This is a genomic window from Sphingomonas vulcanisoli (assembly GCF_011761305.1).
GTDB classification, from domain to species: Bacteria; Pseudomonadota; Alphaproteobacteria; order Sphingomonadales; family Sphingomonadaceae; genus Sphingomonas_I; species Sphingomonas_I vulcanisoli.
Map to the genome: position 1 here is coordinate 453,966 of NZ_JAAOZC010000001.1, position 56,707 is coordinate 510,672.

Annotated in this window: 53 protein-coding genes (2 of these 53 only partly in view); 25 read left to right on the plus strand and 28 right to left on the minus strand. The window is 64.1% G+C overall.

Going from position 1 to position 56,707, the window contains the following annotated elements:
- From FHS31_RS02110 to FHS31_RS02135, 6 genes are all read right to left on the minus strand, one after another.
- A protein-coding gene (locus FHS31_RS02110; protein WP_167071537.1) for a DUF4170 domain-containing protein crosses the window boundary here: on the minus strand, window positions 1-85 show its start. It extends 134 nt beyond the left edge of the window; only the first 85 of its 219 coding nucleotides appear in the window; it begins with the start codon at window positions 83-85; its stop codon lies off the left edge, out of view.
- A 43-nt stretch (window positions 86-128) separates the two neighbouring features.
- On the minus strand, window positions 129-725 hold the full coding sequence (locus FHS31_RS02115) for an MlaC/ttg2D family ABC transporter substrate-binding protein (RefSeq protein WP_167071539.1): 597 nt from the start codon (window positions 723-725) through the stop codon (window positions 129-131).
- Window positions 726-943: 218 nt separating this feature from the next.
- A complete protein-coding gene (locus FHS31_RS02120) occupies window positions 944-1,369 on the minus strand; it encodes a hypothetical protein (protein WP_167071541.1) in 426 nt (141 codons plus the stop codon).
- Window positions 1,369-1,641 carry a DUF3618 domain-containing protein gene (locus FHS31_RS02125; RefSeq protein ID WP_167071542.1) on the minus strand — a complete coding sequence of 91 codons (273 nt, stop codon included), beginning with the start codon at window positions 1,639-1,641 and terminating at the stop codon, window positions 1,369-1,371. Before FHS31_RS02125 ends, FHS31_RS02120 begins: the two co-directional genes overlap by 1 nt.
- The gene (locus FHS31_RS02130; RefSeq protein WP_167071544.1) at window positions 1,638-1,970 is read right to left on the minus strand and encodes a phage holin family protein; all 333 of its coding nucleotides are present in this window, start codon (window positions 1,968-1,970) and stop codon (window positions 1,638-1,640) included. The genes FHS31_RS02125 and FHS31_RS02130 overlap by 4 nt, the downstream gene beginning before the upstream one ends.
- Window positions 1,967-2,476, minus strand: coding sequence for a hypothetical protein (locus FHS31_RS02135; RefSeq protein WP_167071546.1), 510 nt, complete (start codon window positions 2,474-2,476; stop codon window positions 1,967-1,969). The genes FHS31_RS02130 and FHS31_RS02135 overlap by 4 nt, the downstream gene beginning before the upstream one ends.
- 147 nt (window positions 2,477-2,623) lie before the next feature.
- Here FHS31_RS02135 and eno point away from each other — a divergent pair, with 147 nt between their 5' ends.
- Both eno and FHS31_RS02145 read left to right on the plus strand, forming a co-directional pair.
- The gene (gene eno / locus FHS31_RS02140) at window positions 2,624-3,901 is read left to right on the plus strand and encodes a phosphopyruvate hydratase (RefSeq protein ID WP_167071548.1); all 1,278 of its coding nucleotides are present in this window, start codon (window positions 2,624-2,626) and stop codon (window positions 3,899-3,901) included.
- A gap of 363 nt (window positions 3,902-4,264) precedes the next feature.
- Window positions 4,265-4,408: a hypothetical protein gene (locus FHS31_RS02145; protein ID WP_167071550.1), complete on the plus strand. Its 144-nt coding sequence runs from the start codon at window positions 4,265-4,267 to the stop codon at window positions 4,406-4,408.
- A gap of 45 nt (window positions 4,409-4,453) precedes the next feature.
- Here FHS31_RS02145 and FHS31_RS02150 read toward each other — a convergent pair whose 3' ends face one another.
- Window positions 4,454-4,861, minus strand: a complete 408-nt coding sequence (locus tag FHS31_RS02150) for a cupin domain-containing protein (RefSeq protein ID WP_167071552.1) — start codon at window positions 4,859-4,861, stop codon at window positions 4,454-4,456.
- Between the two features lie 431 nt (window positions 4,862-5,292).
- Here FHS31_RS02150 and FHS31_RS02155 point away from each other — a divergent pair, with 431 nt between their 5' ends.
- A complete protein-coding gene (locus FHS31_RS02155; protein WP_243843204.1) occupies window positions 5,293-7,131 on the plus strand; it encodes a ribonucleoside-diphosphate reductase subunit alpha in 1,839 nt (612 codons plus the stop codon).
- Window positions 7,132-7,255: 124 nt separating this feature from the next.
- Here the strand turns inward: FHS31_RS02155 and FHS31_RS02160 are convergent, their stop codons facing one another.
- Window positions 7,256-7,498 carry a DUF2171 domain-containing protein gene (locus tag FHS31_RS02160; RefSeq protein WP_167071555.1) on the minus strand — a complete coding sequence of 81 codons (243 nt, stop codon included), beginning with the start codon at window positions 7,496-7,498 and terminating at the stop codon, window positions 7,256-7,258.
- Window positions 7,499-7,737: 239 nt separating this feature from the next.
- On the opposite strand from FHS31_RS02160, the gene FHS31_RS02165 reads away from it, so the two are divergent.
- The 5 genes from FHS31_RS02165 (at window position 7,738) to secA (ending at window position 13,776) form a co-directional block, all read left to right on the plus strand.
- A complete protein-coding gene (locus tag FHS31_RS02165; protein WP_167071557.1) occupies window positions 7,738-8,805 on the plus strand; it encodes a ribonucleotide-diphosphate reductase subunit beta in 1,068 nt (355 codons plus the stop codon).
- A 5-nt stretch (window positions 8,806-8,810) separates the two neighbouring features.
- Window positions 8,811-9,314: a Pycsar system effector family protein gene (locus FHS31_RS16775; RefSeq protein ID WP_481883018.1), complete on the plus strand. Its 504-nt coding sequence runs from the start codon at window positions 8,811-8,813 to the stop codon at window positions 9,312-9,314.
- A gap of 1 nt (window position 9,315) precedes the next feature.
- Window positions 9,316-10,023 (plus strand): adenylate/guanylate cyclase domain-containing protein, encoded by a 708-nt coding sequence (locus FHS31_RS02170; RefSeq protein WP_167071559.1) that lies wholly within the window; start codon window positions 9,316-9,318, stop codon window positions 10,021-10,023.
- A 186-nt stretch (window positions 10,024-10,209) separates the two neighbouring features.
- Entirely contained in the window at window positions 10,210-10,455 is a 246-nt protein-coding gene (locus FHS31_RS02175) for a DUF6894 family protein (RefSeq protein ID WP_167071561.1), read from the plus strand.
- Window positions 10,456-11,031: 576 nt separating this feature from the next.
- Window positions 11,032-13,776 carry a preprotein translocase subunit SecA gene (gene secA / locus FHS31_RS02180; protein ID WP_167071563.1) on the plus strand — a complete coding sequence of 915 codons (2,745 nt, stop codon included), beginning with the start codon at window positions 11,032-11,034 and terminating at the stop codon, window positions 13,774-13,776.
- A 160-nt stretch (window positions 13,777-13,936) separates the two neighbouring features.
- On the opposite strand, the gene FHS31_RS02185 is transcribed toward secA, so the two are convergent.
- Window positions 13,937-14,191, minus strand: coding sequence for an XrtV sorting system accessory protein (locus FHS31_RS02185; RefSeq protein WP_167071564.1), 255 nt, complete (start codon window positions 14,189-14,191; stop codon window positions 13,937-13,939).
- Between the two features lie 58 nt (window positions 14,192-14,249).
- Entirely contained in the window at window positions 14,250-15,464 is a 1,215-nt protein-coding gene (gene kynU, locus FHS31_RS02190; RefSeq protein WP_167071566.1) for a kynureninase, read from the minus strand.
- Between the two features lie 58 nt (window positions 15,465-15,522).
- On the opposite strand from kynU, the gene FHS31_RS02195 reads away from it, so the two are divergent.
- Window positions 15,523-16,851 carry an APC family permease gene (locus FHS31_RS02195; protein ID WP_167071568.1) on the plus strand — a complete coding sequence of 443 codons (1,329 nt, stop codon included), beginning with the start codon at window positions 15,523-15,525 and terminating at the stop codon, window positions 16,849-16,851.
- Here FHS31_RS02195 and FHS31_RS02200 read toward each other — a convergent pair.
- The 6 genes from FHS31_RS02200 to FHS31_RS02225 form a co-directional block, all read right to left on the minus strand.
- A complete protein-coding gene (locus FHS31_RS02200) occupies window positions 16,848-18,320 on the minus strand; it encodes a TadA family conjugal transfer-associated ATPase (protein WP_167071570.1) in 1,473 nt (490 codons plus the stop codon). The genes FHS31_RS02195 and FHS31_RS02200 overlap by 4 nt on opposite strands.
- 82 nt (window positions 18,321-18,402) lie before the next feature.
- The gene (locus FHS31_RS02205) at window positions 18,403-18,666 is read right to left on the minus strand and encodes an ATP synthase F1 subunit epsilon (protein WP_167071571.1); all 264 of its coding nucleotides are present in this window, start codon (window positions 18,664-18,666) and stop codon (window positions 18,403-18,405) included.
- A gap of 110 nt (window positions 18,667-18,776) precedes the next feature.
- Complete coding sequence (atpD, locus tag FHS31_RS02210) at window positions 18,777-20,258, minus strand: F0F1 ATP synthase subunit beta (RefSeq protein ID WP_167071573.1); 1,482 nt, start codon at window positions 20,256-20,258, stop codon at window positions 18,777-18,779.
- A 27-nt stretch (window positions 20,259-20,285) separates the two neighbouring features.
- On the minus strand, window positions 20,286-21,170 hold the full coding sequence (locus FHS31_RS02215; RefSeq protein ID WP_167071575.1) for a F0F1 ATP synthase subunit gamma: 885 nt from the start codon (window positions 21,168-21,170) through the stop codon (window positions 20,286-20,288).
- An 82-nt stretch (window positions 21,171-21,252) separates the two neighbouring features.
- Window positions 21,253-22,782, minus strand: coding sequence for a F0F1 ATP synthase subunit alpha (gene atpA, locus FHS31_RS02220; RefSeq protein WP_167071577.1), 1,530 nt, complete (start codon window positions 22,780-22,782; stop codon window positions 21,253-21,255).
- A gap of 34 nt (window positions 22,783-22,816) precedes the next feature.
- Entirely contained in the window at window positions 22,817-23,371 is a 555-nt protein-coding gene (locus FHS31_RS02225; protein WP_167071579.1) for a F0F1 ATP synthase subunit delta, read from the minus strand.
- Between the two features lie 205 nt (window positions 23,372-23,576).
- Between FHS31_RS02225 and ada the strand changes: the two genes are divergently transcribed.
- Both ada and FHS31_RS02235 read left to right on the plus strand, forming a co-directional pair.
- Window positions 23,577-24,605: a bifunctional DNA-binding transcriptional regulator/O6-methylguanine-DNA methyltransferase Ada gene (gene ada / locus FHS31_RS02230; RefSeq protein WP_167071581.1), complete on the plus strand. Its 1,029-nt coding sequence runs from the start codon at window positions 23,577-23,579 to the stop codon at window positions 24,603-24,605.
- A gap of 101 nt (window positions 24,606-24,706) precedes the next feature.
- Window positions 24,707-25,666, plus strand: a complete 960-nt coding sequence (locus tag FHS31_RS02235; RefSeq protein WP_167071583.1) for a DUF535 family protein — start codon at window positions 24,707-24,709, stop codon at window positions 25,664-25,666.
- A 136-nt stretch (window positions 25,667-25,802) separates the two neighbouring features.
- On the opposite strand, the gene FHS31_RS02240 is transcribed toward FHS31_RS02235, so the two are convergent.
- Window positions 25,803-27,974, minus strand: a complete 2,172-nt coding sequence (locus FHS31_RS02240) for a primosomal protein N' (protein ID WP_167071585.1) — start codon at window positions 27,972-27,974, stop codon at window positions 25,803-25,805.
- A gap of 369 nt (window positions 27,975-28,343) precedes the next feature.
- Here FHS31_RS02240 and FHS31_RS02245 point away from each other — a divergent pair, with 369 nt between their 5' ends.
- On the plus strand, window positions 28,344-29,417 hold the full coding sequence (locus FHS31_RS02245) for a FecR domain-containing protein (protein ID WP_167071587.1): 1,074 nt from the start codon (window positions 28,344-28,346) through the stop codon (window positions 29,415-29,417).
- A gap of 113 nt (window positions 29,418-29,530) precedes the next feature.
- On the opposite strand, the gene FHS31_RS02250 is transcribed toward FHS31_RS02245, so the two are convergent.
- The gene (locus tag FHS31_RS02250; RefSeq protein WP_167071589.1) at window positions 29,531-30,484 is read right to left on the minus strand and encodes a hypothetical protein; all 954 of its coding nucleotides are present in this window, start codon (window positions 30,482-30,484) and stop codon (window positions 29,531-29,533) included.
- Between the two features lie 435 nt (window positions 30,485-30,919).
- Between FHS31_RS02250 and FHS31_RS02255 the strand changes: the two genes are divergently transcribed.
- Together FHS31_RS02255 and FHS31_RS02260 are read left to right on the plus strand one after the other, a co-directional pair.
- Window positions 30,920-31,705: a response regulator transcription factor gene (locus tag FHS31_RS02255; protein ID WP_341786264.1), complete on the plus strand. Its 786-nt coding sequence runs from the start codon at window positions 30,920-30,922 to the stop codon at window positions 31,703-31,705.
- A gap of 71 nt (window positions 31,706-31,776) precedes the next feature.
- Window positions 31,777-34,065 carry a CHASE2 domain-containing protein gene (locus FHS31_RS02260; RefSeq protein ID WP_167071591.1) on the plus strand — a complete coding sequence of 763 codons (2,289 nt, stop codon included), beginning with the start codon at window positions 31,777-31,779 and terminating at the stop codon, window positions 34,063-34,065.
- 4 nt (window positions 34,066-34,069) lie between these two features.
- On the opposite strand, the gene FHS31_RS02265 is transcribed toward FHS31_RS02260, so the two are convergent.
- Window positions 34,070-35,080 carry a sodium:calcium antiporter gene (locus tag FHS31_RS02265; protein ID WP_167071593.1) on the minus strand — a complete coding sequence of 337 codons (1,011 nt, stop codon included), beginning with the start codon at window positions 35,078-35,080 and terminating at the stop codon, window positions 34,070-34,072.
- 362 nt (window positions 35,081-35,442) lie between these two features.
- Here FHS31_RS02265 and FHS31_RS02270 point away from each other — a divergent pair, with 362 nt between their 5' ends.
- From FHS31_RS02270 to FHS31_RS02290, 5 genes are all read left to right on the plus strand, one after another.
- Entirely contained in the window at window positions 35,443-37,308 is a 1,866-nt protein-coding gene (locus FHS31_RS02270; protein ID WP_167071595.1) for an ABC-F family ATP-binding cassette domain-containing protein, read from the plus strand.
- A gap of 190 nt (window positions 37,309-37,498) precedes the next feature.
- Window positions 37,499-38,299, plus strand: coding sequence for an MlaE family ABC transporter permease (locus FHS31_RS02275; RefSeq protein WP_167071597.1), 801 nt, complete (start codon window positions 37,499-37,501; stop codon window positions 38,297-38,299).
- Window positions 38,299-39,054, plus strand: coding sequence for an ABC transporter ATP-binding protein (locus FHS31_RS02280; RefSeq protein WP_167071599.1), 756 nt, complete (start codon window positions 38,299-38,301; stop codon window positions 39,052-39,054). Before FHS31_RS02275 ends, FHS31_RS02280 begins: the two co-directional genes overlap by 1 nt.
- A 22-nt stretch (window positions 39,055-39,076) precedes the next feature.
- Window positions 39,077-39,613: a peroxiredoxin gene (locus FHS31_RS02285; protein ID WP_167071601.1), complete on the plus strand. Its 537-nt coding sequence runs from the start codon at window positions 39,077-39,079 to the stop codon at window positions 39,611-39,613.
- A 102-nt stretch (window positions 39,614-39,715) separates the two neighbouring features.
- Window positions 39,716-40,192 (plus strand): SH3 domain-containing protein, encoded by a 477-nt coding sequence (locus tag FHS31_RS02290; protein ID WP_341786265.1) that lies wholly within the window; start codon window positions 39,716-39,718, stop codon window positions 40,190-40,192.
- A 21-nt stretch (window positions 40,193-40,213) separates the two neighbouring features.
- On the opposite strand, the gene FHS31_RS02295 is transcribed toward FHS31_RS02290, so the two are convergent.
- The 3 genes from FHS31_RS02295 to FHS31_RS02305 all read right to left on the minus strand — a co-directional run bounded on the left by FHS31_RS02295 (window position 40,214) and on the right by FHS31_RS02305 (window position 44,438).
- A complete protein-coding gene (locus FHS31_RS02295; protein ID WP_167071603.1) occupies window positions 40,214-40,744 on the minus strand; it encodes a hypothetical protein in 531 nt (176 codons plus the stop codon).
- Window positions 40,745-40,835: 91 nt separating this feature from the next.
- Entirely contained in the window at window positions 40,836-44,186 is a 3,351-nt protein-coding gene (locus tag FHS31_RS02300) for a TonB-dependent receptor (RefSeq protein ID WP_167071604.1), read from the minus strand.
- Between the two features lie 45 nt (window positions 44,187-44,231).
- A complete protein-coding gene (locus FHS31_RS02305; protein ID WP_167071606.1) occupies window positions 44,232-44,438 on the minus strand; it encodes a hypothetical protein in 207 nt (68 codons plus the stop codon).
- Between FHS31_RS02305 and FHS31_RS02310 the strand changes: the two genes are divergently transcribed.
- From FHS31_RS02310 to FHS31_RS02320, 3 genes are all read left to right on the plus strand, one after another.
- The gene (locus FHS31_RS02310; protein WP_167071608.1) at window positions 44,437-45,132 is read left to right on the plus strand and encodes an endonuclease/exonuclease/phosphatase family protein; all 696 of its coding nucleotides are present in this window, start codon (window positions 44,437-44,439) and stop codon (window positions 45,130-45,132) included. The two genes, FHS31_RS02305 and FHS31_RS02310, sit on opposite strands and share 2 nt — an antisense overlap.
- Window positions 45,133-45,158: 26 nt before the next feature.
- Window positions 45,159-47,198, plus strand: coding sequence for an NAD(+) synthase (locus tag FHS31_RS02315; RefSeq protein ID WP_167071610.1), 2,040 nt, complete (start codon window positions 45,159-45,161; stop codon window positions 47,196-47,198).
- 76 nt (window positions 47,199-47,274) lie between these two features.
- Window positions 47,275-48,057 (plus strand): hemerythrin domain-containing protein, encoded by a 783-nt coding sequence (locus tag FHS31_RS02320; protein ID WP_167071612.1) that lies wholly within the window; start codon window positions 47,275-47,277, stop codon window positions 48,055-48,057.
- Between the two features lie 140 nt (window positions 48,058-48,197).
- Here the strand turns inward: FHS31_RS02320 and FHS31_RS02325 are convergent, their stop codons facing one another.
- Window positions 48,198-50,462 (minus strand): NADP-dependent malic enzyme, encoded by a 2,265-nt coding sequence (locus FHS31_RS02325; RefSeq protein ID WP_167071614.1) that lies wholly within the window; start codon window positions 50,460-50,462, stop codon window positions 48,198-48,200.
- Between the two features lie 99 nt (window positions 50,463-50,561).
- Here FHS31_RS02325 and FHS31_RS02330 point away from each other — a divergent pair, with 99 nt between their 5' ends.
- From FHS31_RS02330 to mutS, 3 genes are read left to right on the plus strand one after another with little or no spacing between them, the layout of a single operon-like run.
- Window positions 50,562-50,744: an antitoxin gene (locus FHS31_RS02330; protein WP_167071616.1), complete on the plus strand. Its 183-nt coding sequence runs from the start codon at window positions 50,562-50,564 to the stop codon at window positions 50,742-50,744.
- A 41-nt stretch (window positions 50,745-50,785) separates the two neighbouring features.
- Window positions 50,786-51,010, plus strand: coding sequence for a type II toxin-antitoxin system RelE/ParE family toxin (locus FHS31_RS02335; RefSeq protein ID WP_243843205.1), 225 nt, complete (start codon window positions 50,786-50,788; stop codon window positions 51,008-51,010).
- Window positions 51,007-53,598: a DNA mismatch repair protein MutS gene (gene mutS / locus FHS31_RS02340; protein ID WP_243843206.1), complete on the plus strand. Its 2,592-nt coding sequence runs from the start codon at window positions 51,007-51,009 to the stop codon at window positions 53,596-53,598. Before FHS31_RS02335 ends, mutS begins: the two co-directional genes overlap by 4 nt.
- Here the strand turns inward: mutS and FHS31_RS02345 are convergent.
- From FHS31_RS02345 to FHS31_RS02365, 5 genes are all read right to left on the minus strand, one after another.
- Window positions 53,568-54,143 carry a PEPxxWA-CTERM sorting domain-containing protein gene (locus tag FHS31_RS02345; RefSeq protein WP_167071620.1) on the minus strand — a complete coding sequence of 192 codons (576 nt, stop codon included), beginning with the start codon at window positions 54,141-54,143 and terminating at the stop codon, window positions 53,568-53,570. The two genes, mutS and FHS31_RS02345, sit on opposite strands and share 31 nt — an antisense overlap.
- Before the next feature lie 80 nt (window positions 54,144-54,223).
- Complete coding sequence (locus FHS31_RS02350) at window positions 54,224-54,451, minus strand: hypothetical protein (protein ID WP_208408490.1); 228 nt, start codon at window positions 54,449-54,451, stop codon at window positions 54,224-54,226.
- A 73-nt stretch (window positions 54,452-54,524) separates the two neighbouring features.
- Window positions 54,525-55,160: a glutathione S-transferase family protein gene (locus tag FHS31_RS02355; RefSeq protein ID WP_167071622.1), complete on the minus strand. Its 636-nt coding sequence runs from the start codon at window positions 55,158-55,160 to the stop codon at window positions 54,525-54,527.
- Between the two features lie 67 nt (window positions 55,161-55,227).
- Complete coding sequence (locus FHS31_RS02360) at window positions 55,228-55,884, minus strand: COQ9 family protein (RefSeq protein WP_167071624.1); 657 nt, start codon at window positions 55,882-55,884, stop codon at window positions 55,228-55,230.
- Window positions 55,881-56,707: the 3' portion of a DMT family transporter gene (locus FHS31_RS02365; RefSeq protein WP_167071626.1), read on the minus strand. 94 nt of this gene lie beyond the right edge of the window; only the last 827 of its 921 coding nucleotides appear in the window; its start codon lies beyond the right edge, outside the window; its stop codon occupies window positions 55,881-55,883. The genes FHS31_RS02360 and FHS31_RS02365 overlap by 4 nt, the downstream gene beginning before the upstream one ends.

Consider the following 56,707-nt stretch of genomic DNA (forward strand, 5'->3'; position numbering starts at 1 on the left):
CCACGTCCAGCTTGGAGAGATCATCGAACTCCAGCTTGGTGGGATCCTTGACGCGGCCGCCGACGACGAGATGTAGCTTGCTCATGCCCGGATAATCCCCGTTTTCGGCGGCGCTTGCAACCGCAAGCTTAGCCGCGTGACTTCATGATCCGGACAAGCGCATCGAATCCCTGCCGCTGGATAACGCTATCGAAATCGGCAGCCTGCGCCATCGCGACATTGATGCCCGCCACGGTGATGTTGGCTACTTTCCACGCGCCGTTGACCTGCATCAGCGTCCAGGTCGCGCGGACCGGCTGGCGGCCCGGCTTCTGGATCGTGGTCACCACATTGGCGCCGCCGCCGGGCGCGGGCGAGGCGGAAACGACCTTCACTCTCGCATCGGCATAGTTGAGCAGATTATCGCTATAGGTGCCGACCAGATAGGTGGGCAGCGCGCTCTTGTAGGCGGCCAGCTGCGCGGGCGTTATGGTCGATACCCAGCGGCGGATCAGCCGTGTCCCCATCTCGTCTACCGCGACATTCTGCGCGAGCAAGGCGCGGAACTTGGCCTTCGCCGTGCCCTTGTCGGCGTTGGCGGCGGCGAAGGCATCGGTGGTCAGCGTCTGCACGAAGCGCTGCGGATCGGAGGTGTCTACCGCCGCCGCCGCGGGCGCGAAAAGGGCAGGCGTGGCGAAGCTGGTAGTAAGGGCGAGGGCGGCGAAAGCCGTGCGGAACTTGGTCATCTGTCTCTCTCATTGTGGCCGGTTCGACGGCAATAAGGCTGCGGCGGCAATATCGTTCCGCAGGTGAACGAAGCATTGCACCCGGTAAGCCCTCTCCCGCTTTCGCGGGAGAGGAGGGGCCCGCGCGAAGCGTGGGAGGTGAGGGTCTTTTTGCCAGGTCGAAAGAAGAAGACCCTCACCCAACCCTCTCCCGTGAAGACGGGAGAGGGCTATTTGCTTCAGGATTGGACCTTAGTCTTCGCCGCCGCCAGCCCCTCGGCGGCCGCCGTGCCCGCCACCTCGGTCAGCGCGCCGAACAGCTTGGCGGCCTGTTCGCGCAGACCCTCGATCGACAGGCCCTGCTCGTCGAGCGCCTGTACGCCTGCCTCCCGGCCGGCCTCGATCGCCGCCGCGGCGGCATCGCCGATGCGCGTGCCGAGCGGGGCGAGCAGCGCCTTTTCACGGTCGCCGCGGGGCAGCAGCGCGCCCGCCGCAGCCCCCAGCGCGAGGCCGGAAAGCAAAGCGATCAGCGGATTGCCGCCGATCCCCTCGATCGCGCCCTGCGTGGCGGCCGATGCCTTGTCACGCGCGGTTTCATACGCACTGACGACTTTCTGGGTGACCAGGCTCTGGTTCGGTTCGATATCGTTGGCGGCTTTACTCATCACTCTTCCTCCTCGGATTTGCGAAATCGGGTGAACAGGCCGATGCCGAGCAAGGCGGCCACGCCCGCGGCGGCGGCGCCGGTGACGAGGGGGCGGCTTTTCGCGGCTTCCACCGCGCCCTCGGCGATCGCCTCGCCCTTGCGCTTGATTCCTTCGACCGCCTCGCCCGCGATGCGCTTGGGGCGCAGCCGGCCCTGGATTTCCTGCGCGGTGGCCAGTACTTGCTCGCGCGCCCGCGCGGCATCGGCCTTGGCTTTGCCGATGTCGCTCATTCGGGCGCCTTCGAAACTTTCGAGACCGCGATCCCGACGCACACGCCCGCGATCAGCAAAACGATGACCGCCGCCACCGCAAGGCCGCCGGCCACCCCCAGCCAGGCCGCCAGCGCCATGCCGAATGCCGCGATCAATACGATCAGCGCCGCCTGCACCAGCAGGATCGCGGTCACGATCAGCGGCACCGCGATCTTGGCGCGATCGACCCAGGCGAGCGCCGTGCTTTTGACGACGCCGATCTCGGCCTTCACATAGGCCTTGGTCTCATCGATCAGCCGCGCGATCAGCTCGCGGACCGATTCCTCCTTCCCCCCCACAGGCGTCAAGCGTCGCTCGTCGGCTTCGTGGGTTTTGCATCTGCAAGTTTGTTGGCGCTGTCCATGCCGGCTTTGGCGAGCCGGGCGATGATGAAGCCTAGCACCGCCGCCGTACCAACCGCCACTGCCGGCGCCTTGGCGACGAGATCGCGGGCTTCGGTGAACAGTTCGTCCACATCCTTGCCCTTCAGCGCTTCGTTGAACGTCTCGATTCCCGACGACGCCCGGCGCGCATAATCGCCATATTGGCTGCCGATCTTGTCATCGACCTGCGCGGCGGCATCGTTGATCAAAGCCAGCAGCTCGTCGAGCGCGCCGGTCGCCCGCTCCTTGCCCTGCACGGCATAATCGCGGGCCTTGTCGTAACCCTGCGTGCGCCAGCCCTCGATCTTGTCGAAGAAGGCGGCATTGCCGCCGCTGCCGCCGTTGCCGAAATCGCTCTTGATGTCGTCGCCACTTACGCCGGCGCCGTTGATGACGTGATCGGTGCCCTCGGGCAGGTCGGTATCGGCCATGACTCGGTCTCCAAAAATCCCGTGTTTTGCCACTCTAACACAGACGCGCTTGCCTGCGTTCCATATCGCAGGCGGAATTATTGCCTGTTTGCCGCGCGCCCGATAGAGGCTGGCGCAATTCCTCCCAAATTTCCGAAAGGCCCTTGAATGACCGCGATCGTCGACGTCCACGCCCGTACCGTGATCGACAGCCGCGGCAATCCCACGGTGGAGGTGGATGTTACGCTGGAGGACGGCAGCTTTGGCCGCGCCGCGGTGCCCTCGGGCGCATCGACCGGCGCGCGCGAAGCAGTCGAGAAGCGTGATGGCGACAAGAGCCGCTGGGGCGGCAAGGGCGTCGATCAGGCGGTCGATGCGGTCAACGGTGAGATCGCCGAGGCGGTCGAGGGGCTGGAGGCCGAGGATCAGGCCGAGATCGACGCGGCGATGATCGAGCTCGACGGCACCGACACCAAGAGCCGGCTCGGCGCCAACGGCATCCTCGGCGTCTCCCTCGCGGTCGCCAAGGCGGCGGCGGAATCGCGCGGCCTGCCGCTCTATCGCTATGTCGGCGGCGTCGCGGCGCATGTGTTGCCGACGCCGATGATGAACATCATCAACGGCGGCGCGCACGCCGATAATCCGATCGATTTCCAGGAATTCATGATCATGCCGGTCGGCGCCGACAGCATGATCGAGGCGCTGCGCTGCGGCACTGAGGTGTTCCACACGCTCAAGGGCAAGCTGCACGCCAAGGGCCTGGCGACGGCGGTGGGTGACGAGGGCGGCTTCGCGCCCAACCTCTCGAGCCCCAAGGCCGCGTTGGACTTCATCATGGAGAGCATCGAAGCGGCCGGGTACAAGCCCGGCGAGGAAGTGGCGATCGCGCTCGATTGCGCCGCCAGCGAGTTCTTCAAGGGCGGCGTCTATGATCTGGAAGGCGAGGGGCGGAAGCTCTCGTCCGAACAGATGGCCGATTATCTCGCCGAACTTGCCGCCGCTTATCCGATCGTTTCGATCGAAGACGGCATGGCCGAGGATGATTGGGACGGCTGGAAGATCCTCACCGACAAGCTCGGCGCCAAGGTCCAGCTGGTCGGCGACGATCTGTTTGTCACCAATCCCAGGATCCTTGCCGAGGGCATCGGCAAGGGCCTCGCCAATTCGCTGCTGGTCAAGGTCAACCAGATCGGCACGCTCAGCGAGACGCTGGACGCGGTCGCGATGGCGCAGCGCGCGGGCTACACCGCTGTGATGTCACATCGCTCGGGCGAGACCGAGGATTCGACGATCGCCGATCTCGCGGTCGCCACCAACTGCGGCCAGATCAAAACCGGCAGCCTCGCCCGCTCGGACCGGCTCGCCAAGTACAACCAGCTGCTGCGCATCGAAGAGGAACTGGGTGCGATCGGGCAATATGCTGGCCGCGGCGCGCTGAAGCGCTAGGCGGTGGGCCGGTCTCCCGGCCAGGGTCTGACCGCATGCAATAAATAAGTCCGCCGAGCCGTGCATCCTTGGCGGCGGCTCGTCGTTATCGCGTGCATGTATCAGTTGCTTTGCTGTTGTTTTAATTATGTTTTTTTTGCGCACCTCGATTTCTCGTGCCGGTGAGCCCAGAGACGCGCAATTTTGTGCAGGCGTTGGGCGATCAAGGCGCCTTCGGTCCGCAAAGGGCGCCCCGATTCCCGGCCTCACTCTACCCACCGATACTACGCCGACGACGACCCCAGCCGAAGATCTCGGCAATGGCGGCACCAGCAACGTCCCCGAGCCTTCGGTGTGGATGATGATGATCGGAGGGTTCCGGTGATGGCAACGACCGCGATGGTCGCGCCCCCCGTGCGCCACGCGCTCTACGCCGCCACCGCGCCGGCCCACCAGCGCCGCCTCACCGCCGCCTATGACGCGACCGAGCCCTGCGCAGCACCAACGCTCGCTATCGCTGCCGATTGAGCCTTAGCGGCGGTCGCGCAGCGTCGGCGCCGAACTGGACGAGCTTCAGCCCTTTTCCGTCGTCTCGCCCGTCCACTCATCATTCTCATGATCGCGATCGGCCTGTTCCTTGGTCTTGTGGATCACGCCGTCCTTATGTTCGGGCGGGCCGTAGATTGTGTAGAGTCGCAGCGGCGTGGCGCCGGTGTTGATGACATTGTGGCGCGCGCCCGCGGGGACGATCACCGCGAAATCATCCTCCACTGCATTGGCGACGCCGTCGATCCGCACCTCGCCCGATCCTTCCTCGATTCGGAAGAATTGATCGCGGTCCTCATGGACCTCTTCGCCGATCTCCTCACCCGGTTGCAGCGTCATCAGCACGAGCTGGAGATGCGCGCCGGTGTAGAGAACTTGGCGAAAATCCTCGTTCGCCACGGTCAGCTTTTCGATATTGTCGCAATAGCCCTTCATCGCATGCTCCTGAGCGCGGTTTCAGGCAGACAACGGCGCGTTGGGCGGCCCGTTCCCGAAACGATGGCGCCACGGCGATCATGTGGAATTGCAGCAACTTGCGTTAACCATTGAGCCTGCTGCGATTTCCTGCCGCGCAAGCGAATTTTTGCGCGGCGGATCAAAAAAGCTGCTTGCGTGGGGGGTGGCCCAATGACACTATCCCTAGTGCCGAGGCCAGGGGGCCGGCACAATATTGAGATATTCCCGGGCGATACCTATATCGCAACGGGCAGCGCTTTCCCTGTGAAACATGGGGATGGATGGTGGCGCGCGTCTCGATTGAATCCGCCCTCTGAACTACAGTAGGGGAGCGATCCCCGAGTCGAACGAAATAGGAACGGGGACGGGTTATGGACCTTTCAGGCAGCAGCGATCGGGATAGCAACGATATGGCCACTCTTCTCGATTCTCCCCCCGCCCAGGTGGCGAGCGGCCCGAAGCTCTATGCGCTGGATGTCGATCATTCGCGCGATGCCCTGCTCACCGATTTCGGCAGGGAGACGCTCAAGGATCGCTATCTGCTGCCGGGCGAGAGCTTCCAGGATCTCTTCGTCCGCGTCGCCTCCGCCTATGCCGACGATCAGGCGCACGCCCAGCGCATCTACGATTATATCTCGAAGCTGTGGTTCATGCCCGCCACGCCGGTGCTGTCGAACGGCGGCACGGGGCGGGGGCTGCCGATCAGCTGCTTCCTCAACCAGGTCAATGACAGCCTCAACGGCATCGTCGATACCTGGAACGAGAATGTCTGGCTGGCCTCGCGCGGCGGCGGCATCGGCACCTATTGGGGCGCGGTGCGCGGCATCGGTGAGCCGGTGGGGCTCAACGGCAAGACCAGCGGCATCATCCCCTTCGTCCGCGTGATGGATTCGCTGACGCTGGCGATCAGCCAAGGTTCGCTGCGGCGCGGATCGGCGGCGGTGTACCTCGATGTCTCGCACCCCGAGATCGAGGAGTTCCTCGAAATCCGCAAACCCTCGGGCGACTTCAATCGCAAGGCGCTCAACCTGCACCACGGCGTGCTGCTGACCGACGAGTTCATGGAAGCGGTGCGCACCGGCTCGAGCTTCGATCTCAAATCGCCCAAGGACGGCTCCAAGCGTGGCGAAGTCGATGCGCGCGCCTTGTTCCAGAAATTGGTCGAGACCCGGCTGGCGACGGGCGAGCCCTATATCGTTTTCTCGGATACGGTGAACCGCGCGATGCCCAAGCATCACCGCGATGCCGGCCTCAAGGTTTCGACCTCGAACCTCTGCTCGGAAATCACGCTGCCGACCGGCACGGATCAGTACGGCAAGGATCGCACCGCGGTCTGCTGCCTGTCCTCGCTCAACCTCGAGACGTGGGATGAGTGGAACGGCGACAAGAATTTCATCGAGGATGTGATGCGCTTCCTCGACAATGTCCTGCAGGATTATATCGATCGCGCCGAGCCCGGCATGGAGCGCGCCAAATATTCGGCGGAGCGCGAGCGGTCGGTGGGCCTCGGCGTGATGGGCTTCCACAGCTTCCTCCAGGCGCGCGGCCTGCCCTTTGAGGGGGCGATGGCCAAAAGCTGGAACATGCGCATTTTCAAGCACATACAGGCGGGTGTTAACGAAGCTTCGATGCAGCTGGCGATCGAGCGCGGGCCGTGCCCCGATGCCGCCGACATGGGCGTGATGGAGCGATTCTCGTGCAAGACGGCGATCGCGCCGACCGCATCGATCAGCATCATCTGCGGCGGCACCAGCGCCTGCATCGAGCCGATCCCGGCCAACATCTACACGCACAAAACGCTGTCAGGCAGCTTCTCGATCAAGAATCCGTACCTCGAAAAGCTGCTCAGCGAGAAATCGAAGAACAGCGATGCGGTGTGGAATTCGATCCTGGAGCGCGGCGGATCGGTCCAGCACCTCGATTTCCTGAGCGCGGACGAGAAGGATTGCTACAAGACCAGCTTCGAGATCGACCAGCGCTGGCTGATCGAACTCGCCGCCGATCGCACGCCTTACATCGATCAGTCGGCCAGCCTGAACCTGTTCATCCCGGCGGATGTCGAGAAGTGGGATCTGCTGATGCTCCACTTCCGCGCCTGGGAACTGGGCATCAAATCGCTCTATTACCTCCGCTCGAAGTCGATCCAGCGCGCGGGCTTCGCCGGCGGCGTCGAAGCCGACAACACGATCGATCTGCGCCAGATCGAGGTGGAGGCGAAGGATTATGACGAGTGTCTGGCGTGCCAGTAAAACAGAAAAGCCCCTCCCCTTTAGGGGAGGGGTTGGGGTGGGGGACGCCACTGATGTCAGCGCGCCGTATCTACGACTCCCCCACACCCCGACCCTCTCCCCTGAAGGGGAGAGGGGGAAGCGCTCAGGCCTCTTCTTCGAACGTCACCGCCACATCGGCGTTGGCGCTGAGGCGCACCTTGTCGCCTTCGACTTCGGCGATCAGGCCCTGCGAGATATAATGGTGATGGCCTTCGTGGCTGCCTTGCCCGCTGTCCTTCTTGGTCAGCTTGATGCGGTCGCCGTCGACATGATCGACGGTGCCGACATGCACGCCATCGGCGCCGATAACTTCCATATGTTCCTTGATCTGGCTGAGATCGGCCATCGTCACTCTCCTGCTTGGGGTGGTTCGGATGCGGAACGCGCGTCCCGCCGAAAAGCCGCATCCCCCCGCCATTGGCCGTACCCCGGCGCAGGCCGGGGTCCAGAGCCCCGGCGTTGTCGATCCTGGGCCCCGGCCTGCGCCGGGGTACAAGAAAAACGATCTCGCCGCCGCGCCGCCTCATGCTTGGCCGCAAGCCGCACGCACCCCATATCCATCGTATCGTAAGAAGGACCGCCCAAATGTCCCTCCTCAAGGCCAGCCGCACCTACAAGCCCTTCGAATATCCCTGGGCCTATGAATATTGGAAGCGCCAGCAGCAGCTCCACTGGCTGCCCGAAGAGGTGCCGCTGGGCGAGGATTGCCGCGATTGGGCGCAGAAGCTGACCGAGCAGGAGCGCAACCTGCTTACCCAGATCTTCCGCTTCTTCACGCAGGCCGATGTCGAGGTACAGGATTGCTACCACGAGAAATATGGCCGGGTGTTCAAGCCGACCGAGGTGAAGATGATGCTCACCGCTTTCTCCAATATGGAGACGGTGCATATCGCCGCCTACAGCCACCTGCTCGATACGATCGGCATGCCCGAGAGCGAATACAGCATGTTCCTTCAGTATAAGGAGATGAAGGACAAGCACGATTATCTCGGCCAGTTCGGCGTCGAGACGGATGAGGATATCGCGCGCACGCTGGCGATGTTCGGCGGCTTCACGGAAGGGCTGCAGCTCTTCGCCAGCTTCGCGATGCTGATGAACTTCCCGCGCCAGAACAAGATGAAGGGCATGGGCCAGATCGTCACCTGGTCGATCCGCGACGAAACCTTGCATTGCGAGGGCATCATCCGCCTGTTCCACGCCTTCTGCCAGGAACGGAACTGCCTGACCCCGGCGGTGAAGGACGATATCCTCGATATGTGCCAGAAAACGGTGCGGCTGGAGGATGCCTTCATCGATCTGGCGTTCGAACAGGGCCCGGTCGCGGGGATGACGCCCAAGGATATCAAGAAATATATCCGCTACATCGCCGATTGGCGGCTGGGCCAGCTCGGCCTCAAGCCGATCTACATGATCGAGGAGCATCCGCTGCCCTGGCTGGCGCCGATGCTCAACGGCGTGGAGCACGCCAACTTCTTCGAAGCCCGCGCGACGGAATATTCCAAGGCCGCGACCAAGGGCCAGTGGAACGAAGTGTGGGACGCCTTCGATCGGCGCAAGACGGCGAAGGCCAGCGCCGAGGCCGCGGCCAACGAGGATGCGGGGACGGGCGGCGAGGGCGGTTTGTTCAGGCATGCCGGGGTGGCGGCGGAGTAGGTGGCGTGAAGGAGAGGGTCTCTTTGGTCGGCGCTCATCTTGATCGAGTTTTGGGGTTCTTTTCCCGTCTAGAAAGTAAGTCGTCGATCATATTCACGGCCAACGTTGGGGTGCTGGCTGTGATGCTATACAACCTCGACTATAAGGATATTTCGGTTTGGTATGTAGCATCGCCTTGCCTAATAGCCTGTTGTCTAATAGCGATATCTCTAAGTCATCTATTTTTAGCTTCATATCCATCGCTGAAAGGTGGAGAGGAGTCTATGTTTTATTTCAAGTCTATAGGCTCACGAACTGAACAAAAGTACATTAGTGAATTTCTTTCTGCTTCCGACGATGATATCGAGAAGGATATCTTAGGCCAGATTTGGCGAAACTCTCAAATTCTTGCCGAAAAGTTTTCTCATGTTGAGAAGGCATTTCGCTACAGCTTAATATCAACAGTACCATGGGTTTTATTCCTATTGGCTTCTAGTGTTCTTCACAGTCGGTCGATTGTGGTAAAATAAGATGCCTAATAAAGAAGAACTACAGAAACACGTTGACGATATATTAGGGATTGCGTGGGATGTCCGCGATGGCACAACGGTTCCTTCAACGGAAACTGTAACGCTCAAAAATGGCGCGGTCAAAATAAATGCAGCATTCCTTTATGCTGACCTAGCATCTACATCGCAGCTGGCGCGGGTGTGCCCGTGGGAAACGACGGCCAAAATTATTCGAGCTTATTTGGATACATCTGTCAGAATCATAAAGTCGTATAGCGGAGAAATACGAAGCTTTGACGGTGATCGCGTCATGGGCGTCTTTATAGGGGATGCAAAAAATAGTAGGGCCACTAAAGCTGCCCGCGAGATATTTTATACAGTTGAGTATATTCTTGGACCGAAAGCCATAGAAAAATTCAACTCCATAAAAAATAATAACATTAAACTTAAGAACTGCGTTGGAATAGATTATGGTGACGCGCGAGCGGTTCGTGCTGGTATTAGAAATAGTAACGATCTAATATGGATAGGAAAGGCCCCAAGTCTAGCTGCTAAGCTATCTGATATTAGAAATTATGCAAACTGCGTATATATTTCAAAAGCCTCTTATGATGCCATTAATGAAAGTGCGAAATACGAGAATAATAAAAACATCTGGACTGCGCAAAAACTTCCTTTTGCGGGAATAAGCGAAACCGTATATTCGACAAACTATACGAAGACTCCGTAAGCTAAACGGATCTATTATAGTTTTTCGCATTTACGCTCTTGGCGTTTCGCAGGCCTAAATCTCTGAGCTATGCTATAGGTTGTATCACTGTTGCGATGCAACCTTCCTTCACAATCAGTTCCCGCCCCGTTTCCGCGTAAAAATCCGTAGTTTTAGACCAGATCGGACCAATCGTAGAGCGGCGCCATGCCCCTCTTCTATTTTCATCATCAGGAATGTGGCGATCTGTCTGCGGACAAGGTCGGCCATGCGTGCCCCGATCTCCAGGCGGCCGAACTCCATGCCTTCACCGTCGCGCGGCAGATCATGGCACGCGAGATTCTGGAGCATGGCGAGCTGTGCCTGGGCTGCGCCATCGACGTCCACGACGATCAGGATCGCTTCCTGCTTAGCGTGCCGTTCCGCCGCGCGGTGGTCGTCACCAACGCCTGACGCGGCTCTGCCTGTCGGGCGACCAATGATCCTGTGATCGCGGGCTTCAGCGCGCTCTGTACCCCGGCGAAGGCCGGGCCCAGTTGGGCAGCCTTGATAAGATAGAAAACGCCGTCACCATCCCCGTTTCGCTACTGGGCCCCGGCCTTCGCCGGGGTACATGTTTGGGGTGGGGCAACCACGGATGAAGTCCGGGTGATGCCGGGATGGGGCAGGGACGGCGCCCGCTACCAATCCCTCAATTTTCGCGCGGCTATGGCCCACAGCCCGCTAACCTATCGGCCGCTCTTTCTCATCGTCGGCGTTTCGAGGTTCGCACCCAATCTGGCGGCATCCGTCCGCAAGCCTCAACTTCCTCAACTTCGCCTATGCACGTAGCATGGTGATCGAGGGCGCGCGCGCCCGCATAGACCTCACTTTCGCCTCACCTTCCGGCCTTCCCCGGCGGCGCGGCATCACCCTTCGATTGACGGGCGCGGCCCCCGTGCCTATCTCGCCAGCAACATCCGGCCGCCTCGTGCGCGCGTCCTTTCGCGCGCGCCTCGCAGTGTATGGCCCATCACTCAGGGAACCCGCATGTTCGCCGGCATTGCCAAGGCCATTTTCGGATCGTCCAACGATCGCTACGTCAAGTCGATGCAGCCGCTGATCGCCAAGATCGCGGCCTACGAACCCACGATCTCGGCGATGACGGACGAGGAGCTTGCCGGCCAGACCGCCAAGTTCCGCGCTTTGCTCGCCGATGGCGAAACGCTCGACAGCCTTCTGCCCGAGGCCTTCGCCACGGTGCGCGAGGCGGCCAAGCGCGTGCTCGGCCAGCGCCATTACGATGTCCAGATGATCGGCGGCATCGTCCTCCATCGCGGTGAGATCGCCGAGATGCGGACGGGCGAGGGCAAGACTTTGGTCGCCACGCTCGCGGTCTATCTCAATGCGCTGCCCGGCGCCGGCGTCCATGTCGTCACGGTCAACGATTATCTCGCCGCGCGCGATGCCGAATGGATGGGCCGGGTCTATCGGTTCCTGGGCCTCACCGTCGGCACGATCGTCCCCAACATCTCGGACGAGCAGCGCCGCATCGCCTACAACAGCGATATCACCTACGGCACGAACAACGAGTTCGGCTTCGATTATCTGCGCGACAATATGAAGTATGAGCGCAGCCACATGGTCCAGCGCCCCTTCGTCTATGCGGTGGTGGACGAGGTGGATTCGGTGCTGATCGATGAGGCGCGCACGCCGCTGATCATCTCCGGCCCGACCGAGGACAAGAGCGAACTCTACATGCGCGTCGATGCGATCGTGAAGACGATCGATCCGATCTCCTACGAGCATGACGAGAAGCAGCGCTCGGTGATCCTCACCGAAGACGGCACCGAGCTGATGGAGCGCGCGCTGGAGGATGCCGGCCTGCTCCAGGGCAGCAATCTCTACGATTTCGAGAATACCCTGGTGGTCCATCACCTCAATCAGGCGCTCAAGGCCAATGTCGTGTTCAAGCGCGACACCGATTATATCGTCAAGGATGGCAAGGTGATCATCATCGATGAATTCACCGGCCGCATGATGGATGGCCGCCGCTGGTCCGATGGCCTGCACCAGGCGGTCGAGGCCAAGGAAGGCGTCAATATCGAGCCCGAGAACCAGACGCTCGCCTCGATCACCTTCCAGAATTATTTCCGCATGTACCCCAAGCTCGGCGGCATGACCGGCACCGCCGCGACCGAGGCCAACGAATTCCACCAGATCTACAAGATGAACGTCGTCACCATCCCGACGAACGTGCCCGTCCAGCGGATCGACGAGGATGACGAATTCTACAAGAACCTCGGCGACAAGTTCGCCGCGATCACCAAGGGCATCCGTGAAAAGCAGGAGATCGGCCAGCCCGTGCTGGTTGGCACCGTCTCGATTGAAAAGAGCGAGCTGCTGAGCGAGTTCCTCACCAAGGAAGGCGTGACCCACAACGTGCTCAACGCGCGCTACCATGAGCAGGAGGCGCTGATCGTGGCGCAGGCCGGGCGGATGGGCGCGGTGACGATCGCCACGAATATGGCCGGACGCGGCACCGATATCCAGCTCGGCGGCAATCTCGAATATCGCATGATGGCCGAACATCCCCAGCTCGAAGCCGGATCGGTGGAGTATGAGGCCGCGGCCGAGCGTATCCGCGGCGAGATCGCGCTGGAAAAGGAGCGGGTGCTCGCCGCCGGCGGTCTGTTCGTGCTCGGCACCGAGCGGCATGAGAGCCGCCGCATCGATAATCAGCTGCGCGGCCGCGCGGGCCGTCAGGGCGATCCGGGGCTCAGCCGCTTCTACCTCAGTCTCGACGATGATCTGCTGCGCATCTTCGGCCCGCAGACGATGTTCGCCAAGATGATGAACAAGAATCTGGAGGATGGTGAGGCGATCATCAGCCCCTGGATCTCCAAGGCGATTGAGACCGCGCAGAAGAAGGTCGAGGCGCGGAATTACGATATCCGCAAACAGGTCGTCGAATATGATGACGTGATGAACGATCAGCGCAAGGTCGTCTACGAACAGCGCGCCGATATCATGGATGCCGAGGCGGTCGACGATGTCGTCGCCGATATGCGCACCGAGACGATCAATGCGATCGTCGGCGCCGCCTGCCCCCCTGGCTCCTATCCCGAGCAGTGGGACCTGCCCGCGCTCAAGACGCAGATCGCCGAGATCATCGCGATCGACGTGCCGATCGAGGATTGGCTGGCCGAGGATCGCATCGATCCCGAGCTGATCGTCGAGCGCGTGAGCGCGCAGAGCGAGGCTGAGATGGCGGCCAAGATCGCCGAGGCCGGCGAGCAGATGTGGCGCGATGTCGAAAAGAGCATCCTGCTGCAGACGCTCGATCATCACTGGAAGGAGCATCTCTCCACGCTCGATGCGTTGCGCCAGGTGATCCACCTCCGCAGCTATGCGCAGAAGACGCCGATCAACGAATATAAGCAGGAGGGCTTCGCGCTCTTCGAGAAGATGCTGAGCGATATCCGCGAGGACGTCACCCGCTCGCTGAGCCACATCCGCTTCAACATGGCGCCCGCCGAGCTGCCGCCCCTGCCGCCGATGCCCGATTTCATCACGACGCACATCGATCCGCTCACCGGGCTCGATGACAGCGCCGATCAGGAAAGCGCGACGGGGTTCTTCACCACGCGCCTGCCGCCGCTTTCGGCGCCACAGCCTGATCTGCCGATCGATCTCGGCGATCCGGCGAGCTGGGAAGGCAAGATCGGCCGCAATGCGCCCTGCCCGTGTGGGACGGGGCGGAAGTACAAGCACTGCCACGGACAGGTTGGCTGAAACCTATTCCCCTCCCTGAAGGGGAGGGGTTAGGGGTGGGTTGCGAAGCGAGGGGGCTCGATGCCCCCGAGCGTAGCTTTAGCGAAACGGAAGAGAGTCTCTTGGGCGCGCAGACGCGCGCACCCACCCCCAACCCCTCCCTTTCAGGGAGGGGAGGAGGCTAGCTCCGCTCGAGCGGTTTCAGTGCGAACCAGATATAGGCGACGGTGCCGCCCAGCACGAGTATCGCCAGCGCGTGATGGTACGGAACATCATCATGGTTGCCGAGATAATTGGCGACCGCGCAGCCGACCGACGCTACCAAATATTGCCAGATATGATCGCGCGGCTCGCCCTCGCTGGAGGAGCGCTGCAGGAACAGCACGATCAGGCCCGCAAAGATTGCGACCGTGACCCAATCGTAAATCGTTTCCAAACAGCCTCTCCTCGAAGGGCGCGCGATGCCATGGGGATAGCGGCCATGCAAGCGTTGCTCAGGTAACGCGCCCGCCTTCGATCGCAACGTCGCGCCATGCCCCGCTTGCCATCACATCGCCAATGATCCCGGTCGCGTACAAGATATCGGCATGGCTCAGCGTCAGCGGCGTCAGCCCAAAGCGGGCGATGTCCGGCGCGCGATAGTCCCCGATCACCCCGCGTTCGATCAGTGCGGTGATGATCCGCTGCGCGTCCGGGTGATGGAGGGCGATGTGGCTGCCGCGCAGGGCGGGATCGCGCGGGGTCAGGATCGTCAGCTCGGGACAAAGCGCCTCGATCCGCGCTGCAAACAGATCGAATAGCCTGACCGACTTCGCCCATAACCGATCCATGTCGACACGCTCGAACAGCGTCAGGCTCTCTTCCAGCGCGAGCAGGCTCAGCATCGGCTGCGTACCGCCGAGGAAACGCGCGATGTCGGGCGCGGGGCGATACTGGCCGTCAAACGCGAAGGCATCGGCATGCCCCCACCAGCCTGCGATCGGCGAGCGAAGCTTCGCCTGCAGCGCGCTCGCCACGTAAAGCCACGCCGGCGCCCCGGGTCCGCCATTGAGATATTTGTAGCTGCATCCCACCGCGAGCGAGGCGCCATCGCGGGCCAGATCGAGCGGCACCGCCCCGATACTATGGCTGAGATCCCAGACGATGCGCGTGCCGTGCCGCCGCGCTCGCTCTTCCAACGCGGCGATGTCGGCGCGCGCGGCGGTCCGATAATTGACCTGGGTAATCACCGCCGCCGCCACGTCAGCGACGAGCGCATCGACCATTCCGCTACCGGCGACCAGACGGAAGGGCCGGCCGAGCAGCCGCGCGGCTTCCTCGGCAACATAGGTATCGGTTGGGAAGTTGTCGGCCTCGGCGATGATCGCGCCATCCCGCGTGCCCGCCGCCGCCATGATCAGCTTGAACAGATTGACCGAGGTGGAATCGGTGGCGATCACTTCACCGTCACTCACGCCGAGCAACCGCGCGATACGATCCCCGATCCGGCGCGGCGCATTCCACCAGTCGGCCTCGTTCCAACTCCGGATCAGCCGCTCGCCCCATTCGTGCCGCGCCACCGCTTCCAGCCTGGCAGCCACAGAGCGGGGCAGGGCCCCGAGCGAATTGCCGTCGAGGTAGATCACCCCCTCGGGAAGTGCGAAGCGATCCCGGAATTCCGCGAACGGATCGGCGCGGTCCAGCGCTTCGGCATCGGGGAGGGTCGGCATGATTGTGTGTTGCCGGGCTGCGCGCCCTCGGGCAAGTTTGGTCATTGAACCGGGGGACATGATGGCGGCCAATGCGCAAGCGGTGATCGGAGAGGCCGATCGCGATAAGGGCCTTGTTCGCGGCATGGGTGCGATCGCCTTCGCCGCCGCCATTGCCAATGAGGTGGTGGGCGCGGGCATCTATCGCCTTCCCGCCGCGATGGCCGCCGCCGCCGGCGTGGCCTCGCCACTGGCTTATCTCGGCTGTCTCGTCGCGATGGGCGCGGTGGTGCTGTGCTTCGCCGAGGGCGGCAGCCGCGTGCCGACCAGCGGCGGCCCGTATGGTGTGATCGCTGCGGCGCTGGGGCCGATGGCGGGCTTCGTCGCCGGCGTCCTGCTCTATCTCTCCTGCGTGCTGGCGCTGGGCGGGGTCGCGGCGGCTTTCGCCGATACCGCGGACGCGGCCTTTCCCGCGCTGGAGGGCACCGGCGCCCGTATCGGGATCATCGTCGTGGCGCTGGGCGGCATCGCCTGGATCAATGTCGCGGGAGTAGAGACCGCCGCGCGGATCATCAGCTGGGCGACCTTCGTCAAAGTGCTGCCGCTGATCTTCTTCGTGATCGTCGGCGGCATCGCCATCCTTTCCGGCCACAGCACCAGCACGCCGCTGCCGCACCGTCCTGGCGAGGGTATCGGCGAGGCGGTGATCCTCGCCTTGTTCGCGCTCTCCGGCATGGAATCGCCGCTGGCCGCATCCGGCGAGGTGACCAACCCGACGCGCAACATCCCGCGCGCCCTGATTCTGGGGATGGGCGCGATCGGGCTGCTCTATATCCTGATCCAGCTCGTTGCGCAGGGTCTGCTCGGTGCCGGGCTGATCGGCTCCAAGGCGCCCCTGGCCGATGCGCTCGGCATGCTCGATCCTCGACTGCGCGCGCTGATGCTCGTCGCCGCATCCTTCTCGATGCTCTGCTGGCTGGCGAGCGATCTGCTCGGAGCGCCCCGCATGCTCTTCGCCTTTGCGCGAGATGGGACGATACCAGCGCTATTCGGCCGCCTGCATCCGCGGCGGAAGACGCCGCATGTCGCGATCTGGATCCACGCGCTGCTCGCGATGGCGCTGGCGATCACCGGCACGTTCAAGCAGCTCGCGATCTTCGCGTCTCTCGCGGCGGCGGGGCTTTATCTGCTCGGCTGCGGTTCGGCCTGGGTATTGCGGCGGCGGGACGTCGCGCTGCTCGGCGATCCGCTCGCCTTGCCCGGGCTGCCGCTGATCGCCATCATCGGCATGGGGAGCATGGTGGCGATCATCGGCCTTGGCCAATGGAGCGAGATCGGCGCGTTCTTGGCGGTCTGTGTTCTGAGCGCGCTGGGCTTCCTAATGATGCAGCGCATCAAGCGCGCCTAGAGGCACGCCTCGAGATAAGGCTGATCGAAGCCGAACTGTTTGGCTTTATCCAGCGTATAAGGGCGCAGACCCGCAGCCTTATATTCGCCGACGATCTTGCCCTCGGTCGTCTCGTCCAGATATTCGAACTTGAACAGCTCCTGGGTGACGATCACCTGCCCTTCCATCCCGATCACTTCGGTGATGCTGGTCACGCGGCGCGATCCGTCGCGCAGGCGCTTGACCTGGATCACCATATCGACCGAGTCCGCAATCTGGCGGCTGATCGCTTCCTTGGGCACCTTGATGTCGCTCATCATCACCATATTCTCCATGCGCGCGAGCGCCTCGCGTGGGGAATTGGAGTGGAGCGTACACATCGATCCATCGTGGCCGGTGTTCATCGCGGCGAGCATGTCGAAACACTCCGCGCCACGAATTTCGCCGAGGATGATGCGATCGGGGCGCATACGCAGCGCATTCTTGACGAGATCGCGGATGTTGACCTCGCCCTGACCTTCCAGGTTCGGCGGCCGCGTTTCTAGCGGTAGCCAATGCGGCTGCTGCAGGCGAAGCTCGGCCGCGTCCTCGATCGTCAGCACGCGCTCGCCGGGGTCGATCATTTTGGAGATGGCGTTGAGCATCGTCGTCTTGCCGGAGCCTGTGCCGCCCGAGATGACGATGTTGAAGCGGCTGGCGCCCGCGATCTTGAGGCAGGTGGACATCGCATCCGACATCGATCCGCCCTTGGCCATCATATCGAGCGTGATCGGCTTGGCGGAGAATTTGCGGATCGAGATGGCGGTGCCGCGCAAGCTGAGCGGCGGCACGATGACGTTGACGCGGCTGCCGTCCTGCAGGCGCGCATCGGCCAGCGGCGTGGTCTGATCGACGCGGCGGCCGACCTTGGAGACGATGCGCTGGGCGATCTGGAAGAGGTGGTTCTCGTCGCGGAACTGGATCTGCGCCAGCTCCAGCTTGCCCTTGCGCTCGACATAGGTCTGCTCGGGCCCGTTGACCATGATATCGCTGATCAGTGGATCGGCAAGCAGCTCTTCCAAGGGGCCGAGACCCAGCAATTCATCGACCAGCACCTTTTCCAGCGCGAACTGTTCGCGCCGGTTGAGCGTGATCTTGAGCTCGTGCAGCACCTCGCCGATGATCGGGCGGAATTCCTCAGCCAGCTCAGTCTTGGAGAGCGAGGCGGCCGCCTCGGCATCGACCCGTTCCAGCAGGCGGGGGAGCACCTGCTCCTTGATCTTGTGGACCGCGGCATCGAAGCCGTCCATCCGGGAAGAGCCCGCCTCGCCTGAGGTGGCGACGCGATTGGCGAGCCGCTCCATCGCGCCCATGCCGTTCTCGGATGCGACGGCATCGAGTGGGGGAAACTGCGCGCCGCCATCGGGGGCCGCGCCCGGGGGAAGGGGGATGCCCATCGTCTTGCCGTCGCTCGCGGATCCTGCCCCGCTGCGCCTGCCGAAAGCACTCATTCCCAATCCCCAAGCTGCGGGCGCACCCGCCGAACATGGGGTTAGTAGCGTCTAAACCTTGATGATCCTTTACGAAGCGCGCTCAGGCCGCTTCGCCGACAGCCTCGGCGAGTACTGTGAGGCCCTTTTCGTTGACCTCGGCAAAGCCGCCCTCGACAGGGATGCGCGCGGTCACGCTGTTGGCACTGGAATAGACGGTCAGTTCGCCGGGGCGGATCACCGACATCACCGGCGCATGGCCCGCGAGCACGCCGAAATCCCCCTCGGTGCCGGGGACGACGACCATATAGACCTCTTCCGAGCGGACGAGCTTTTCAGGGGTCACGAGTTCGAAGTGCAGTGCCATTCTTCAATCTCCCCCCTCCCGCTTGCGGGAGGGGTAGGGGGAGGGGAGTTCATGGGCGAGGGCCAGTAAGCCCTCCCCTAACCCCTCCCGCAAGCGGGAGGGGAACCAGGTTACGCCGCTTCAGCCAGCTTCTTGGCCTTGGCGATCGCCTCGTCGATACCACCGACCATGTAGAAGGCGCTCTCGGGCAGCGCGTCATGCTTGCCTTCGACCACTTCGCGGAACGAGCGGACCGTGTCCTCGACCTGCACGAACTTGCCGGCGATGCCGGTGAAGACCTCGGCGACGTGGAAAGGCTGCGACAGGAAGCGCTGGATCTTGCGGGCCCGCTGCACGGTGAGCTTATCCTCTTCGGAAAGCTCGTCCATGCCGAGAATGGCGATGATGTCCTGCAGCGACTTATACTTCTGCAGCACTTCCTGCACGGCGCGCGCCGTCTCATAATGCTCCTGTCCGACGACCGCCGGGGTCAGCACGCGAGACGTGGAGTCGAGCGGATCGACTGCGGGATAAATGCCGAGTTCGGAGATGGCGCGGTTGAGCGTCGTCGTCGCGTCCAAGTGGGCGAAGGAGGTGGCCGGGGCCGGATCGGTCAAATCGTCGGCAGGCACGTAGATCGCCTGCACCGAGGTGATCGAACCCTTGTTGGTCGAGGTAATACGCTCCTGGAGCGCGCCCATGTCGGTGGAGAGCGTCGGCTGGTAGCCCACGGCCGACGGAATACGGCCGAGCAAAGCCGACACTTCCGACCCCGCCTGCGTGAAGCGGAAGATGTTATCGACGAAGAACAGAACGTCCTGGCCCTCGACGTCACGGAAATATTCCGCGTTGGCGAGGCCCGAGAGCGCGACGCGGGCGCGGGCGCCCGGCGGCTCGTTCATCTGGCCGAACACCAGCGCGACCTTCGAACCCTCGGGCGTCGGATTGCCGTCGGCATCCTTGGCGATGACGCCTGCATCGAGGAATTCGTGGTAGAGATCGTTGCCCTCGCGGGTGCGCTCGCCGACGCCGGCGAACACCGAAACGCCGCCGTGGCCCTTGGCGATATTGTTGATCAGCTCCTGGATCAGCACGGTCTTGCCGACACCGGCGCCGCCGAACAGGCCGATCTTGCCGCCCTTGGCATAAGGCGCGAGCAGATCGATCACCTTGATGCCCGTGACGAGGATAGAGGCCTCGGTCGACTGATCGACGAAGTCCGGTGCCTTATTATGGATCGGGCCCGTGATGTCCGAATTGACCGGGCCGCGCTCGTCGATCGGCTCGCCGATCACGTTGAGGATGCGGCCGAGCGTCATCGGGCCGACGGGCACGCGGATCTGCGATCCGGTGTCCTTGACCTCCTGGCCGCGGGTCAGACCCTCGGTGGAATCCATCGCGATCGTGCGGACCGTGCCCTCGCCGAGATGCTGCGCAACCTCCAGGACAAGGCGGGTCTCGCCGTTGCGCGTCTCCAGCGCGGACAGGATCGCCGGCAGCTCGCCATCGAACGCCACATCGACGACGGCGCCGATGATCTGGCTGATGCGGCCGGTGTTGTTGGTGCCCCCCAAGGGATTCTGGGCTGGGCGGATGTCAGCGGCGGTTGCCATGTGCGTACCTTCTGCTTGGTCGTTCGGTTAGAGGGCTTCGGCGCCCGAGATGATTTCCACCAGCTCGGTCGTGATCGCGGCCTGGCGGGTGCGGTTGTATTGGATCGAGAGGCGGTTGATCATGTCGCCGGCATTGCGGGTAGCATTGTCCATCGCGTTCATCTGCGCGCCGTAGAAACCGGCCTGGTTTTCGAGCAGCGCACGATAGATCTGGATGGCGACGTTGCGCGGCAGTAGTTCGGCGAGGATCGATTCCTCGTCAGGCTCATATTCCACTGCGGCGTTGACGCCCCTGGGACCGTCGTTGGCGGCCTGCGGCACGGCGGCGGGGATCAGCTGGATCGTCTGCGGCAGCTGGACCAGCGCCGACTGGAATTTCGAGAAGACCAGATGCGCGACGTCAAACTCGCCCGCCTCGAAACGCGCGATCAGATCCTTGGCGATCTCCAGCGCATCGGCGAACGCCGCCTTCTTAGCGTGGCTCATGTCATGATCGGCGACAATCATGCCCGGATAGATGCGGCGGATCGCGGCGCGGCCCTTGCGGCCGACGATGTAGAAGCGGACCTTCTTGCCCTGCGCGATCAGCTGATCGGCCTTGATGCGCGCGGCGCGGACGATGTTGGTGTTGAACCCACCCGCCAGACCGCGCTCGCCGGTGGCGACGACGAGCAGCTGCACCTCATCCTTGCCTGTACCGGCCAGCAGCTTGGGCGAATTCGGCCCGATCGTGACCTTCGAGGCGAGGCTCGCCATCACCGCTTCCAGACGCTCGGCATAGGGGCGCCCGGCCACCGCCGCGTCGGTCGCGCGGCGCAGCTTCGCCGCCGCGACGGTCTTCATCGCGCGCGTGATCTTCTGGGTCGATTTGACCGAGCTGATCCGGTTCTTGAGTGCCTTAAGTGACGCCATTGAAAATCAGTCTCTCTTTCCGTTCGTTCCGAGCGAAGTCGAGGAACGTGTCTCGACTACGCTCGACACGAACGGGGAAGGGTTAGGCAAAGGTCTTGGCGAAGCTGTCGAGCGCGTTCTTGAGCTTGGCCTTGGTATCGTCGGTGAAGTCCTTGCTGTCGCGGATCGTGCCGAGGATGTCGGCATGATCCGAACGCAGATAGGCCAGCATCGCCGCTTCGTAGCGGACGACGTCCGAAACGCCGACCGGATCGATGAAGCCATTGGTGCCGGCGTAGATCGACGCGACCTGCTCCTCGAACGGCAGCGGCGCGAACTGCGGCTGCTTGAGCAGCTCGGTCAGGCGCGCGCCGCGGGCGAGCAGCTTCTGTGTGGAGGCGTCGAGGTCCGAACCGAACTGCGCGAACGCCGCCATCTCGCGATATTGCGCCAGCTCCAGCTTGATCGATCCCGCGACCTTCTTCATCGCCTTGGTCTGCGCGGCCGAGCCGACGCGGCTGACCGAGAGGCCGACGTTAATGGCGGGGCGCACACCCTGATAGAAAAGGTCGGTTTCGAGGAAGATCTGGCCATCGGTGATCGAGATCACGTTGGTCGGGATGTAAGCGGAGACGTCGCCGGCCTGCGTCTCGATGATCGGCAGCGCGGTCAGCGAGCCATTGCCGTTATCGTCATTCATCTTCGCGGCGCGCTCGAGCAGGCGGCTGTGGAGATAGAAGACGTCGCCCGGATAGGCTTCGCGGCCCGGCGGACGGCGCAACAGCAGCGACATCTGGCGATAGGCGACGGCCTGCTTGGAAAGATCGTCATAAACGATCACGGCGTGCATGCCGTTGTCGCGGAAATATTCGCCCATCGCGCAGCCTGTATAGGGTGCGAGGAACTGCAGCGGTGCCGGCTCGGACGCGGTCGCGGCGACGACGATGGAATAGTCCATCGCGCCATTCTCTTCGAGCGTCTTGACGAGCTGCGCGACGGTCGAGCGCTTTTGGCCGATCGCGACATAGATGCAGTAGAGCTTCTTGCTCTCGTCGCTGCCCTTATGGGCTTCCTTCTGGTTGATGAACGTATCGATCGCGACGGCGGACTTGCCGGTCTGGCGATCGCCGATAATCAGCTCGCGCTGGCCACGGCCGACGGGAACAAGCGCGTCGAGCGCCTTGAGTCCGGTCTGCACGGGCTCATGCACCGATTTGCGCGGGATGATGCCCGGCGCCTTGACCTCGACGCGGCTGCGCTCGGTCGTCTCGATCGGGCCCTTGCCGTCGATCGGATTGCCGAGACCGTCGACCACACGGCCGAGCAACGCCTTGCCGACGGGCACGTCCACAATCGTGCCGGTCCGCTTGACGACATCGCCTTCCTTGATCTCGGAGTCCGACCCGAAGATCACGACGCCGACGTTATCGGCCTCGAGGTTGAGCGCCATGCCTTGCACGCCGTTCGAAAACTCGACCATCTCGCCGGCTTGGACCTTGTCCAGGCCATAGATGCGGGCGATGCCGTCACCGACCGAGAGAACCGAGCCGACCTCGGAGACTTCAGCGTCCGTACCGAAGTTCGCGATCTGGTCGCGGATGACCTTCGAGATTTCTGCCGCGCGGATTTCCATGTTTAGCCTTTCCCAAAACGACGCCTCGGCGTCGTTATCCTTTCATAGCAGTCGCGAGTGCGTTCAATTTGGTGCGGATCGAGCCATCGATCTGACGGCTGCCCATCCGGACGATCAGCCCGCCGAGGATCGCGGGATCGACCGATGCATCGACCATCACCTCGCTGCCGACCATGCTTTTGAGGCGCGCCTTGAGCGCGGCCATCTGGCCATCGTCGAGCGGATGCGCGGTGACGACTTCGGCGGTGGTCTCACCGCGATGACGCGCCGAGAGCGTCTGGAAGTCACGGATGATAGCGGGGAGGGCTGCGAGCCGGCGATTCTCCGCCAGCAGGCCCAGAAACTTGGTGGTGATCGGATCGATGCCGAGCGAGCCGGCGACTGCCGCGATCGCCTTTTCCGAATCCGCGCGGGTGATCAGGGGGCTGGTGGTCAGCGCCTTGAGATCGCCCGATTCGGCCAGCGCCGACTTCACCGTCGCAAGGCTGGCGCCCACGGCCTCGATCTGTCCGGAATCGCGCGCGAGTTCGAACAACGCCGTCGCGTAGCGGCCGCTGAGGCTCGCTTGTATGCCGCCGGAATGCTCCACGTGGGCGTCCTATCCCCCCTGCTGAATGGGCGCCCCGCGCCATGCCGGGATCGACAGGGCAGGGCAAAAGCGGGCCAGGCCGGGAAGGCCGCCCACATGCTCGCGGGCCGGTTAGCAGCGGCCTCCCCACTATGCAAGGCGGCGCGGCCGGTTTGAAAGCAAGAGGCGGGATGCGGCGCGTACCGAATGCGTTTATCTCCGCCAGATGAACGAAATCGATCCGGAGCAGGCCTGGATGGCGGTGCTGGCGCGCGACCGCAACGCGGACGGTCGCTTCGTGACCGGGGTGATGAGCACGGGCATCTATTGCCGTCCCTCCTGCGCCGCGCGGCATCCCCGGCGCGAGAATGTCCGCTTCTTCGCCGATGGCGGAGCGGCGCGTGCGGCGGGGTTGCGCGCCTGTCTGCGCTGCCGTCCCGACGAGCTGTCGGCAGACCAGCAGGGGATCGCACGCGCCATCGCGCTGATCGATGCTGCCGACGCGCCGCCACGGCTTGAGGTAATGGCCCAGGCCGCCGGGTACAGCCCGCACCATTTCCATCGCCTGTTCAAACGCGCCACCGGCGTTACCCCCGCCGCTTATGCGCGCGGGCTCCGCGCCCGGCGCGCCGAGACCGCGCTGGATCGGGAGCATAGCGTCACCGCCGCGCTCTACGATGCCGGCTATGCCGCGCCATCGCGCTTCTATGCCGAGGCGCGCGATCGGCTGGGGATGACGCCCTCCGCCTGGCGCGCGGGCGGGAAGGGCGTGATGATCCGCTGGGCGCGCGCCGAAACCGATCTCGGCACGCTGCTGGTCGCGGCGACCGACAAGGGCATCTGCCGCGTCGCTTTCGATGAGGACGAGAGCGCATTGCACGCGCGCTTTCCCGCTGCGGTGATCGAGCAGGGGAATGGCGATTTCGGCGCGCTGGTCGAAGACGTTGCGCGGAAGGTCGCTGTGCCTGGCCTGCCGTTGCACCTGCCCCTCGACGTGCGCGGCACCGCCTTTCAGGAAGCGGTATGGGCCGCGCTCGCCGAGGTGCCGCCGGGCGAGACGGTGAGCTATGCCGTGCTTGCCGCTCGCGCGGGCCATCCCGGCGCGACCCGCGCGGCAGGATCGGCCTGCGGCAAAAATCCTGTCGCCTTGCTCGTTCCCTGCCATCGGGCGGTGCGCAGCGATGGTGCGGCGGGCGGCTATGCCTGGGGCATGCCGCGCAAGGCGGCGCTGCTGGCCCGCGAGCGCACGGCGTAACGGTTGCGTCATTGTCGCCCGGCGATTTCAACTTTTAAGATTTTATATGCTACCAAATCGGCGATCAGTGTCCCCATGATCGCGAGACCAGCACTCTGTTATTGAAACCGACCTTCGCCGCGCAGGATCATCCCAAGGAGGAATTGGCGCCCGGGTGGGCCGATCCGCCGCTGGCCTTCGCGCAGCGCTATCGCCGCGTGCTTTTGCCGTTGTTGTATGCGGGCTCGGCGATCCGCCATTTCAATTCGCTGAGCCAGCTCTGGAACGCGCCCGACGGCAGCCTGCTGCAGACTTTGCTCGCGGTGCGGCCCGAGATCTGGACGATGCTGCGGGTCCGCTTCGTGTCCGCGCTATGGCCGGCGCGCGAGCGGTTCGCGCGGATCATCGATCATTGCCAGATCGTCGAGCAGATCGGGCATCCGTTCGATCTCCATCCAAACGAATATGCCGTCCTGCTCAAGCTCGACGAGCTGATGCCCGGCTGCCAGCTCATGCTGGACAGCCCGCGCTGGCTGCTGCGCGAGGGGCTGCTGACGCTCAGCCTGGCGCAAGGGCGCGATCGCTTTTTTTCGATCGCCTTCGTGCTTTCGTGGAATGGCACCGAGCTCACAGCCTATGTCGGCGGTATCCAGGGGCGGCGCGGCGAAGACATCCTAGACTATTATCGCGCCTTCACCAAAGCGTGCTGCACCCGGCCTAAGGATATGGTGGTCGAGCTGTTCCGGATGTTATGCGAGGAGATGGGCGTCAACCGCATCCTCTGCGTCTCGGATCGTATCCGCAACGGCCACACGCCCTACAACAGCACCCGGCCGGACTATGTCGATCCCGTCACGTTCGACTATGACACGCTGTGGCGCGAACGCGGCGGCATCCTGCGCGACGATGGTTTTTTCGATCTGCCATTGCAGGCGCCGGTCAAGGATGAATCCCAGGTGCCGTCCAAACGCCGCGCGCTGCGCCGCAAGCGCTTGGCGCTGTTGGCTAATATCCATACGCGGATGGAAGAGGCTCTCGATCAGCCACGCCATATCCGCATCCTCCAGCACGAACCGGCGTGAGAGCGCCTTCCCTGCCAGGGGGAGGTGGCGCCGAAGGCGTCGGAGGGGGAGGGCCGAGACGCACTATCGAACTCTTCCCGTCCGCCCCCTCCGTCAGCTGCGCTGACACCTCTCCCTGGCGGGGGAGGATTACTTCTTACAGAAAACTATACGGATCCACATCCACAGCGACGCGGACGCCGCGGGGCCATTCCAGCGTGCCCAGCCATTCCCGGATCACGTCCTGCACGTCGAGCGATCGGCGCGCGTGGACCAGCAGGCGCTGGCGATGGCGCCCGCGCAGCATCGACAGCGGCGCGGGGGCGGGGCCGTAGACGTCCATTCCCTCGACTCGCGGCGCGGCGCGGCCGATCGCCTTCGCGGTCGTGACCGCTTCCTCCAGAGCTTCGGAACTGACGATGATCCCTGCGAAACGCCCGAACGGCGGCGCATTGGCGATCTTGCGCGCCTCGGTTTCGGCGGCGGCGAAGCTTTCCGCATCGCCGGAGAGCAGGGCCTGGATTACCGGCGCATCGGGCTCGTGGGTCTGGATCAGCACACGGCCCGGCTTGCTTCCCCGCCCGGCGCGGCCCGCCACCTGCGCGATCTGTTGAAAGCTGCGCTCGGCGGCGCGCAAATCGCCGCCGGAGAGGCCGAGATCGGCATCGATCACGCCGACCAGCGTCAGATTAGGGAAATGATAACCCTTGGTGACAAGCTGTGTGCCGATAACAATATCGATCGCGCCGCTCTCCATCCGCCCGACGAACTCCGCCGCCTTGGCCGGCGACCAGAGCGTATCGGAGGTGACGATCGCGGTGCGCGCATCGGGAAACAGCAAGGCGACTTCGTCGGCGATCCGCTCGACCCCCGGCCCGCAGGCCACGAGGCTGTTCTCATCCTGGCATTCGGGGCAGGCGGCGGGCGGCGGCATGACATGGCCGCAATGGTGGCAGGCCAGCCGCGCGGTCAGCCGGTGCTCGACCATCCAGGCCGAACAATTGGGGCATTTGAAGCGATGTCCGCAGGTGCGGCATAACGTCAGCGGCGCATAGCCGCGCCGGTTGAGGAACAGCAGAGCCTGCTCGCGGCGCTCTAGGGTTTCGGTCAGCGCGGTGACGAGCGCGGGCGCGATCCAGCGGCCACGGTCCGGCCGATTCTGCGTCAGATCGATCGCCTCGATCGCGGGCAAGGTGGCGCCGCCGAACCGCGCGGGCAGTTTGAGCTCCGAATAATGGCCGAGCGCGACCTGATGCCGGGTTTCGATCGCGGGCGTGGCCGAGGCGAGGATGATCGGCACATCCTCGAACCGCGCCCGCATCACCGCCGTATCGCGCGCGTGATACATAACACCGTCTTCCTGCTTGAAGCTTGCCTCATGCGCCTCGTCGACGATGATCAGGCCGAGATCGCGATAGGGCAGGAACAGCGCGGACCGCGCGCCCACCGTCACCGCGGCTTCACCGCCGGATATCGCGCGCCAGGCGCGGCGGCGCTGCGACTGGCGCAGGTCCGAATGCCAGGCCACCGGCGCGACGCCGAACCGTTCGGTGAACCGCTTGAGGAAAGGCTCGGTCAGCGCGATCTCGGGCAGCAGCACCAGCACCTGCCGTCCGTCCCGGATCGCGGCAGCGACGGCTTCGAAATAGACCTCGGTCTTGCCGGATCCGGTAACGCCGTCGAGCAGCCAGGGCGCGAAGCGGCGCGCGCCGATTGCCGCCACCAACGTTTCCGCCGCCGCGCGCTGCGCCGCGTTCAGGTCGGGCGGGGCATGATCGGGATCGGGGATCGGGAAAGGATCATCGACGCGCACTTCCACGGCTTCGATCGCGCCGGCTTTGACAAGTCCGCGGATCACCCCGTCCGAAACATCGGCGATCGTCGCCAGTTCACGGACAATACCCTGGCGGTTTTCGATCCGCTCGAGCGCCTGTTCACGCTGCGGCGTCAGCCGCGGGGGGACGGTCCCGGTGGCGCGATATTCGATGATCGTCCGCCCGCCATCCAGCGCCGATGCGGACGCCAGCGCCATGCGCAGCACCGCGGCGGGTGGGGCGAGATAATAATCGGCGGTCCACTCGATCAGTCGGCGCAACGGCGCCGCAATCGGCGGCAGATCGTAAACACCCGCCAGCGGCCGCAAACGGTTGTCGCCGACCTCGGCATCGGACGGCATCCGCTCCGGTTCCCACACCACCCCCGCCAATTGGCGCGGGCCGAGAGGCGCCAGCACGATCGATCCGGGCTCGACATGGCTATCGGGGTCGATGCGGTAATCGAGCGGCCCGAGCGCGGCGTTGAGCAGCAGGACGCGGGCACGCTTGTTCATGGCCATCAGGTAGCGAGCGGCGCCTGCATTGCAAACCGCCGGTTGGGCGTGCGGAGGATAGACCGCGTTACACTTGTTGACTTCGGCCTTGCGCCGTCCGGGCGTAAAGAGGCTGCAACAGCTTCACGGGAAGTAAGCGTCATGGAACAGTTTCACACCAATCAATCCTCAGGCTCGTCTTCGGGTATGTTGCTTGGCGTTCTCGCCAGCCTGGCGATGTGGGCGGTGATGGCTGCGCTGCGCGTCTATCTCTGATTTCGGCAACCCTGCCGAAGAGAAGGGCGCCCCCAACCCACCCCGCGGGGCGTCCTTCTCACCTTCGGTGTTCAACCTGATTGTGCCTGTTATGATCGTGGTTCAATAGGAAGCATGACTAAAGCTTCGACCCTGCCGGGCTTGATGGCCAGCGCACTTGCTGCGCTGGTCTTTGTCGTGCCGGGGTCGATCGGATCGGCGGGCGCGGCCGTGACCCGCATTCCGCTGGAGGCGGCGCCCGATCAGGGCAATTATCTCTACAAGGTCCAGCGCGGCGATACGATGAAGTCGATCGCCAATCGCTATCTGCTGCACAGCAAGGATCTTGGCATCCTGCTCAATCTCAATCGCGTCCCCGATGCCAATCGCTTGGTGCTCGGCAGCACGGTTACCATCCCGCGCAAGCTGCTGATGGTGGTGCCAGCGCGCGCCGTGCTGGCGGCGTATCGCGGCACGGTGACGCTGGGCGGGGACAAGCCCGCTAAGGTCGGCTCGGTCGTCGTCGAGGGCGCGCGGATCGAGACGGGGCCGAACAGCTCCGCCAGCTTCACGCTGGAAGATGGGTCCACCGTTACGCTGCCCTCGCAAAGCGTGATCCGCATCGATCGCCTTCGCCTGGTGCTCGCCTCGGGCGAGATGCAGCAGATCTTCCGTCTCGATGATGGCAAGAGCCAATATGCCGTCGCGCCCAACCGCGGCCCGGCCAGCAAGTTCGAGGTGCGCACACCGGTTTCGGTCTCCGCCGTGCGCGGCACCGAATTCCGCATCGGCTTCGCGAAAACCGATGCCTCGGCGGTTGCCGAAGTGGTCAAGGATTCGGTCGCGGTCTCTGCCGCCGGCGCGCAGATTCTGGTGCCGCAGGGTTTCGGCGCGAAATCCAGCGCGCTCTCGGTCGGTACGCCGATCAAGCTGCTGCCGCCGCCGCAGGTGGTGCTACCCATCTATCATCGTCCGGATGGATCTTTGGTATTCAACATCGCGCCGCTGGAGAAAGCGGTGCGCTATAAGCTTCAGATCGCTTCGGATCAGGGATTCCAGGATCTGAAGAACGAAGGCGTCAACGAAAAGCCCTCGATCGTCTTCGCAAGCTCCCCCGTCGGCGCCTTCTTCGTGCGCGTCACGGCCTATGATGCGAACGGCCTCGAAGGCCTGCCGCACGTCTACCCCTTCGTCTACAACCCGCGATAATCGCTCTCAGCTCGGTATCCGTCATCCCCGCGCAGGCGGGGACCCATTCGATGTGCCGCTGCTATGGTGGGCGCGCCGATGATGGATTCCCGCCTGCGCGGGAATGACGACCGTTAAGCCGCCATCGCCTTTCTCAGGGTGCGTTGTTGTGCGGCGGCGTCTTGGCGGACTTTGGTGCGGAGTTTGCCGATGTGGCGGCGCTGCCAAAGGCCGGAGGCGAGGAAGGTGGCACCGCCGAGCAGGAACTGCAGCGCGATGACATAATAAGGCCAGCGCATCGTCGCGAGGTTGACGTAGAGCACATAGTAGCGCGGGCTCGGATGATAGCCGAGGTAACGGTACAGCCGGATCAGCGCGCCCGGCAGATCGGAGCGCACCAGCACGCCTTCGCGGTGCGTGATCACCGATCCCGAATGAATGTCGGGCCGCTCGGCGGGCAGGAATTCGACGAAGTAGCGGATGTCCGGGTTGGCGCCTTTGGGCGGGAACAGCGGCGCATAGAGCGCGGTGCGGCGCGCGAACAATATGCCGCGGCTGAACGAGGAGATGCGGCCGTAGCGCAGCGTGCCCCGGAAGGCGGCGGCGCCTTCGTGGATCTGCGGCTGCTGCAGGCTGTCCGGCGTATAGACGCGCGGGTTGTCCATCGAGCTCGGCAGCGCCAGCGTCCAGAGCAAAGCCATCACCGCTGCGAACCACAAGGCCGCGGTGAAGCCGAACAGGAAGTGCATGTAATCGCGCGCCGCCAGCAGCGCGAGCGCGCCCTCCCGCTTCAGCCGCCGGGTTTCCAGAACGTGCGCGACGGACTCATCGTCCAGCCCGATCAGCGCGCGGTTGGCGACGGCGTCCCGCTCGTCCAGCTCACGCGCGCGCCGCCGGCGCAGGATCAGCAGCGCCGGCCAGCCGAAGACCATCGTCAGCAGGCAGAAGTTGAACGTCGGCAGATCCTGCCCGAGCCGATCGAACTGCCATTCCGCCATGATCGCGAACAGCCCGCGATAGCTCGCCGCCTCCCACGAAAAATACAGCACAACTACCAACACCCACAGCCATAAAAGCTGCAGGCGCATTCCGTGGCTCCGGCCTATCGGCCTGCTGAGTTTACGTTTGCTCATTGTGGGCGGGGCAGCGCCTAGGCCTGCGTTCGATCGAGAAGGCCGCCGGGCGAAAGGACCGCGCGGGCGCATATTTCGCAAGCGGGGCCGCGGGTCTGAAAAATGCTCATGACCTTCACCACGCCAACCCCCAAAGGCTTTATGTCAACGACTGTACGCGCATCTGCTAAATACTTGCTCAATCCAAGATACCAGTGTTGATTGGAGGCGGACGCCAATCGATACCATTGTTTACACCGTTGCCGTGTCTATTGCTCGACAACGGAACCGGAACGATCCAACATGAGGCCGTCTAGGTAAACAAGTGCAAACAGACGCGGTGAAAGATGATTCCGGATAAATCAGTTGATATGGTGCCGAGAAACATCGGTTGATCGGAAGGGATGGACCATGCCAAGCCATGCGAATGCGGCTTATGCTGGTGCGGAGCGTTCGGCTCTAACCCGTCATGTTGAGCTCAAAGAAAGAAGTGGCACACAGATGCGCATAGCGATCCTGGAAGACGAGGCCGTTCTTGCTGAACAACTTTCGGGCGTTCTGGAGCGTGCGGGCCATATCTGTTACTGTTACAGCAAGGGCAGCGCGATCATCGCGGATCTAAAGCGTGAAACCTTTGATCTTCTGATCCTTGACTGGAATTTGCCCGATACCACCGGCATCGATGTGTTGCGCTGGGTACGCGAACATATCGATCATGTCCCGCCCATCCTGTTCGTTACCAGCCGCGGCGAGGAGAGTGACATCGTCGAGGCGCTGGACATGGGCGCCGACGATTATGTCGTGAAGCCGGTGCAAACCGGCGAGGTGCTGGCGCGCGTCGGTGCGCTGTTCCGCCGCAGCTACCCGTCCAAGGGCAAAGATATCGAGATTTTCGGTGATCATCAGTTCGAGCAGAAATCCACCAGCGTCACGGTCAGCGGCGAGCAGATAATCCTTACGCCCAAGGAGTTCGGCCTTGCGCTGCTGCTGTTTCAAAATCTCGATCGTGCGCTTTCGCGCGCTTACATATTGGAGAAGGTGTGGGGCCGGAATCCGGACCTGCTGACCCGCACGCTGGACGCACATATCTCGCGGATTCGCGTCAAGCTTTCGCTCCGCCCGGAGTCGGGGTTCCGCTTGCTGCCCGTCTACAGCTACGGCTACAGACTGGAGAAGCTGAACCAAGGCGAAGAGTGATGGGATGGGCTCATGATCGCGCATAAGGACGGCCGCCCGTTAAGCGCCTGAGCGAGCGGTCCACCGCTTTGTTGCGTAGCGCCGTAGCTGCCTCAGCCGGAGCGGGCGGCCGCCTGCTGATCGAATGGCTGATCGTCGCGCTGATCTCGCTGGGCGCAGTATGGGGTCTGACGCGAACCAGCATTGCCGATCGCGCCGATTATGCCATCTATGACGCCCTCATGGCGACGCAATCGCGCCCCGCCTCGAACGAAATCTTCATCATCGCGATCGACGAGGAGAGCCTCGGCACGATCGGACGCTGGCCCTGGCCGCGGAGCACGCATGCCCGGCTGCTCGAATGGCTGGCGAAGGTGCAGCCCGCCGCGATCGGCTATGATGTGCTGTTCGTCGAGCCGAGCCCGGACGATCTCGCGGTGGCGCAGGCGGCCAAGGCGGCTGCGCCGGTGATCCTGCCTATCGCCTTCGATGTGCCCGGCAACAATGGCGCGCCCTTCACCGCCGAGCTCCCGACGCCCGTGATCCGCGCTGTCACGACGCCCGCGCATGCCACGCTCTATCCCGATGCCGACGGGATCGTACGCCGCGTCGGCCTGATCGCAGGCGGCGGCACGCAGACCTGGCCGCACATTGCGGAGCTGCTGTACCGCCGTGTGCGCGGGCACGCTTCGCCAATCTTCGCCAATGCCGCCACTGACGCCTTGCCGGCCGATGCTTTTTCCGTGGCGGGGCAGGTGCTGCTGCCGTTTACCGGCCCGGCGGGCAGCTACCGCACCGTGCCGTTCTCCAGCGTGCTCAACGGCGAGGTGCCGCGGGAAATGCTGCGCGGCAAGATCGTGCTCGTCGGTTCGACGGCGCACGGCCAGCTCGATCAATATGCGACGCCCCTCGGCACCATGTCGGGGGTTGAAATGCTGGCCAACGCCACCGACGATCTGCTTGCCAACCGCACGATCCGCCAAGCCTCGCCGCGCGCCTATCTCGCCTTCGGTCTTTTACCGCTGATCATTCTCCTGATCGCGCTGTTGCTGTTTTCGCCGGCGCTTAATCTGGTTCTCGGGCTGTTACTGATTGCGGCGACGCTGGGCGGCAGCGCGACCTTGCTGATCTGGGCGCGCATCTGGTTTCCGCCGACTGCGGCGCTGGCCGGCCTGTTCTTCGTCTATCCCCTGTGGGCGTGGCGGCGATTGGAGGCGGCGAGCGCTTACATGACGCGCGAGCTGCGCCAGCTCGGCAGCGAGGCGGACCCTTTGCCCGGCCGCGGCAGCGCCGAAAGCCGCACCCAGTTCCTGCGGGAGGCGATCGATCGCCAGACGGTGATGCTGCATAGCGCGATTGAGCGCGTCCGCGATCTTCGCCGCTTCTTTGGCGACAGTATCCAGGGGCTTCCCGACGCGACCCTGATCCTTGACGGCGAAGGCCGGACCTTGCTCGCCAATCGCGCCGCCGAACGGCTGTTCGTGCCGTTGCTGGACGAACCTGCTCTGGCCGCCGAGCAAAAGCTCGACGATTTGATCCGCCATCTTGCGCCGACCGCGACGGCCGCGACCTTCGACCAGAGCGATGATCGGGAGATCGTCAGCGCCGATGGCCGCGTATTCGTGGTCCGCGTCGTGCCGCTGGTCGATGCCACGGGCGCACCGGTGGGATCGATCGCGCGCCTGACCGATATCAGTGCCATCCGCCTCGCCACCCGCCAGCGCGAGGACGCGCTGCAGCTACTGACGCATGACATGCGCTCGCCCCAAGCGTCGATTCTCGCGCTGCTCGATCGCAACGAGGATATCGAGACGCTCCGTGCCCGCATCGCCGGCTATGCGCAGCGCACACTCGAGCTGGCGGACAATTTCGTCCATCTTGCCCGCGCCCAGGCCGCGCGACCCAAGCAGGATCTGCTCGATCTTTCGGCGCTGCTGATCGATGCGGTCGACGATCAATGGGTGCTCGCGCAGAAGAGCAAGATCCGCATCGAAACCAAGGGCGAGGATGACGAGCATCTCGTCCTTGGAGATCGCTCCTTGCTGTCCCGAGCTCTCGTCAATTTGATCGGCAACGCAATCAAATATAGCGATCGCAGCACCACGATATGCTGCACGATCAGCGAAAGCGATGATGTGGTCTGCTGCAGGATCATCGATCAAGGACGGGGAATTCCCGCCGATGAACTCGATCATCTGTTCGATCCCTTCACCCGTGTCGAGGCGCGGGGGCGGCGGGATGTCGGCGGTGCGGGGCTGGGGCTGTCCTTCGTGCGTACGGTGATAGCCCAGCATCACGGCACGATTCATTGCGAAAGCGAGGAAGGGAAGGGATCGACCTTCATCCTCTGCCTGCCGCGCGCCGAAGATCCCGACGCCTGAACGATCAGGAAAGGCGTAGCGCGACGAGCAAGAGCGCGAAGACCACATAAAGCCCGCCCATCCCGGCCAGCAACTTGCGCGATGCAATGTCACGGCGAAAGGCGGTGTACATCACCACGATCGCCACCGCCGTCACCGCCGCCGCCAGGATCAGGGGCGCGCCGAGATGCCAGGATGTGAAGATCAGGCCGAGCGCGGTCGGGATCGTCGCCTGGATCATCATCGCGCCGGAGATATTGGCCAGCGCGAGCGCATATTTGCCCTGCCTCACCCAGATCACTGCGTTCATCGTCTCCGGCAGTTCGGTGGCGATCGGGCTGAGCAGCAGCGCCAACAATTGCGGGCGCAGGCCCAGCGCGGGGCCGAGATGTTCGAGCTGGCCGACAAAGAGGCGCGACGCGAGGAAGATCACGATCAGCGCGATTCCGGTCTGGATCGCGGCGGGCAGCAGGCCGGGCTCTGCGGTGCGCGGCGTCAGCTTGAGGGGCTCCAGTTCCTCTTCCTCGTCGGGATCGGCGGGCTGCTGCATTTGTATGCGGACATAAAGACCGTAGGCAGCAAGGAAGATCAGGCTCGTCCACGCCTTGCCGGCGAACAGCACCAGGCCGAGACCGATCTTCGCGGCGAACAAGACGAGGAACCAGCGCTGATCGCGCGCCAGCCGCTCGAAGCGACCATTGGCGGCGAGACCCTCGGGAAACTGCTGGTGCGTGACGAGCAGCACGATCCCGACCGTGGCATAAGCGATGGTGGAGAGCGCGAGCGGGCCACCTAGCGCCGCGCCGACACCCAATTCCTTGGAGGCCGCCGTAGTGCCGAACGCCACCGCCACCAAAGTTACCACGCTTTCCGGCAACGCCGTGCCGAACGCCGCCAGCACCGTGCCCGTCGCCTGCGCGCCCATCGCAAGGCGACGGCCAAGCCATTCGACTCCGTTCACGAAATACTCGCACGAAAGATAGATCACCACCGCCGATCCCAGCAGCAGGACGACATTCAACGCGATACCGTTCATGAAAACCTCCGGGGCCGGTGAGCGAACGCATGAGACCGCCGCCACACGCCCAGCCCGGCCGCGCAGCTTCGGCTCATGGTCTCGCCAGACCCTTGCAGGTCGCACGCGCCACGGGTCCGAAGACCCAAGTCTGTTGACGCGATTCCGGCTTTCGTGCCGGCGGCTACTCCCCAGGAGTTGAGCGAAATTGGCCCGAATACTAGTCGCGGTCAAGCGCACCACCTCCGTTTGTGTCGAGCGAAGTCGAGACACGCGGCGGTCGCCGCTTGTGGAACATCCCTCGACTTCGCTCGGGATGAACGGAGGAGGGAGCTTTCACCATGTGCTTGGGTTGCAGCGCAACATGCTGTAAGCCCGCGTCCATGCTTTCCCTGAACGGTATCACCGTGCGCCTCGGCGGCCGCACGATCCTCGATCGCGCCACCGCATCCTTGCCGCAGCGCAGCCGCGTCGGCCTGATCGGCCGCAACGGCGCCGGCAAATCGACGATGGTGCGCGTCGTCGCCGGGCTGCTCGATCCCGACGAGGGCTCGGCGGATATGCCGCGCGGCGCCAAGATCGGCTATATCGCGCAGGAAGCGCCTGCCGGCCTGACCACGCCGATCGAAGAGGTGCTCGCCGCCGATACCGAGCGCGCCGCGCTGCTGCTGGAGGCTGAGGACCACAGCAATATGGAGCGCTTCGGCGAGGTTCATGAGCGGCTGATCGCGATCGACGCCCATGCTGCGCCGGCCCGCGCCGCCCGGATCCTCGCCGGCCTCGGCTTCGATGAGGAGATGCAGAATCGCCCGCTCGATAGCTTTTCGGGCGGCTGGCGGATGCGCGTCGCGCTCGCGGCATTGCTGTTTTCCGAGCCCGATCTGCTGCTGCTCGACGAGCCATCGAACCACCTCGATCTCGAAGCGGTGATGTGGCTGGAGGAATTTCTCCAAACCTACCGCGCGACGATCCTGATCGTCAGCCACGAACGCGATTTCCTCAACAATGTCGTCGATCACATCCTGCATCTCGAGCGCGGCAAGCTGACGCTCTACCCCGGCGGCTACGATGCCTTTGAACGCCAGCGCGCCGAACGCGCCGCGCAGCTCGCCGCCGCCAAGGCCAGCCAGGATGCCCAGCGCGACAAGCTCAGGGATTTCATCGCGCGCAATTCGGCGCGTGCCTCCACCGCCAAGCAGGCGCAGAGCCGCGTCAAGGCGCTCGCCCGGATGCAGCCGATCGCCGAGCTGGCCGACGATCCCTCGCTCAGCTTCGATTTCCCCAGCCCCGATCCACTGCGCCCGCCGCTGATCACGCTCGATATGGCGGCGGTCGGCTATGCGGAGACGCCGATCCTGCAGCGGCTCAACCTGCGGCTCAATCCCGACGATCGCATCGCGCTGCTCGGCCGCAACGGCAATGGCAAGACCACGCTCGCCCGCCTGCTCGCTGCCCAGCTCGCGCCGATGGAAGGGCAGATGGCGGCCAGCGGCAAGATGCGGATCGGCTATTTCACCCAATATCAGGTGGAGGAGCTACACGCCGACGAGACGCCGCTGCAGCATATGACCTCCGCGATGCGTGGCGCCACGCCGGCGGCGGTGCGTGCGCAGCTCGGCCGTTTCGGTTTTTCGGGCGATCGCGCGATTAGCAAGGTTGGCAAGATGTCGGGCGGCGAGCGCGCGCGGCTCGCGCTGGCGCTGATCACCCGCGATGCGCCGCATATGCTGATCCTCGATGAACCGACCAACCATCTGGACGTCGATGCGCGTGAGGCGCTGGTGCAGGCGCTTAACAGCTATTCGGGCGCGGTCGTGCTCGTCAGCCACGATCGCCACATGCTCAGCCTTACCGCCGATCGGCTGGTGCTGGTCGATAACGGCACCGCGATCGAATATGAGGGCAGTCTCGACGATTATACCGCGCTGGTGCTGACCAGTGACAAAAGCGGATCGGGCGGCAAATCCAAGGGCAACAAGAAGGAGGAGCGCCGCGCCGCCGCCCAGGCGCGCGAACAAAGCCAGGCGCTGCGCAAGCAGGCGAGCGCGGCAGAGGCCGAAGTGGCCAAGCTCTCGGCCGAGCGATCGGCGGTGGAGCGCGCGATGTTCGATCCTTCGGGTGCCGAGCCGACGCTTGCAAAGCTGCCTATGGGTGATCTGATGCGTAAGCGCGCCGAGGTGGCGGCGAAACTCGAAGCCGCAGAGGCGAAGTGGCTTGAGTTGAGCGAGAAGGTGGAAGCGGCGGCTTGATCCTCCCCGACACGGGGAGGGGGACCATGCGACGCATGGTGGAGGGGGCTCACCACTGGGCGCAGCGCCTTTTGAGAGCCCCCTCCGTCATCGCTTCGCGATGCCACCTCCCCGTTCCGGGGATGATCTGCGACATCTTCACCGCTCTTCGCTTGCCGCACCCCTTGTCCCACCGCTAAGCAACGCCGACATGCCTTCGTCCGAACCCGTTCCCCTTATCATCGCGCCGTTCGTTGCGATCGGCCGTGCCGTCGTCCATCTGCTCGCCGTGGTGGGGCGGGTAGCGATGTTCACCTTCCGCACGGTGCGCAGCGCGCTGACCCCGCCCTATTACCCCGGCCGCTTTTTCGAGCAGATGATGCACATCGGCTGGTTCTCGCTGCCCGTGGTCGGCCTCACCGCCGTGTTCACCGGCGCGGCGCTGGCGCAACAGATCTTCACTGCCGGTTCGCGCTTTTCGGCGACCTCCACCGTTCCGGCTGTCGTGGTGATCGGCATGGTGCGCGAACTGGGGCCGGTGCTGGTCGGTCTGATGGTCGCGGGCCGCGTGTCCTCGGCGATGGCGGCCGAGATTGGCACGATGCGCGTCACGGAACAGCTCGACGCGCTGACCACGCTGCGCACCGACAGCTATCGCTATCTGATCGCGCCCCGCCTGTTCGCCGCGGTCATGGCCTTGCCCCTGATGGTGCTGGTCGCCAACGCCATCGGCATCTTCGGCGGCTGGCTGCTCGCGGTGGAGAAACTGCGGTTCAATTCCGCCAGCTATCTTGCCGTCACTCGCCGCTTCGTCAGTGTCGACGATTTCAAGATGGCTTTGGTCAAGGCCGGCGTGTTCGGCTTCTTCATCGCGCTGATGGGCTGCTATCACGGCTTCAACGCCGGCGGCGGCGCGGCGGGGGTGGGCAATGCGACGCGCAACGCCGTCGTCTCTGCCTTCATCCTGATCCTCGCCTCGAATTTCCTGATCACCGCGATGGTGTTCGGCTGATGGCCGAGAACAAGATCGCGCTCGAGGGTATCAGCAAGCGCTTCGGCGCGATGCAGGTGCTCGATGGCGTCAATCTCGCGATCGAGCCGGGCGAGAGCCTGGCGGTGATCGGCCAATCGGGCAGCGGCAAATCGGTAACGCTGAAATGCATCCTCGGCCTGATCCGCCCCGATGCCGGATCGATCCGCGTGGATGGTGAGGAGATCGTCGGGCTGAGGGGCAGGGCGCTCGATCGCGTCCGCGCCAAGTTCGGCATGCTGTTCCAGGGATCCGCCCTGTTCGATTCGCTGCCCGTATGGCGCAACGTCACCTTCGCGCTGACGCATGGCCAGCAGTCCGATGCCAAGGAAATGCGCCGGATCGCCGAGGAGAATCTGGAGCGCGTCGGCCTCGATGCCCGCATCCTCAACCTGCGCCCGAGCGAGCTTTCGGGCGGTATGCAGAAGCGCGTCGCGCTCGCCCGTGCGATCGCGCCGCGGCCCGAGATCATCTTCTTCGATGAGCCGACCACCGGCCTCGATCCGATCCGCGCTGACGTGATCAACGATCTGATCGTCAGCCTGGTCGATGATCTCGGCGTCACCGCGCTGACGATCACGCACGACATGGCCTCGGCCCGCAAGATCGCGCACCGCGTGGCGATGCTTTATCGCGGCCGCATCGTCTGGAGCGGTCCGCGCGATCGGCTTTACGATAGCGGCAACCCCTATGTGGATCAGTTCGTTCAGGGCCGTGCCGAGGGACCGATCCAATAGTTTCTCGCCAGGAGGATTTCAGATGATCGGACGCGATGTTCCCGATGTGACGCTCAAGACCCGCGTTCGCGATGAAAGCGTGGGCGGCCCCAATCCCTTCCGCTGGCAGGACGTGCAGACGAGCGATCTCTTCGCCGGCAAGCGTATCGTCGTCTTTTCGCTACCTGGCGCCTTCACGCCGACCTGCTCGACCGAGCAATGCCCGGCGTTCGAGCGCAATTATGATCGGCTCCGGAAGCTGGGCGCGGACGAGGTCTATTGCCTCTCGGTCAACGATGCCTTCGTGATGTATCAATGGGGCCGGCACCTCGGCGTCGAGAAAGTGAAGCTGCTGCCCGATGGCTCGGCCGATTTCACGCGGCGGATGGGGATGCTGATCCGCAAGGATCATCTCGGCTTCGGCGAACGCAGCTGGCGCTATGCGATGGTGGTCGATGATGGCAAGATCACCGGCTGGTTCGAGGAACCGGGGATCAACGACCAAGGTCTAGATGACGACCCGTATGGCGAAAGCGCGCCGGACAAGGTGATCGCGTGGCTGGAGGCCAACCCGCGCTAATTGCCCGCCCCCGTTCATGCTGAGCTTGTCGAAGCATCGTCCTTCTTTCAAAGAAGGACTGCCCTTCGACAAGCTCGGGGCGAACGGGGCGGGGAGGCAAAGGTGCGGCGTGAAATCGTAGCGTTAGCTCTGGTGGTATGCGCGAACGCTAGGCCCGCCTCCGCCCAGGAACGCGCCGTCCCCTATTGGGCATCGATCGCCAAGGGCGAGGCGCTGATGCGTACCGGGCCTGACCGCACCTATCCCGCACTCTGGCTGTACAAGCGCCGCGATCTCCCCGTGCGCGTGGTGCAGGTGCATGGCGTGTGGCGGCGGATCGAGGAGCAGGACGGCACCACCGGCTGGATGCTCGCGATCCTGCTCAGCGCGCGGCGCACCGCGGTCGTCACCGGCGCGATCCAGCCGATCCGCGATCGGCCCGACGACGGCGCGCGCCTGCTGTGGCAGGTCGAGCCCGGCGCGGTCGGCAGGCTCGATAGGTGCGACGGCCGCTGGTGCCAGATCGAATTTGAAGCGCGCAAAGGCTGGATTCCGCAGTCGGGCATCTGGGGCACTGGCCCCGCCGAGGTTCTGCAATAAGCGCTGGCACCAGCAGGCCGTTCAGCTGTCTAGCCAGCGGGCGATGGCGGTCTCGTAATCGTCCCGTGCGGCATCAATCTTGCCTTGCAGCTTGCGGCTTTCCGCCTGATGCGCGTCAGCGATCTTGCGGCGGCGCTTGGCCAAAGCCTTTTCCTCACGGCGCAGCACGGCCATCTCCGTCTCGTGGCGCTGCTCGGCGTCCGCAAGCGCTTGTTCGGCGCGATCGACGTTAGCGCGGCTGGGGCGGGGACTTGCCTTGCGTGCAGGTACTGGTTTCGGGCTCGTCTTGCGCGGTTGCGCCTTATCGGGAAGCGCCGCCAATTGCTCCGCAGCGGTCCCCCGCGCACGCTTGATAACTTCGCCCGGGTGAGCGAGCGGCTCCGCGGTCAGCGCCGCATCCTCGACCAGTTCCGCCGCATGCCGCGCGAACAAATCCTTGGTCGTCCCCCACGCCGCCAGCGCCGCCTTCTTGCTGGGCGCCGCGACATAGGCATCATGAAAGCCGATCGCGGTGCGATACACCTTCAGCTTCTTTTGCGCCTTCTTCGCCATACCAACTTAAGAGCGCGCGCCGCCTCTGGTTCCATAAGAAAAGGGCGCCCCGATCGCTCGGGACGCCCTAACTTCTTAAACGAAGCTTCGCTTAGAAGCTGAAGCGCGCGCCCACGCGGATTGCGTAGAGCGAAGCACCCAGCGCGCTGTTGACCAGCGATGGGGCACGCGACGAGTCCGGATAGGCCGCCGAGTAAACGTACTGCCCGCAGGCGTTGGCGCCCACCGCCTGGCACGTGACCTTCACCACCGTCTTGATCGACGGGAAGTTGGTACGCAGCTGCTGGCCCCACTTGTGATCGAGCAGATTGGTGAAGTTCTCGATATCCGCCCACACCGTGATGCGCGAACGGCCTACGAACGTCGGGATTTCCTGCTCGACGTGGAGATCGAGGCGGGTGAACCAAGGATCATGGAAGGCATTACGCGGGGCAATCTGGCCGCGATACTTCGCCAGACCGGAAGAGTTGATGAGGTTCTCCACGACCGCCTGGGCTTGGGCCGCAGTCTGCGTGCCCGAGGCGGCATAAACAACCAGCGGGTCGTTGACCTTGGGCACATAGAACAAATAACGGCCGTTACTGCTATTTGGAGCACCGATCGTCCCGAAAGTCGTGCTGCGCGACGTGCTTATATCCTGGAAGGTATAGCTGTAGTTGTAACCCTGACGCGTCTCGCCGAACAGGCTGAACCGGGTCTTATAGTCGCGATAGAATGCGTGCTCATAAGACAAAGTATATTTGAACGCATAAGGAACTTCGTCATTCGAATGGCCGTAGCCGCCTCCACGGCTGTTCGGATCGTTGACCGCAGTTGCAATATAGTTGGAGTTAGCGATCGAGGATGTGAAGGCGAAATTGTCCTTCACGTTCTGATACGTGAAGCTGGCATCGGCGCTAAGCCCGAACTTCCACGCCTTCGATACGGTCGCCACAGCGATGTACGAGCGGCCCTTCTTGCTGTTGGTCAGCTCCAGATCGGCGTTGCCGTCCGTAGCGAAGGCGGGAATGATCGCCTGATACCGCTGACGGCCGTCCGGCGTGAACGAACCCGGGATCGGCACCGACCGCAGATCGACGATCGCGACGGCATACCGCGTCTTCGAAGCGAGGCCTGCTACGCCGAACCGCCAATGATCGCCCAACGCTCCAAGATCGGCATCATAGCTCGCGGAGAGGGTGCCGCGCCATTGCGACGGGATCTTGAAATGCGGATCGAGCGCGTTGAGCGTGGTGTTGGATGCCGGAGCGACGCCCGAGTTGGCGATCAGGACGCTATTGGCGGTTGCCGGCAGCGAGGTAAGGCTGACATTGTTCAGCAGCGCGGGAGCCGCGGGGTTCGCGGCTGAGTTGAGCTGGGCGACGCTGCCGTCGGTCAGACGCGCCGTGATCGAGCTCGTGAGCACGCCGGTGTTGGAGAAGCTGTTGCCGACGTAAACGTCCGGCGTGCCGCCGCCGAAGATGCCGACGCCGCCGCGGAAGGTGAGGCGACGGATCGGGGTGTAATCGAAGCCGATACGCGGCTGAAACAGGCCCCTGCCGTTGACGAAAGCATAATTGCCGAAGCCATAACGGTTGAGGAAGTTGAGGCTTGCCGCCGGCGCGCTGTGGCCGCCGTACATATCATAACGGGCGCCATAGGTAAGGTTCAGCGTGTTGCTGAACCGCCAGCTATCCTGAAGACCGAACGTATAGGTGCTGTAAGCGAACTTCGCGGCACCGTTGGCGGGGTCGAGCGTCGGGGAATTGGTGTAGCTGAACGATTCCGGCGTCCGGTTCTGGAAGTCGGCGATGGAGTCGAAATAATAGGTGCCGGCCGCGCCGTTCACGAACTCGTTGAACGTCGTCGTGTAGGAAACGTCGACGAGCGCGCGCATGTTGTGATCGCCGCGCGACAAGCGCGCGAGGAACGAGCCGGCGTAGGTCTTCACGTTCAGGATGTTCGCCTGGCTGGGGCCGCCGGTGCCGAGCTGAATCTGGCCAAAGCCAGGCTGACAGCTCGTGGAAACCGCCGTGGTCGTGGCGCCGCTGGCGGTACGGTCCGAGGTTGGCGCGGTACAGATCGTGGCTGCGGATGCCAGCGGGAAGATCGGAATCTGGCCGGAGTCATATTGCTTGTAGAGACCGCGAACCTCGGTCGCGAAACCGCCGCCCCATTCGGAGTTGAGCTGGGCGATGCCTGCGATGACGCGGTTGGGCTTAATATAGCTGTTGGAACCCAGGCTCAGCGTGGTCGTGCCGGTATTGGTCAGGCTGATCTGCGAATCCTTGGTGTACAGGCCGGTGATCGACAGACGCTGTGTGGAGCTGATGTTGGCGTCGATGCGGCCGACGATGCGATCGTCCTTATCGCCATTGTTGGCGACGATGCCGCCCGGGTTATATCCATAGACGCTGTTGGAGATCCCCTGGACTTGCGCCAGCTGCGCGCTGGTGACACCGATAACGCCGGTGCCGCCGTTATTGTCGATCGTACCGTAGGGATAAGGTGTCGCAGCGCGAACCCGCTCGGCCGATACCATGAAAAACAATTTGTCCTTGATGATCGGGCCGGAGAGCGTGGCGCCAAAATCGCGGTTCTTGAACTTGGGGGCGAGGCCTGGTGCGTAAATCGTGCCATCGGCGCGGCCACCGGCATAGGGCTTGGTCTTGGTGCCGACCATGCCATCGTCGAGATAGCTGTAGAAGCCGGTGCCATGGAATTGGTTGGTGCCCGATTTCAGCGTGGCGTTGATCACGCCGCCCTGGAAGAAGCCTTCGCGGATGTCATAGGGCGCGACCTTGGTTTCGAACTGGCCGATGGCGTCGATCGGCACGGGGCCGCGGCGCGAGGGCAGCGCATCGGGATTGAGGCCGAAGCTGTCGGTGATCGGCACGCCGTCCACGGTGAAGCGGTTGAAGCGCGAATTCTGGCCGGCGAAGCTGACGCGGCCCGCCGAACCATCGTTGTTCGATTTGTCGATGTTGGCGAAGGGGTCGCGGCGCATAAGATCGCGGATGTCGCGGTTGACGGAAGCGACATTGCTGATCTGCGCGGCCGTCAGCACGGTGGCCGGGCCCTCGGAGATAACGCGAGCACCCTTCACCGAGGAGCCGGTGACGACGATCTCCGGCCCTTCGCCGGTCAGAATGATGGGCAGCGAAAGCGGTTCGCCAACGGCAGTATTGATATCTGTCGCTTGAAAGCTGCCGAAACCGGGCGCGGTGACTGTCACCGAGTAGGGCCCACCCGGACGAAGGCCCGTGGCGCTGTAGCTGCCCGAACGATCCGTAGAAACCGTGGCGCGGGTGCCCGACGGAATATGGAGCACGGTGACGGTCGCGTTGACGACCGGCTTGCCGCCGGACGTCACGTCGCCGCGAATGGTCGACGTCGTCTCCTGCGCATAAGCTGCGGAGGTTGCCAGGGCTGCCAGTGCGCAGCCCGCCAGAAACTTCTTCATGATGCCGTCGTCCCCTTGTTTCGAAAGAGCTTTTGCAGGGGATCGTTACAAGCCGGTGACGCCGCGAAACATCCCGGCAACACCCTGCTGCCCTTGCAACCGATCTAGACGAAGGTGATACCGCGCCGCAACAAAGGCGGTAACATTACTGTCATACTGTTTGTGACATTTGCCGATTTGCCAGAACTGTGTCTCAAGCGCCGCACTGGGCCGATTGCGGACCGGTGGATGAGGGCAGGGTTGATCGAACATGGTCTTGGTTGCCAGCTACAACATCCGCAAGGCCATCGCCGCCGATCGTCGCCGCCGTCCCGAACGCATCCTTGAGGTGCTGGGTGAGATCGGCGCGGATGTGGTCGTGCTGCAGGAGGCCGACCGCCGCTTCGGCGATCGTCAAAGCGCGATTCCCTTTCATATGCTCGCCGAACACAGCGATTATCATCCCGTCGGCCTTGCCGCGCGCCAGGGGAGCATGGGCTGGCACGGCAATGCGATCCTGGTGCGCAAGGATGTCGTGGAGGTCGCGCATTGCTGCCTGCTGCATCTGCCCGCGCTGGAGCCGCGCGGTGCGGTGATGGCGGATCTTCGAATCGGCGGCAAAAAGCTGCGCGTATTGGGGATGCACCTCGATCTTTCGGGCCTGTGGCGGCGCAAACAGGCGCGCGCGATCCTCGCGCATGTCGATGCGCAGTCCGAGCGCCTGCCGATCGTGATGACCGGCGATCTTAACGAATGGCGGATCGGTCAGGGCTGCTTGCGCGATTTCGCGCAGCATCATCATAACGTGCCACTCGGCCCGAGCTTCCATGCGCGGCGCCCCGTGGGTCGGCTCGATCGCATGTTCATCGGCAACGGCGTGACGGTGGAGGCGGCGGGCGTCCATCATTCGATGGCGGCGCGCAACGCCTCCGATCATCTGCCGATCTGGGCGAAGCTGGCGGTTTGACGCGGTAACGGGTAGCGAGCGTCGCGATGAGCGATCGTTTCTTCTCGATCCACGCGCAGGGCATGGTCCGCGTCGCGGCGGCGACGCCGATCGCTACCGCTGGCGATCCGGTGGCGAACGCCGCGCAGATCCTCGCGCTGGCCCGTGAAGCGCATGCCCAGGCGGCGGATCTCGTCGTCTATCCGGAGCTGTCGCTATCCTCCTACGCGATCGACGATTTGCTGCTGCAGGATGCTTTGCTCGATACTGTCGAGCGCGAGCTGCTGCGGATCGTGGGGGAAAGTACGGCCCTCAAGCCGGTGCTGCTGATCGGCGCACCGCTGCGCCGCAACGGGCGGCTTTACAATACGGCTGTGGTGATCGCGCGCGGCCGCGTCCTGGGCGTCGTGCCCAAGAGCTATTTGCCGAATTATCGCGAATATTATGAGAAGCGCTGGTTCGCACCCGGCATCGGCCTCACCGGCCTGACGACCCGCATCGGCGGGATCGAGGCGCCGTTCGGCACCGATCTGATCTTCGCCGCCGAAGATATCGATGACTTCATCTTCCACGCCGAGATCTGCGAGGATTATTGGGCGCCGCTGCCGCCTTCCACGCTCGGCGCGCTCGCGGGGGCGCTGATCCTTTGCAACCTCTCCGCCTCGAACATCATCATCGGCAAAGCGCGCGAACGCGATCTGCTCGGTGCCTCGCAATCGGCGCGCGCGCAGGCGGCCTATGTCTATTCGGCGAGCGGACCGGGGGAGAGCACCACCGATCTCGCCTGGGACGGCCAGGCGATGGTCCATGAACTCGGCGAGCCGCTGGCCGAATCGCAGCGTTTCGCCGCGGACCCGGAGCTGATCTGCGTGGATGTCGATGTCGCGCGGCTGCGGCAGGAGCGGATGCGCTTCGGCACGTTCAACGATTGTGCCGCCGCGCATGGCCATCCCGAAACGCGCTTCCGCCGCATCGCCTTCAAGGCCGAGCCGGATTTCGCCGATGTCGGCTGCAAGCGCGATATCCGCCGCTTCCCCTTCGTGCCCAACGATCCTGCCAAGCTGGATGCCGATTGCTACGAGGCATTCAACATCCAGGTCGAGGGCCTGGCCAAGCGCTGGGCCTCTGCGCGCGCCGAAACGCTGGTCATCGGGATCTCGGGCGGGCTCGATTCCACCCATGCGCTGATCGTCGCGGCCAAGGCCTGCGATAAGCTTGGTCGTCCGCGCTCGGCGATCCTGGGCTATACCATGCCCGGCTTCGCGACTGGCGAAGAGACCAAGGCCAATGCCTGGGCGCTGATGCGCGCGCTGGGCATCACCGCGGAAGAGCTGGATATCCGCCCCGCCGCCCGCCAGATGCTCGCCGATCTCGATCACCCCTATGCCAGAGGCGAGGCCGTCTATGACGTGACGTTCGAGAATGTGCAGGCTGGGCTCCGTACCGATTATCTCTTCCGTCTCGCCAATCATCACAATGGTCTGGTCGTCGGCACCGGCGATTTGTCCGAGCTGGCGCTGGGCTGGTGCACCTATGGCGTCGGCGATCAGATGAGCCATTATGCAGTCAACGCTGGCGTCCCCAAGACGCTGATCCAATATCTCATCCGCTGGGCGATCCGGACCGATCAGTTCGATGCGGAGGCCGATCGCGTGCTGGAAGCGATCCTTGCGACCGAGATCTCGCCCGAGCTTGTGCCGGCGGACGCAAGCGGTGCGATCCAGAGCACGCAGGATCGCATCGGCCCTTACGAGTTGCACGATTTCTTCCTGCACTATGTCGTCCGCCACGGCCTTGCGCCGTCCAAGATCGCGTTCCTGTGCTGGCATGCCTGGAAGGATGTCGATCAGCAGAATTGGCCGATCGATTTCCCGCAAGCCGCGCGCAACGCCTATGATCTCGAGACCATCCGCAAGTGGCTGGAGGTTTTCCTCCAGCGCTTCTTCGGCTTCAGCCAGTTCAAGCGCTCGGCCATCCCCAACGGCCCCAAGGTCTCTGCAGGCGGCGCTCTCTCGCCGCGCGGCGATTGGCGTGCGCCATCGGACGGCGTAGCGAGCCCGTGGATCGATCAATTGCGAGGAAGTTGAGCCCTTTCCGCGCGTTATGCGTTCAGCCCCGCAATGGGCGCCGATCTTCGGCCCCCTGACAGCGGAGCATAAGACGATGGCAACCACCACCGAAGAACGTCCGAGCGCCTCTGCCTCGGGCGAAACCAAAGCTGAGCGTTCGGCCGCCGTGAAGGGCGAGCCGCGGACCTCGAACGGGCGCTGGACCAAGAAGGCGAATGGATCGACGGGCACCGGCACCAAGACCGGCACTACCGCAAAGAGCGGTACAGCGGCCAAGAGTGGGACCGCGCGCCGTGCGGCAACCACGCGCAAACCGGCCGCACGCAAGAGCAGCGATTATTCCACCGGCGCGATGGTCGGCGTTGCCGCAGCGGGCCTCGCCGTGGGTCTCGCGGCCAATGTCGCGCGTAAGTTCGCGGTGCAGGCACCGACGCTGCTGGCGGGTGATTGGGATCAGGCGCTGACCGCCGAGCATCAGCTGACGCTCAAGGTGTTCGATTCGATCCAGGCCACCAAGGATAGCAACACCACCAAGCGCGCGGCTTTGCTCGCCAATCTCAAGCACATGCTCTCCAAGCATGCGATGGAAGAAGAGAATGTCATTTATCCCGCGCTGCGCGAGATCGGCGAAGTGGATGCGGCGGACGAGCTCAACAAGGAGCATGGCTACGTAAAGCAATATCTTTACGAGCTGACCGAACTCCCCAAAGACTCACCGCTTTTTCTGACCAAGGTTGCCAAGTTTCGCACCGATATCGAGGCCCACATGCTTGAGGAAGAGCGCGATCTCTTCCCGAAGCTCAAGGCGCGGCTGTCGCTCGAAAAGAATAAGGAGCTGACGGCGCAGATGAACAAGGAAGGCCTGAAACTAGCATAATCCTCAAATCCTCCCCGGCACGGGGAGGGGGACCACCCGCAAGGGTGGTGGAGGGGGCTTTCCAAGGGCGCCGCGCCTGGACGAGAGCCCCCTCCGTCATGCCTGCGGCATGCCAGCTGCCCGTACCGGCGAGGATCAGCTCAGCCCGCAATCCCCGATCCCGCCAGCACGGCGAGGGTCAGCAACTCGCTCGCCGTCGCCGACATCGTCGCGACCTGCACCGGCTTTTCCATGCCCACCAGCATCGGCCCAATCACCGTATCGTTACCGATCTCGCGCAGCAGCTTGGCCGATATGTTGGCCGATTGCAGGCCGGGCATGACCAGCACGTTGGCGGGCCCGGAGAGGCGGCTGAACGGGTAATTCTTCATCACCTCCGGATTGAGCGCCACATCGGGCGCCATCTCGCCCTCGAATTCAAAATCGGGATTGCGCGCTTCCAGAATCGCCACCGCTTCGCGGATATTGTCGACCCAGGTTCCCGACGGATTGCCGAAGCTCGAGAAGGACAGGAAAGCGACGCGCGGCTCATGCCCCATGCGCCGCGCGACGGCAGCCGTATGCTCGGCGATCGCCGCCAGCTCCTTGGGGCTCGGTCGTTCGGTCACCATCGTATCGGCCGTGAACACGGTGCGCGCCTTGCTGACAATGATGTGGATGCCGCAAGGGCGGCGGCCCTCGATCGGATCGATCACGCGGCGGATCTGGCTCAGCGTGCGGCCATAGGTGCGCGTGATCCCGCTGATCATTGCGTCGCCCTTGTCGAGCGCGAGCAACAGCGCGCTGAAAATATTGCGGTCGCGGTTGACCATCGCCTCCACCTCGCGGCGGAGATAGCCGCGCCGCTGCAGGCGTTTGTAGAGGTAATCGACCATCTCGGGCACGAGAGCCGAATGGACGCTGTTGCTCAGTTCGAATCCGCTCAGATCTTCTACGCCCAGCGCCTTCAGTTTATCGCGCACGATATCGCGGCCGACCAGAATGGGCGTGCCGTAGCCGCCGTCGCGGAAAGCGATCGCAGCGCGCAGCACGACCTCTTCCTCGGCTTCGGCAAAGATCACCCGCTTCGGATTGGCCCGCGCCCCGGCATGCGCCATCGTCAGCACGGATGTGGTTGGGTTGAGCCGCGCGCGCAGGCTTTCGCGATAGGCATCCATGTCGGCGATCGGCTTGCGCGCCACACCCGAATCCATCGCCGCCTGCGCTACCGCGCTCGGCACGATCTCCATCAGCCGCGGATCGAACGGCGCGGGGATGATATAATCCTCGCCGAAGCGCGGCGCGCGGCCCCCATAGGCGGCCGCCACTTCCTCCGGCACCTGCTGCCGCGCCAGTTCGGCCAGCGCCTCGGCGGCCGCGATCTTCATCTCCTCGTTGATCGTCGTCGCGCGCACGTCGAGCGCGCCGCGGAAGATGAACGGGAAGCCCAGCACATTGTTGACCTGGTTGGGATAATCGGAGCGCCCGGTGGCGACGATCGCGTCCGGCCGCGCGGCCTTGGCCTCGGGCGGGGTGATCTCCGGATCGGGATTGGCCATCGCGAAGATGATCGGCTTGGGCGCCATATCGCGAACCATGTCCTGGCTAACCGCGCGCGCCGCCGACAGGCCGAGAAACACGTCCGCGCCGACCAAAGCCTCCTTGAGCGTGCGCCGGTCGGTGACGGCGGCATGTGCAGACTTCCATTGATCCATGGCTTCGGTGCGGCCTTGGTAGATCACGCCGGTGCGATCGCACATCAGCACATGGTCGCCCCGCACGCCCATCGCCTTGATCAGCTCGGTGCAGGCGATCGCCGCCGCGCCTGCGCCGTTGACCACCACTTTCACGTCCTTGAGCGCGCGCCCGGTCAGGTAGCAGGCGTTGATCAGCCCGGCGGCGGTGATAATCGCGGTGCCGTGCTGATCGTCGTGCATCACCGGGATGTTCATGCGTTCGCGCAGCGTCTGCTCGATCACGAAGCATTCGGGCGCCTTGATGTCCTCCAGATTGATGCCGCCGAAGCTTGGCTCCATCAGCGCCACGGCGTTGATGAAGGCATCGACATCCTCGGTCGCCAGCTCGAGATCGATCGAATCGACATCGGCGAAGCGTTTGAACAGCACCGCCTTGCCCTCCATCACCGGCTTCGACGCAAGCGCGCCGAGATTGCCGAGGCCGAGGATCGCCGTGCCGTTCGAAATCACCGCAACCAGATTGCCCTTGGCGGTATAATCATAGGCCGTGTCCGGATCGGCGGCGATCGCCAGCACCGGCACCGCCACGCCCGGCGAATAAGCCAGGCTCAGGTCGCGCTGCGTCGCCATCGGCTTGGAGGCGATGATCTCGATCTTGCCCGGCCGCCCTTCCGAATGGAACAGCAGCGCCTCGCGCTCTGAAAACTGGACGTTGCTGCCTTCGGCCATTGTATTCTCTCTCGATCCGCCGCCGCCCTAGCGCCTCGCGCTTCATCCGCAACCCTATGCGGCTAGGCAGCGCCCAGGCGTTTCGATACTATGGCGGGCATGAACGTCGAGCGCGGCATTTTTGAAGGCGGGGAAACGCCGGAGCAAGCGGCTCTCGCAGATGCGCGGGCGCGCGCGTCGCTCAAAGATGGCGAAGGCATTCCTCATGAAGAGGTCGTGAAATGGCTCAAAACCTGGGGAACGTCGCAAGCCGGTCCACCTCCTAAAGAATGGTTCGAGTAACTTGGTCGGGTGAGGCTCTTGCTGAGCTGGAAGCGGCCCGCTTGTATATATCTCAATTTGATCCTGACGGTGCGGACAAGGTCGTCGCGCGTCTTATTGCGGCTGGGTATAGCCTGCGTGACTTTCCCGATCGCGGGCGACCGTCATCCAATGGCTGCCGCGAGCTGACAATCGTTCGCCCTTACATCATTCGTTACGAAGCGCTGCCGGAGCGCGTCCGCATCCTGCGTATCCGCCATGCCGCCCAACTGCCAATCGGCGAATGACCGCTGCACCCACCCCGATGATGGCGCAATATCTGGCGCTCAAGGCACAGGCGCCGGATTGCCTGCTCTTCTATCGAATGGGCGATTTCTTCGAATTGTTCTTCGAGGATGCGGTGAAGGCCACCGCCGATCTCGATATCGCGCTGACCGCGCGGGGCGAGCATGAGGGCAAGCCGATCCCGATGTGTGGGGTGCCCGCGCACAGCCATGAGAGCTATCTCGCGCGGCTGATCAAGGCGGGCCACCGCGTCGCCATTGCCGAGCAGACCGAAAGCCCGGAGGAGGCCAAGAAGCGCAGCGGCAAGACCTTGGTCAACCGCGCGATCGTCCGCATCGTTACGGCGGGCACGCTCACCGAGGAGGCTCTGCTCGATGCGCGCGCTTCCAACTGGCTGGCGGCGGTTGCCGAGGCGGGCGGACAGCTCGGGCTTGCCGCCTGCGACGTCTCGACCGGGAGGCTGGAGATCGCCGCGATCACCCAGGCGGGGTTGGAAGCCGAGCTTGCCCGGCTGGGGGCGGCGGAAATCATCGTCCCGCCCGCACTGGAGATGCTGGCCCCCGATGCGGCGGTGCAGGACAAGGGCTTCGACAGCGCCAACGGCGAACGGCGGCTGAAAAGCCTGTTCGGGGTCGCGACGCTGGATGGCTTTGGCGCCTTCACCCGCGCCGAGCTGGCCGCGGCGGGCGGGCTGATCGATTATCTCGATCGCGCGGGGCAGGGGAGCCTGCCCTTCCTGATGGCGCCCGTGCGCCGCACGCTCGCCGATCATATGGCGATCGATGCCGCCAGCCGCGAAAGTCTGGAGATCACCGCCACCTCTTCCGGTGCGCGCAAGGGCAGCCTGCTCGATTGCGTAGACCGCACGGTGACCGGCGCGGGCGCGCGCCTGCTCGCCGCCGATCTTTCCGCGCCGCTAACCGATCGCACCCGGATCGAGGCGCGGCTCGATCTGGTCGAGCTGCTGTACGGTGACGGCGATCTGCGCGCCCGGCTGCGCGCCGCGCTTAAGGCCTTGCCGGATATCGGCCGCGCGCTGGGGCGGCTGGCGGCGGGACGGGGCTCCCCGCGCGATCTGGCGCAGCTACGCGACGGGCTCGATCAAGGAACGGCGCTCCACACCCTGCTGCTGCCCTGCGTGCATCGCGCTGCCTTGCTCGGCGAATTGCTGCCGAGCTTCCTCGGCCACGGCGCGCTGATCGATCGCCTCCGCCGCGCGCTCGTCCCCGCGCCGCCGATCGATACCGCGCAGGGCGGCTATATCGCCGAAGGCTATGATGCCGCGCTCGATGCGTTGCGCGCGACGGGCGGGGAAGGGCGGCGCGCCATCGCAGGACTGGAGGCGCAGTATCGCGCGGCAACCGGCATCTCTCAGCTCAAGATCCGTCACAACGGCGTGCTCGGCTATCATATCGAAGTGCCCGCCAAGAATGCCGATCCGCTGATGCGCGCAGAGTCGGGCTTCACGCATCGCCAGACGCTCGCCGGCGTCGTCCGCTTCAACGCGCCCGCGCTGCACGAGGAGGCGTCGCGCGTCGGCCAGGCAGGCGCCCATGCGCTCGCGGCAGAGGCGGCGCATCTCGAAGAACTGACCGAACTCGCGCTCGATCGTGCGCGGGAGATCGCCGCCACCGCCGATGCGCTGGCGCGGCTCGATGTCGGCGCCGGGCTTGCGGAACGGGCGGCGGAAGGCGGTTGGTGCCGCCCCGCGATCGTCGAGCATCCCTGTCTGGATATCGAGAACGGGCGCCACCCGGTGGTCGAGGCGGCGGTGGCGGTGAGCGGCGGGCGCTTCGTCGCCAACGATTGCCGGCTCTCCGCCGAGGATCGGCTGTGGCTGGTCACCGGCCCGAACATGGGCGGCAAATCGACCTTTCTGCGTCAGAACGCCGTCGTGCTGATCCTCGCGCAGGCCGGCGGTTACGTCCCCGCCAGCGCCGCGACCCTCGGCCTGTGCGATCGCCTGTTCAGCCGCGTCGGCGCCTCGGATAACCTCGCGCGCGGGCGTTCAACCTTCATGGTCGAGATGGTGGAGACCGCCGCCATTCTCGCGCAGGCGACCGAACGCAGCTTCGTCATCCTCGATGAGGTCGGGCGCGGCACCTCGACCTATGACGGCCTCGCCATCGCCTGGGCGGTGGTCGAAGCGGTGCATGACATCAACCGCTGCCGCTGCCTCTTCGCCACCCATTATCACGAGCTGACCCGGCTGGCCGAGCGGCTGGATGCGCTCTCGCTCCACCACGTCCGCGCGCGCGAGTGGAAGGGCGAGCTGGTGCTGCTTCACGAAGTCGGCATCGGCCCTGCCGATCGGAGCTACGGCCTCGCGGTGGCACGGCTGGCGGGCCTGTCGCCGCCGGTGATCGCGCGCGCCAAGGATGTGCTCAAGCGGCTGGAGGCGGGCCGCGCGGCGACTGGCGGATTGGCGGCGGGCCTCGACGATCTCCCGTTGTTCGCCGCTGCGATCCAGGCCGAGGAAGAGAAGGCCGATCCGCTGCGTGAGACGCTGGCGGCGATCGATGCCGACGCGCTCAGCCCCCGCGAAGCGCTCGAAGCGCTTTACCGGTTGAAGGCGATCGCCAACGATTGACGCCGCTGGCGCAGGCCGACGCCGATCGCGCCGAACCCGATCAGCATCATCGCCCAGGTCGATGCCTCGGGCACCGATGCCGCTGAAGCCGGCGTCAGCGTGAAGAAGCTGATGTAATTGCCCTGGCCGTCCGATCCGTCGGCGGTGAGATAGCTGAATTCATAATAGCTGCCGTTCGGCCCGCCGCCGCTACCTGCGCTTGGCGATGTGATGTCATAGGTCCGATCGCCGACCGTGAAGGTAAGGCCCAGATCGTCGACCACGGCTGCCGGGCGGTTGGCATAAACCTCCTGATCGCCGTCGGCGTCGAAGAAATCCGTCAAGCCGGTGATCGAATCGCCGCCGCGCGTTCCGCTGATCGCGCTGACATTTTCCGATCCGGCATCGAAATACCCGGGGCCATCGGTGGTGATCGTGCCGGAAGCGTAGGTGCCATTGGGCTGGCCGCTGCCATAGAAGCCGTAGCTGAAAAGATAGGTCGCCGCCGAGGCGGGCATGGCGGCCAACAACAGGAGACCCGCCAAAATCGCCGAAAGCTTACGCATACTCACCCCCACATCAGCGGAAAATCCAAGCTTATGCTGATTTTAACCCAATGCAAGCGGCGCGGATCGGCGGCCGCGAATCAGCCTTCCAGGTGCGCCGCTCCTTCGGCCGCAGTGAGGCTTTCGAGATAGTGATCGGCCAGCATATAATGCGCCTTCACCACCGCAGGATGCGTCGCGGCCTGCGCGAGTTCCAGCTCCTGCTCGGCGCGGCGGTAGAGATAATCCTCGTCTTCCGGTCTGTTGGCGGGGGAGTGGCTTAGGGCAAACTTGTCTGACTTTTTTTGATCGATACCGTCTTCGAACACTCTTCTCTCCGCTCCTGATGCCCCCCAAACGCCGGACCCTGGCAAAGGTCGCACCGGCTAACCGCGTTTGCGATCAGTCGCGCTTGGGTATCGCCGCATCGTCCAGTTCGGCAGCGCGCTTATAGGCCGGGCGCTGGCTAAGCCCTTCCCAATAGCGGCGAAGCCCGGGCCGTTCGGGCATGCTGCCGAACTGCAGGCCGAAGCCTATCTGCGATCCGAAATAGACGTCCGCCGCGGTGAAGCCGTCCCCGGCGATGAATGGGCGGCCCGTCACCGCCGCCTCGATCGCATCGATCACCGCATCATAGCTGCCATAGCCTACCATCCGCGCTTTCTCCGGCGTCACGGTCACGCCCAGCGATCGATCGGTGATCGCCGCCTCGATCGGCCCCGCCGCATAGAACAGCCAGCGATAATAAGCCGCCGCGGCTACGGTGCCGGGCGCGGGCTTGAGGCCGGCATCGGGAAAAGCGTCGGCGAGATAGGCGCAGATCGCCGCGCCTTCGGTGACCACCGCATCGCCATGCGTGAGCGCGGGCACCTTGCCCATCGGATTGATCGCCAGATAGTCCGGCGACTTCATGCTCATCGGAAATTCGGGGCCATAGCCGAGATACTGCACCGCGTAAGGCTGGCCCACTTCTTCCAGCATCCAGCGCGCGATCCGCCCCCGCGACATCGGGTTCGTATAGAGAATCAGCTCGGCCATTTTTCTCTCCCGCTAGGCCACCTTGATAGCAAAAGAGAGCCGAATTGTCAAGAACAAAACAGGACCATCAGGCTGGGTAGCGTAGCCTGCCCAGGAAGCGCGCCGGGCTGAAATGCCGATCGGGATCGGGCTTCAACCGCGCCTTAAACTTCTCGAATTGCATGACATTCTCGATCCGCCGATCAAGAAAGGCATAGGTGTCGGAAAAGCCATCGCTCTCGTCGTCCAGGAACACCAGCATGGTCGATCCATAGACCGCCGCAAGCGTCAGCCGCTTGGTATAATGGGCAAGGCCGGTGGCGTCGTCGCCCGCCAACCGCCACATCGCATCGGCCGCCCGCCAGCCGAGTTTCGCGCCGGTCGCGGCATTGGTCGGCAGCGCCAGGATCGCCAGCGCCCGGCGCAGCGCCTCGCGGTGCGGCGCCGCCGCCTCCAGCCGGGCGCGCACCAGCGCGGTGATCCGCACCCGGATCTTCATCGCGGCGAGCGTCTCGGGCGGCAGCGCCTCGGCCATCGCCCGATCGATCGAGCCGAACCACGCATCGATCATCCCCACCGCGCCATCGGGAAAGGCCAGCCGCGCGCGATCGGCGGGGATGCCGAGCGCCCGCGCCGCCGCGCCCGCCGCCTCCTCGCTCCAGCCATCGAACGCCGCTTCGCCGGGCAGCAGCGGCCCGAGCGCGGCGCGCAGTTCGTCCAATGTCATGTCGAGGGGTTCGGTCATGCTGCCCTTTCTAGCGCGGGTTCGGGCGCGGGCAAAGGCGGCGTCCGGCGGCTGTCGCGCACCAGCACCACCGCGGCGACAATGGCGACGGCGCCGATCGCATCGGCCAGAGTCAGCCGCTCGCGATAGGCCAGCCAGCCGATCGTCGCGGAGACGATCGGCTGAACGAGCAGCATCAGGCCGATCACGATCGGCGGCACCCGGCTGACCGCATAGATGATCAGCCCCTGGCCGATGATCTGGCTGCCGATCGCCAGCGCGACCAGCGGCGTCCAATCGCGCGGGATCATCGGCTCGCCCATCGCCAGCGCCGCGATCAGCAGCAGAGGCACGCCGGAAAGCGCCGACAGGAACAATGTGGAGACCGGCGCCACCGCACCGCGCACGCGATCGAGCGCGATCAGGTAGACGGTGTAGCACAGGCCTGCGAAGATGCAGGCGAGGTCTCCCCAGACATGCTCCGCCGACAGCGTGAAGGATCGGCCGAGCAGCAGCGCAACGCCCACCGCTGCGCCGCCGAGCGCCAGCCATTGCCGGGGCATCGGCCAGCTGCGCGCGATCAGGAAGCCGTAGATCGGGAAGAGAACCGCGGTGATGTTGCCGAACAGCGTCGCGTTGGCGAGGCGGGTGTGGAGGATGCCGATGTGCCAGGTCGCGAGATCGGCGGCGAAGGCAAGGCCGCCGATCGCGATCACCGCCTCCGCCCGGTCGAAGCGGAAGCGCGTCCGCTCCATCCGCCGCGCCGCAAGGAACAGGATCGGTAGCGCCAGCGTCAGCCGCCAGAAGCCCGCCGCGATCGGCCCGACCTCGCTCTGCGTTCGCG

Excerpts from the sequence above, each read along its gene's own strand:
- atpD (WP_167071573.1), bottom strand. The coding sequence starts at position 20,258 with ATGGCAACCGCCGCTGACATCCGCCCAGCCCAGAATCCCTTGGGGGGC.
- FHS31_RS02170 (WP_167071559.1), top strand. The coding sequence starts at position 9,316 with ATGCCTAATAAAGAAGAACTACAGAAACACGTTGACGATATATTAGGG.
- FHS31_RS02195 (WP_167071568.1), top strand. The coding sequence starts at position 15,523 with ATGATGGCGGCCAATGCGCAAGCGGTGATCGGAGAGGCCGATCGCGAT.
- secA (WP_167071563.1), top strand. The coding sequence starts at position 11,032 with ATGTTCGCCGGCATTGCCAAGGCCATTTTCGGATCGTCCAACGATCGC.
- FHS31_RS02125 (WP_167071542.1), bottom strand. The coding sequence starts at position 1,641 with ATGAGCGACATCGGCAAAGCCAAGGCCGATGCCGCGCGGGCGCGCGAG.
- FHS31_RS02160 (WP_167071555.1), bottom strand. The coding sequence starts at position 7,498 with ATGGCCGATCTCAGCCAGATCAAGGAACATATGGAAGTTATCGGCGCC.
- atpA (WP_167071577.1), bottom strand. The coding sequence starts at position 22,782 with ATGGAAATCCGCGCGGCAGAAATCTCGAAGGTCATCCGCGACCAGATC.
- FHS31_RS02200 (WP_167071570.1), bottom strand. The coding sequence starts at position 18,320 with ATGAGTGCTTTCGGCAGGCGCAGCGGGGCAGGATCCGCGAGCGACGGC.
- FHS31_RS02115 (WP_167071539.1), bottom strand. The coding sequence starts at position 725 with ATGACCAAGTTCCGCACGGCTTTCGCCGCCCTCGCCCTTACTACCAGC.
- FHS31_RS02360 (WP_167071624.1), bottom strand. The coding sequence starts at position 55,884 with ATGACCGAACCCCTCGACATGACATTGGACGAACTGCGCGCCGCGCTC.
- FHS31_RS02355 (WP_167071622.1), bottom strand. The coding sequence starts at position 55,160 with ATGGCCGAGCTGATTCTCTATACGAACCCGATGTCGCGGGGGCGGATC.
- FHS31_RS02155 (WP_243843204.1), top strand. The coding sequence starts at position 5,293 with ATGGCCACTCTTCTCGATTCTCCCCCCGCCCAGGTGGCGAGCGGCCCG.
- kynU (WP_167071566.1), bottom strand. The coding sequence starts at position 15,464 with ATGCCGACCCTCCCCGATGCCGAAGCGCTGGACCGCGCCGATCCGTTC.
- FHS31_RS02345 (WP_167071620.1), bottom strand. The coding sequence starts at position 54,143 with ATGCGTAAGCTTTCGGCGATTTTGGCGGGTCTCCTGTTGTTGGCCGCC.
- FHS31_RS02205 (WP_167071571.1), bottom strand. The coding sequence starts at position 18,666 with ATGGCACTGCACTTCGAACTCGTGACCCCTGAAAAGCTCGTCCGCTCG.
- FHS31_RS02310 (WP_167071608.1), top strand. The coding sequence starts at position 44,437 with ATGGTCTTGGTTGCCAGCTACAACATCCGCAAGGCCATCGCCGCCGAT.
- FHS31_RS02295 (WP_167071603.1), bottom strand. The coding sequence starts at position 40,744 with ATGGCGAAGAAGGCGCAAAAGAAGCTGAAGGTGTATCGCACCGCGATC.
- FHS31_RS02285 (WP_167071601.1), top strand. The coding sequence starts at position 39,077 with ATGATCGGACGCGATGTTCCCGATGTGACGCTCAAGACCCGCGTTCGC.
- FHS31_RS02305 (WP_167071606.1), bottom strand. The coding sequence starts at position 44,438 with ATGTTCGATCAACCCTGCCCTCATCCACCGGTCCGCAATCGGCCCAGT.
- FHS31_RS02215 (WP_167071575.1), bottom strand. The coding sequence starts at position 21,170 with ATGGCGTCACTTAAGGCACTCAAGAACCGGATCAGCTCGGTCAAATCG.
- FHS31_RS02145 (WP_167071550.1), top strand. The coding sequence starts at position 4,265 with ATGGCAACGACCGCGATGGTCGCGCCCCCCGTGCGCCACGCGCTCTAC.
- FHS31_RS02245 (WP_167071587.1), top strand. The coding sequence starts at position 28,344 with ATGACTAAAGCTTCGACCCTGCCGGGCTTGATGGCCAGCGCACTTGCT.
- FHS31_RS02330 (WP_167071616.1), top strand. The coding sequence starts at position 50,562 with ATGAACGTCGAGCGCGGCATTTTTGAAGGCGGGGAAACGCCGGAGCAA.
- FHS31_RS02175 (WP_167071561.1), top strand. The coding sequence starts at position 10,210 with ATGCCCCTCTTCTATTTTCATCATCAGGAATGTGGCGATCTGTCTGCG.
- FHS31_RS02250 (WP_167071589.1), bottom strand. The coding sequence starts at position 30,484 with ATGCGCCTGCAGCTTTTATGGCTGTGGGTGTTGGTAGTTGTGCTGTAT.
- FHS31_RS02255 (WP_341786264.1), top strand. The coding sequence starts at position 30,920 with ATGCCAAGCCATGCGAATGCGGCTTATGCTGGTGCGGAGCGTTCGGCT.
- FHS31_RS02300 (WP_167071604.1), bottom strand. The coding sequence starts at position 44,186 with ATGAAGAAGTTTCTGGCGGGCTGCGCACTGGCAGCCCTGGCAACCTCC.
- FHS31_RS02320 (WP_167071612.1), top strand. The coding sequence starts at position 47,275 with ATGGCAACCACCACCGAAGAACGTCCGAGCGCCTCTGCCTCGGGCGAA.
- FHS31_RS02270 (WP_167071595.1), top strand. The coding sequence starts at position 35,443 with ATGCTTTCCCTGAACGGTATCACCGTGCGCCTCGGCGGCCGCACGATC.
- ada (WP_167071581.1), top strand. The coding sequence starts at position 23,577 with ATGAACGAAATCGATCCGGAGCAGGCCTGGATGGCGGTGCTGGCGCGC.
- mutS (WP_243843206.1), top strand. The coding sequence starts at position 51,007 with ATGACCGCTGCACCCACCCCGATGATGGCGCAATATCTGGCGCTCAAG.
- eno (WP_167071548.1), top strand. The coding sequence starts at position 2,624 with ATGACCGCGATCGTCGACGTCCACGCCCGTACCGTGATCGACAGCCGC.
- FHS31_RS02325 (WP_167071614.1), bottom strand. The coding sequence starts at position 50,462 with ATGGCCGAAGGCAGCAACGTCCAGTTTTCAGAGCGCGAGGCGCTGCTG.
- FHS31_RS02265 (WP_167071593.1), bottom strand. The coding sequence starts at position 35,080 with ATGAACGGTATCGCGTTGAATGTCGTCCTGCTGCTGGGATCGGCGGTG.
- FHS31_RS02275 (WP_167071597.1), top strand. The coding sequence starts at position 37,499 with ATGCCTTCGTCCGAACCCGTTCCCCTTATCATCGCGCCGTTCGTTGCG.
- FHS31_RS02150 (WP_167071552.1), bottom strand. The coding sequence starts at position 4,861 with ATGAAGGGCTATTGCGACAATATCGAAAAGCTGACCGTGGCGAACGAG.
- FHS31_RS02315 (WP_167071610.1), top strand. The coding sequence starts at position 45,159 with ATGAGCGATCGTTTCTTCTCGATCCACGCGCAGGGCATGGTCCGCGTC.
- FHS31_RS02240 (WP_167071585.1), bottom strand. The coding sequence starts at position 27,974 with ATGAACAAGCGTGCCCGCGTCCTGCTGCTCAACGCCGCGCTCGGGCCG.
- FHS31_RS02280 (WP_167071599.1), top strand. The coding sequence starts at position 38,299 with ATGGCCGAGAACAAGATCGCGCTCGAGGGTATCAGCAAGCGCTTCGGC.
- FHS31_RS02165 (WP_167071557.1), top strand. The coding sequence starts at position 7,738 with ATGTCCCTCCTCAAGGCCAGCCGCACCTACAAGCCCTTCGAATATCCC.
- FHS31_RS02120 (WP_167071541.1), bottom strand. The coding sequence starts at position 1,369 with ATGAGTAAAGCCGCCAACGATATCGAACCGAACCAGAGCCTGGTCACC.
- FHS31_RS02135 (WP_167071546.1), bottom strand. The coding sequence starts at position 2,476 with ATGGCCGATACCGACCTGCCCGAGGGCACCGATCACGTCATCAACGGC.